Raw genomic sequence first — 56,174 nt, 5'->3', positions numbered from 1 at the left:
CGAAGGAAATCGTTGAGCGCGTCGGCAAGCTGGAGCGCGTGTGTCGCGAACATGGCGTTGCGTTGTCGAGCGCCGCGCTCCAGTTTCCTTATGCGCATAAAGTCGTGGCGACCGTGCTGATGGGCGCGCGCAATCCCGACGAAGTGCGCGAAAACGCGGCATCGTTCGCGACGCCGATCCCGTCCGCGTTATGGGATGCGTTGCGCGCGGAAGGCTTGCTTCACGCAAACGCGCCGGTGCCGCAATGAGCGCCGCCGACACGATCGACGCGCATCAGCACTACTGGGACCCTGCGCGCGGCGACTATGGCTGGCTCACGCCGGACATGCCGTCGCTTTATCGCGAATTCGGTCCGGACGATCTCGCGCCGCTGCGACAAGCCACCGGTGTCGCGCGGACCGTCGTCGTGCAAGCCGCGCCGACCGTCGACGAGACGCGCTATCTGCTGCGTCTTGCGCGCGACGACGATTCCATCGCGGGCGTTGTCGGCTGGATTCCGCTCGATTCCGTCGACGCACTAAAAATCATCGACGAATTCGCGCGCGATCCGAAGTTCAAGGGCGTTCGCCCGATGCTGCAGGACTTGCCCGACGATACGTGGATCGCCCACGCCCCGCGTGCCGATGCGATCGAGCGCCTGATCGAACGCGATCTCGCCTTCGACGCGCTGATCTTCGCGCGGCATGTTCCGTCGCTGATCGAGTTCGTGCGGCGGTATCCGAAGCTCAGGATCGTCGTCGATCATGGCGCGAAGCCGCCGATCCGCGACGGCGTCGACACCGCGTGGCAACCGTGGGCGGACGGCATCGCGCAACTCGCCGCGTTGCCGCAAAAGCTCTATTGCAAGCTGTCGGGCCTTGCCACGGAAGCATCGGCGAACTGGACCGACGCGACGCTGCAACCTTACGTCGAACATCTCGTCGCGCACTTCGGCGTGGAAAGGCTGATGTGGGGCAGCGATTGGCCGGTACTGAATCTCAACGGCGACTACACTGGCTGGCACGCCGCCGCGACGCGCCTCATCGCGCATCTCGAAAAAGCCGGGCAAGAGGCGATTTTCGGCGCGAACGCCCGTGCGTTCTACCGACTTTAGTGTCGCCCTATACCCGGCATGTCTCAAAAACAACTTCGACTGGAGCAGTGGATGGTACAAAGACTGGCAGGCAAGACCGCGCTGATCACGGCGGCGGGACAGGGCATCGGCCTCGCGACGGCGGAGATGTTCGCGGCGCAGGGCGCGCGCGTGATCGCGACGGACATCCGCATCGAATCGCTCGACGGCAAGCCGTTCGAAGCGCGCAAGCTGGATGTGCGTGACGCCCAGGCGATCAACGATCTCGCCAAGGAAGTCGGCCCGGTCGACGTGCTGTTCAACTGCGCGGGCTACGTCCACGCCGGCTCGATTCTCGAAGCGAGCGAGGACGACTGGGACTTCGCCTTCGACCTCAACGCGAAGGCGATGTACCGCACGATTCGCGCGTTCCTTCCGGCGATGCTGGAAAAGGGCGGCGGCTCGATCATCAACATGTCGTCGGCGGCGTCCAGCGTGAAGGGCGTGCCGAACCGCTTCGTGTACGGCGCGTCGAAGGCCGCGGTGATCGGCTTGACGAAGTCCGTCGCGGCCGATTTCGTCACGCGCGGCATTCGCTGCAACGCGATCTGTCCGGGCACGGTGGAGTCGCCGTCGCTGAAGGAGCGCATCGCGGAGCAGGCGAAGGCGCAGGGCGCGAGCGTCGATCAGGTGCAGGCGGCGTTCGTCGCGCGCCAGCCGATGGGACGCGTCGGCCGGGCCGATGAAATCGCGGCGCTCGCGCTGTATCTCGGGTCCGATGAGTCGTCGTTCACGACGGGTCAGATTCACATCATCGATGGCGGCTGGTCCAACTAACGGGCCGACCGCGCATCGCTTTTCAACTTGCTGCAGAAATAGAGGATCAAACCAGATGAAGCTGCTTCGTTACGGCCCGAAGGGTCAGGAAAAGCCGGGTCTTCTCGACGCGGATGGCCAGATTCGCGACCTCTCGTCGGTCGTGGACGACATCGCCGGCGCGACGCTGACCGAAGCTGGCCTGGCGAAAGTGCGCGCGGCCGATCCGGCGTCGCTGCCGGTGGTCGAGGGCAATCCGCGCATCGGGCCGTGTGTCGCGCGCGTGGGCAAGTTCGTGTGCATCGGCCTGAACTACGCGGATCACGCCGCCGAATCGAACCTGCCGGTACCGACCGAGCCGGTCATCTTCGGCAAATGGACGAGCGCCATCTGCGGCCCGAACGATGACGTGGAAATTCCGCGCGCATCGACGAAGACCGACTGGGAAGTCGAACTGGGCGTCGTGATCGGCAAGGAAGCGAAGTATGTCGATGAAGCCAACGCGCTCGATTACGTCGCCGGGTATTGCGTGATCAACGATGTCTCCGAGCGCGAATGGCAGCTCGAACACGGCACGCAGTGGGACAAGGGCAAGGGCTTCGACACGTTCGGCCCGATCGGTCCGTGGCTCGTCACGAAGGACGAAATCGCAGACCCGCAGAAGCTCGATCTGTGGCTCGAAGTGGACGGCAAGCGCTACCAGAACGGCAACACGAAGACGATGGTCTTCACCGTCGCGCAACTGGTCGCGTATCTGTCGAAGGTGATGAGCCTACAGCCGGGCGACGTCATCTCGACGGGCACGCCGCCGGGCGTCGGCATGGGCGTGAAGCCGAGCCCGGTGTATCTGAAGGCCGGGCAGACGATGCGCCTCGGCATTCAGGGTCTCGGCGAGCAGCAGCAGAAGACCGTCGCGGCGAAGTAACAGAAGCAAGGCGCACGAACGAAAAGCCTCGCCACGCGGCGAGGCTTTTTCACGTGCAAAGCGGCGATGCAATATTCAGGCGTTGTAAAACGCCTCGACCGCCGTATCGCCGATGCGCGCGACCGTTCCCTGCGCGACCGCGACGAGCCGCTCGGCGTTGCCATCGGTGACGAAGACATCGCACTGACACGTTGCCTGCGTCATGCTTGCATGCACGACGCGCGCTCGGGCCATCAGCGTGCCGCTCACCGCCGGACGCAGATGATTGATCTTGTATTCCCCCGTCACCACCTTCGGCCCGAGCCGCAGCGCGCCCGCGAACGTCAGCGCGTTGTCGACCAGATAACTCACCACACCGCCATGTACGAAGCCGTGCTGCTGCCTCAGCTCGTCGCGGATCGGCAGACACAGCGTGAGACTCGCTGAGTCGACCTGCATCAGCTTGGTTCCGAGCAAGGCGCTGAACGGTTGCGCATTCAGCGCACCGCGCGCGATATCGACGATTTCGGCCATTCGGACACTCCTTGGGTGGGTTCGGCACCGTACTGCAAAGACAATAGATAGCGTTCGCGCGCTGTGCAAGCAAGTTCGGCGGAATTCCTGCAATGACGCGTTTCGGTGCGCGCGTGCAATGCCGATCATCGGCGTAACGGGCGACAAAACGGGCCGCCAAACGCATAGACAGGCTTCGCGGCAAGCGATTCAAGATCGACGTTGACGCTGCCGTAAACCCGGACTATCGCCGTGAGTTGAAACGGCTCAATTCGTTAGTCGGGTGGAAGTGATGTTCGGAAAGATCAAGGTTTCATCGGGTTTGCTTGCCGTATTGGTGGTGTTCTGCTTGTTTCAGCTGGTGACCGAAGGGCTCGGGTTCTGGTCGCTTTCGAGCACGCACGACGACGTCGGCAGCCTGTCCAATATCGCGTTGAAGCAGGTCAACGCGGTCAACAAGACCACGCAGCATTTGATGGACGCGCGCATCAACTTGTCGCGCGCCGGAACGCGGATGGTGCGCGGCGGCACGGAGCCGGTGGAAATCGTGCAGCACGCGCGCGAAGAGATCGCGCTCGCCGAGAAATCGTTCACGTCGTTCCTCGATGCGCCGAAGACCGGCGACGAGAATCGCGCGCGCACGGCCGCGCTGCAGGCCAAGTACGCCGAATACGCGAAGGCGCTGTCCGAGCTCGTGCAGTATCTCGACTCGAACAACCTCCAGGCGTTTCTCGACCAGCCGACGCAAGGCTTCCAGGACCGCTATCTCGCCGAGCAGCAGAAGTTCGTGGATTTCGGCAATGCGTCGAGCAACGCGTATCTGCAGTCCATCGACACGCGCTACACGTTGTTCCGCGCGGTGGGCTTCGTGATCGCGGCGGCGCTGATTGCGGGCGTCGTGCTCGTGCATTTCTGGCTGCGCCGTGGCGTGATCGCGCCGCTCGAAGAGGCGGGCCGTCACTTCGAACGCATCGCCGAGGGGCGTCTGGACGAGCGCATCGCGGATCGCGGGACCAATGAAATCGGCCGCCTGTTCGCCGGCCTCGCGTTGATGCAGGCAAGCGTCGCGCGCACGGTGAAGACGGTGCGCGAAACGTCGGAGTCGATCAACTTCGGCGCGGATGAGATCGCGAGCGGCAATGCGGACCTTTCGGCGCGGACCGAGAATCAGGCGGCGTCGCTGGAAGAAACCGCATCGAGCATGGAAGAACTGACCGCGACCGTGCGACAGAACGCCGATCACGCGCGCGAAGCCAACACGCTCGCCGGCGATGCGCTCGAAGCCACGTCGCGCGGCTCCAGCGTGGTCGATGACGTCGTCGAAAAGATGCGCGGGATCGCGCAAAGCTCGGACAAGATCGCGGAGATCATTTCGGTGATCGACGGCATTGCGTTCCAGACCAACATCCTTGCGCTCAACGCGGCCGTCGAAGCGGCGCGCGCGGGCGAGCAAGGGCGCGGCTTCGCGGTCGTCGCGGGCGAAGTGCGCGGACTCGCGCAGCGCTCGGCGCAATCGGCGAAGGAAATCAAGGAACTGATCGGCGAGTCGGTCGCGCAGGTGAGCGACGGCTCCGTGCTCGTCGAGCGCGCGGGCGCCGCGATGCGCGACGTGTCCACGTCGATCTCGCGCGTCACGCAGATGATGGCGGAGATCAGCGCGTCGTCGTTGGAGCAGAGCGTCGGCATCGAACAGGTGAATCAGGCCGTCACGCAAATGGACGAGATGACGCAGCAGAACGCGGCGCTCGTCGAACAGGCCGCAGCGGCCGCGTCGTCATTGCATGAGCAGACGCGGCAACTGAAGGCGGCCGTTTCGGTATTCCAGCTGGCCTAAAGCGGCAGCGACGCGTAAGCCGTCGCCAGGTGATAGGGCGTGGTCGAAGGCATGTCCGCGCGGCTGATTTCACCGTCGGCCGAGCGGCATTCGATCCACCCGCGCGCGTGCAGAAAACGCGCGCGAAAACGCTCGATCTGCTCGCCGAGCGCATCGCCGCGCGTGGCGAGCGCACGCAAATATTCGGTCTGCGCCCAGATGCGCTGCGTGGCGTCGATCACGCGGCCGGTTTCATCGAGCGCGGCGCACACCGCGCCCGTTTCCTTGTCGACGCCGTGTTTCTGCGCGAAGTCGAACGCGCGCTCGAGCCGCGTGTCCAGTCCCGCCGATGCAAACGCCGCATGGCCGCTGCCGACGCCCAAAAAATACCATTCGAACTGATGCCCCGGCTCCAGCCGGTTGTTCGCCGCGCCCATCGGCAATTCGGCGATGCAGCCCGTCGGCTCGTGGACGAACGTGCGCGCCACCGATTCCGCGAGTTTCGCTAAACGCGTGTCGTAGGCGGCGTCGCCGCTGGCTTCGCGCGCGGCGAGCCACGCTTCGGCGAGATGCATCAGCGGATTCTGCAGCGGTCCTTCCAGCGTGCGCGTGAAATCCTCGGACAGCGCGGCATTCAGCATGTCGCCGCCATTTGCGAAGCGCGTTTCGACGAGCTTCGACGTTTCATCGAGCAGCGCGAACGCATCGGTCGAGCCGCTTCTTCGCGCATAGTGCGCGCACGCGAAGATCACGAACGCGTGCGTGTACAAGTCCTTTTGGCGCTCCAGCGGCGCGCCGTCCGCATCCACGCTGTAGAACCAACCGCCGTTCTGCGTGTCCCGAAAAGAGTGCCGCAACGATTCGAACAGCGTCTTCGCGTGGTCGAGCTCGCCTGCATCGGCGAAAACGAAGAGCTGGCGCGCGCACGCCATCGCGCGATAACGCAACGGCTGCAGCGGCGCGTGATCGTCGGGCGCGACCGCTTCGAACGGCAAACGCCGCGCCTCGTTGAAGCCGGGGCCGCGCCATATCGGCAATACGATGTCCGCGTAATGCGCGCGCAACGCGGCGCCGGAATCAGGATTCGTCGATGGCGTCGCCGGTTCGCCATGCGTGAGTCGATCTTGCATACGACAACTCTGTAAAAATGTTTCGAAAATGCTAGCGGGTAGCCGCTGAAGCATAGCAAACCCGTCCCGGCGCGCCAGCGCCTTGCAACCACAGGAGATGAACGAGATGTTGAACAACGTCGAACTCATTTCGCGGCTCGTGTTGGCCGCGGCGCTCGGCAGCGTGATCGGCTTCGAGCGCGAGCGCCTTTCGTGGGCGGCGGGGCTGCGCACGCATATGCTCGTGTGCGTCGGGTCGGCGTTGATCATGATCGTGTCGGCGTTCGGTTTCGCCGATGCGCTCGGAAGCGATCACGTCGTGCTCGATCCATCGCGGGTCGCGGCGCAGGTCGTGTCGGGCATCGGATTCCTGGGCGCGGGATCGATCCTGATGCGCGGCGAAATCGTGCGCGGGCTGACGACCGCCGCGAGCTTGTGGTCCGTCGCGGCGATCGGGCTTGCGGTCGGCGGCGGGCTGTACACGGCGTCGATCGCGGCGACGGCGATCATCCTTCTCATTCTCGCGGGGCTGAAGCCGCTCGAACGCCGCTTCATCACCGTGCGGCAGCGCCGGCAACTGACGATGCTCGTCGATCGCGGCTCGCTCTCCTTTCACGGATTGCACGAGGCGCTCGGCCCGGGCAGCGTGCGCGTGAAGCAGTTCGTCGTGCAGCAAAGCGAGGAAACGCCGGAGCTGGATGAAGTGCAGGTCGAGCTTTCGCGCGTGTCGTCGCAGGAATATCGGGCGATCTGCGATCGTCTGCGGCAACTTCAGAGCGTCCGCGAGTTCCGCGAAGAAGAAGCGAATTGATCGATGGCGCGTTTATTCTTCTCAAAAAGCCCGCTGGATAAGGCGCGCAGCCGTGCGACAATGCGGCCTCTCGAAAATTGTTGCCTGACCGCATGACGGTTGCGCGCCGGCAGTGCCGCCGCAGCCTTTCGACCTATGCCAGATCCCGCAGTACCCCGACAATCCGACATCGACGACGACGACACCGCTGCATCCGCGAAGCTCCGGCGATCCGCTGAAGCGAACGCCGACATCGACGTCGACAGAAAGCTGAACCGCGCCGCGCGCTCCGCGCAACGTCTCGCCGATCTGAGCGATGGCCAGCGCTACGGCGAAACGCTCGATCTGTTCGCCGAGGACGCCGAGCGCGCCACGCTGCAGGCGATGAACACGGACATCCGCCAGGGCACGTTCGAAGGGTTCGAGTTGCCGGAGGTGTTTCTGGCTGCGGTGGAATCGACGGCGAAGCGGCGTGCGGCGCGCGCCAACGCGACGCCGCGCGAGCCGGTGGAAGCCGCGCAGCAGCAGGGCGATCTGATCGCGGATGCGCTCGCGCCTCGCCCGGCGACGCCAGGCAAAGCCGCCGCCATCGCACGGAAGGCGAGCGTGGCGTGGATCGCCGCGCCCGATCTCGTCCTCGACGGCGCCCGCGCAACGGCTTTCGCCGATACGGTCGATGCACTGCGCGCGGTCGTTTCCGAGCAACGCGCGACGGCTGCCGCCCACGCACGGCGCACGAAGACGCTGCTCACCATCACCTTCTGCGCCATGCTCACGACGCTCGCGGCCGGCATCGCGCAAACGGTGGTGCTGTTGCACGCCAGCCGCCCGGCGACCTTCGCTTTCCTGTCCGACGCCGATGCCACCGCATCGGCTGCCCGCATCGGGCGCTGATCCCACTTTTCCCGTTTCGCGCGGCGTCGTGTCGCGCATTTCGTCGCGCACGCCCGTCGCATGGACGCGTGCGTCTCGTCCCTGTTTATGAAAGCAGCGTGAAAGCGGTCAAATCGACCGACGATGTAGAAAAACTACCACATTTCTCGCCAAGAAATGTTGCATTGCACTAGAAATCCGGAAGGGGTATCCCTATAATCATTGCTAAGGGAAAACCCTCAATCACTAACCGGAGTCAGACATGAGCTACCTCTTCGCCCTGCTGCAAAAATTCGCTTCGATCTTCGAATCGCCGCACCTTCCGATGGATAAAGACTACTCGTATCAAGCACGTTTCCGTGAAGCGGAGCGTCAGCGCAAGGCACGCGGCACCGCATTCGGCGTTCGTCTGTAATGCGTCACTAAAGGCGGCGCGGGACATACCAAGCCAGCAAAATCCAACGGCGCAAGCCGGACACCCGCCCGCCAGCTTTCTCACAGTTCTGTAGTTTTTCTAGCCATTTCCGCACTTCGTCGTACGACGATTCTCCCCTCCGCGCTCGCCGCGCGACGCTTCATCTCTCCGCCGCTTTCCTCCCCGCCCGTTGCCGAATCCGCCGACGCGGTATTCTTTCGTCTCCTTCACTCTCACGCACCGAGCGCCCCATGACCGGCGACGTCCATTTCTACGATCCCAACGAAGGCCACCGCCTGCCCCACGACCCGTTCAAGGCGATCGTCGCGCCGCGCGTCATCGGCTGGATATCGAGCCGCGACGCGGACGGCAGCGTGAATCTCGCGCCGTACAGCTTCTTCGGCGCATTCGCGACGTTTCCGTACGTGATCGGCTTTTCGAGCGAAGGCCGCAAGGACAGCATCAGCAATATCGAGGCGACCGGCGAATTCGTCTGGAACATGTCGACGCGTCCGCTCGCCGAGCGCATGAACCGGACATCGGCGCCGGTGGCGCGCGGTATCGACGAATTCGAACTCGCGGGCTTGACGAAAGCGCCGGGCCGCAATGTCGGCGTGCCGCATGTGGCGGAATCGCCGGCGGCGCTCGAGTGCCGGCTGCTGCAAGTCGTCCGTCTGCACGATCTCGACGGCCAGCCAATGAACAACTGGCTCGCGCTCGGGCAGGTCGTCGGCGTCCATATCCGCAGCGAATTCCTGAAAGACGGTCTTTTCGATACCGCCGCCGCGCGCCCGATCATGCGCGCGGGGTATCGCGCCGACTACGCCGAGATCGGCGAAATGTTCCAGATGATCCGCCCGAGCGCCTGAGCGCCAGAGCGGCTCGGCGCGAACACGCGACCGAGCATCGAAAAACGCGCCGCGACTTGTCCCGGCGCGACACGCCAAAAACCGCACGCCTGTCTTCCCGCCTCTTCGCAAACCCTTGCCGGGCAAGGGTTTCGCCGCGCCTCGCGCCGAATCGTCATATTCCGTTGTCGTATTTCTTCATGTAGCTGTCGCAAATAGTCGGCTCGCGGCACTTTTTTCTAGCAACTATGTATGCACAGCGCGGACGGACGTCCGCCACGCTTTCCGGAGGTTTCAATGAATTCCCCCAAGGTGGTAGTCGAAGGGCTGTGCAAGGTGTTCGGCAATAGCCCGAAACAGGCGCTGGATATGCTGGCCGGCGGCGCGACGAAGGAAGAAGTCTTCTCGCGCACCGGGCAGATCGTGGGCGTCCATAACGTCTCGTTCGACGTCCAGGAAGGCGAGATTTTCGTCCTGATGGGACTGTCGGGTTCCGGCAAGTCGACGCTGATTCGTCTGATCAACCGGCTCGTCGATCCGACCGCCGGCAAGGTGCTGATCGACGGACGCGATGTCGCCGCCGTGCCGCGTTCCGAACTGACGGCGCTGCGCCGCAAGGACATGAGCATGGTGTTCCAGTCGTTCGCGCTGATGCCGCAACGCACCGTGCTTTCGAACGCGGCGTTCGGGCTGGAAGTCGCGGGCGTCGGACGCAAGGAGCGCGAAAAGCGCGCGATGACCGTGCTCGAACAGGTCGGCCTCGCGGCGTTCGCGCAGAAGCTGCCGTCGCAACTGTCAGGCGGCATGCAGCAGCGCGTCGGGCTTGCGCGGGCGCTCGCCGTCAATCCTTCGCTGATGATCATGGACGAAGCGTTCTCCGCGCTCGATCCGCTGAAGCGCAAGGAAATGCAGAACGTGCTGCTTGAGCTGCAGCGCGAGCAGCGCCGCACGATTCTCTTCGTGTCGCACGATCTGGAAGAAGCAATGCGCATCGGCACGCGCATCGCGATCATGGAAGGCGGCCGCGTGGTGCAGATCGGCACGCCGCAGGACATCATCACGAACCCCGCCGACGATTACGTCGAGGCGTTCTTCGAAGGCATCGACACGAGCCGCTATCTGACGGCCGGCGATCTGATGCAGACCGACGCCGTGCCGCTCATGAAGCACTCGCCGCAGATCGACGCAACGAGCGTCGCGGCGACGCTCAACGGCAGCGCCGATTACGCGTTCGTGCTCGACGCGCAACGCCGCATTCGCGGCTTCGTCGGTCGCGATTCGAACGGCAACGTCGCGCCGCAGATCAAACACATCGAATGCATCGAGCGCAGCATGACGCTCGACGACGTCGTGAACCGTGTGGTCGCGAGCCCCGCGCCGCTACCCGTCGTCGACGCGGACGGTTCGTATTGCGGTTCGGTCAACAAGACGAACGTACTGCAGGTTTTAACGCGCCATCGAGGTTCCCATGTCTGAAATCATTCCGCTCGGTAGCTGGGTCGATCAGGGCGTTCATTATCTGCTCGACCACGACGCCAAAACATTCGATTCCATCGGCAAGGTCATCGAGAGCTTTGCAGCGCTCATCGAACACGGCCTGCAATCCATTCCCATGTGGGCGCTGATGGCTTTCTTCGTCGGCATCGGCTTATGGCGCGTCGGCTGGCGATTCGCCGCGTTCACCTTGCTGTCGCTTTTGCTGATCTACGCGACGGGCTTCTGGGACCAGATGGTCATCACGCTGGGTCTTACGTTGTCCTCAACATTCATCAGCCTGTTGCTCGGTGTGCCGCTCGGCATCTGGACCGCGAAGAGCAAATACGTCGAAATGGCCGTGCGTCCCGTGCTCGACCTGATGCAGACGATGCCCGCCTTCGTGTACCTGATTCCCGCAGCCATGCTCTTCGGTCTCGGCCGTGTGCCCGGCATTCTGTCCACCGTCATCTTCGCGATGCCGCCCGCGGTGCGCCTCACGTCGCTCGGCATCAAGCATGTGAATCGCGAGATCGTGGAAGCGGGCCAGGCTTTCGGCTGCACGCCGTGGCAATTGCTCTACAAGGTGCAGATTCCGAACGCGTTGCCGTCGATCATGACGGGCGTGAACCAGACGATCATGATGGCGCTCTCGATGGTCATCATCGCGTCGATGGTCGGTGCGGGCGGCCTGGGCAACGACGTGCTCGCGAGCATTCAGCGGCTCGATATCGGCCTGGGCTTCGAGAGCGGCTTGTCCGTGGTGTTGCTCGCGATCGTCCTCGATCGCATCACGGAAAGCTTCGGACGTTCGCCCGGCATGGCGCGCGCCCCGCTTCTCTCGGGCATCCGCAGCGTGATGCGTGTGCGCCGCGCGCCGGCTGCGCAGCAAGGTTGATGCGCATATGAAGCGCGACGCGATCGTTCCGGCTGCCAGCGAATCGCCGCTTGCGAATCTCTCGCACTTCGGCTTCCTGACGCTGCCGAACTTCTCGATGATCGCGTTCACGAGCGCGGTCGAGGTGCTGCGCATGGCCAACTACGTGGGCCGCGCGCAGCACTATCGATGGTCCGTCATCACGCCCGACGGCGAGCCGGCGCGCGCGAGCAACGGCATCACCGTGAAGCCGACGACCACGCTGGACGAAGCCGGCATGCCCGACGTGCTGATCGTCTGCGCGGGCTGGCACGTGGCCGATTATGTCGACGACACCGTGATCTCGCTCCTGCAACGCGTGCACGACGCGGGCATTCCGCTCGGCGGCATCTGCACCGGTCCCTATGCGCTGCTCGCGGCGAAGCTGCTCGACGGCTATCGTTGCACCGTGCATTGGGAAGACATGTCGCCGCTCAACAAGCGCTTTCCGCACGTGCGCTTCGCCGATGAGCTCTTCGTGATCGATCGCGATCGCGTGACCTGCACGGGCGGCACCGCGCCGCTCGATCTCATGCTCAATCTCGTCGGCCTGAGGCTCGGGCAAGCGGTCGCGGCGCAGGTGTCGGAGCAGTTCATCGTCGAACGCATACGCGGTTCGAGCGACTATCAGCACATTCCCGTCGATGCGCGCGTCGGCTTCTCGCGAGCGGAACTCGTGGAAGTCGTGCGCCTGATGGAAGCCAACATCGAAGAGCCGCTCTCGCTCGAAGAACTCGCGCGGCTCGTTCATCTGTCGCAACGACACTTGCAGCGCATGTTCAAGATGTTCCTCAACGTATCGCCGACGCATTACTATCTGACGCTGCGCCTGCGACGCGCCCGCGATCTCTTGCGCAACACCGATGCATCGATTGCGCGCGTGACGAGCATCTGCGGATTTCATTCGCCTTGCCATTTCAGCAAGGCGTATCGCGCGCAATTCGGACATGCGCCGAGTGTCGAGCGGCGTCTTTCTGCGTGACGCCGTTCGAACGCTACGTCCGATAATCCGTCTTGCCGCCTTCGATCATCCGCAACGCGGCCTGCCATTGCAGCGCGGTCACGCCCTCGATCTCGTCGCTTCGATACTGAGCGGCAGTGACTTCGCACACTTTCGCCGATGGCAGATTCAGTTCGCCGCCGCCCGCGAGCGCCCGCAACTGAATCTCGCACGCGCGCTCCAGAAAGTACATCTCCTGAAACGCGGTCGGAATGGACGGGCCGCACGTGAGCAGGCCGTGATTGCGCAGGATCATCGCGTTATGCAGGCCGAGATCGTTGACGAGGCGATCGCGCTCCGCGAGATCGAGCGCAATGCCTTCGTAGTCGTGATACGCGAGATGCCCGTAGTACTTCAACGCGTGCTGGCTGATCGGCAAGAGGCCTTTCTTCTGCGCGGATACGGCTGCACCGGCGGGCGTATGCGTATGCACGACGCACACCACATCGGGCCGCGCCATATGAATGGCCGAGTGAATGGTGAAGCCCGCGGGATTCACGAGGTATCGCTCGGGATGAGCGGGATCGGCATCGACGGGGCGGCCTTCGCTATCGATACGCACGAGATCCGACGCGCGCATTTCGTCGAAGAGCACGCCGTACCGGTTGATGAGAAAGTGATGCTCCGGCCCCGGCACGCGCGCGCTGATGTGCGTGAAGATCATGTCGGTCCAGCGGAAATGCGCAATCACGCGATACAGCGCCGCGAGATCGCAGCGCAATGCCCATTCTTCCTGCGAATAACCGTGAGTCTCCATGCCGCTTCTCCTTGGGTGGATGGCCGCGGAAAACGTCGGACAGATGTGCTAGATCGCCTGCGCGCGGCCGGGGAAAGTTTCGTCGTAGTCCATTGCGTGATGCACTTCTTCTGCGTCCTGCGCGCCGCGTTGCTCGCGATACATCATCGGCGGCAAGCCGAACTGCTTGCGGAATTCGCGGCCCAGATGCGATGCATCCGAGAAGCCGCAACTCGATGCGATATCGGCCACCGTCTTGTCCGAACTCGTCAGCAGCCACGCGGCCGTGCGCAAACGCACCTGCTTCGCATACGCTTGCGGCGCCTTGCCCGTCTCCGACTTGAAGAGACGTTCGAGCTGGCGCGTGGACATGTCGAGCTTGTGCGCGAGTTCATCGAGAGATAACGAGCGGCCCACGTGCTGCTCCATCAGCAGTATCGCGCGCTTGACCTTCGGATGCGTGGCGGGCGCGAGACCCGGCGGATGCGGTTGCGGCGCGTTGCCCTTTTGCATGTCGTCGACGAGCAGAATGCGCAGCGCCTTCTGCACCGTCGCGGTTTCGAAGTGACGCAGCAGGATGGCGGCGGCCACGTCGATGGAAGCGCGCCCGCCCGAACATGTGATGCGCCTTCTGTCGATCACGAAGAGCCGGTCCGCGACGAGCATCTGCTCGTCCGCCTGCGGAAAGCGCTCGACGAAGTCCCAGTAGTGGAACCAGCTCACACATACGCGATGACCGTCGAGCACGCCCGCGCGCATCAGCGTGAAGACGCCCGTGCACATGCCGACAATGGTGGCTTCCGCAGCGGCGGCGCGGCGGATGAACTGCAGCGTGGCGTCGCTCGCGGATGGTCCCGAATGCAACAGGCCGCCGACCACGACGACGTAATCGAACGGCTCGGCGTTCTCGAACGTCTCCCACGGCGTGATCTGAATGCCGCAACTGGCGCGCACGGGCGCGAGCGTTTCGCCGATCACGCTCCACGAGCAGCGCACGGGGCGGCTGAAATCGCCTTCGTCGGCGGAGAGGCGCAGCAGATCGACGAAGCCGGAGAACGCGGTCAGCGTGAAGTTCGGCAACAGCACGATGCCGAAGCGAATACGCGATTTCGATTGGCCGTCGATGGAGAGCGGCGGAAGTGACTCGGCGGGGTTCATGCGCGTGAATTGCGGCGGCTGGAATTATGCAGCGAGCATAACACCGGCCGCGCATCGCGCGAGCATGATCGGAATGAGGGACGCCACGCAGTGAGACGTGGCGTGAAGACAGCTGATTTAAGCGCCGAGCACGGCGAACGCCCAGGAGAACACGCCGCCGATGAGCGCGCCCGTCGAACGGCCGAGCAGACTCGCGATGGTGTAGTCGCCCCAGCGTTGTTCGACTTCCGCCTTCAACACGCCGAAGTAGCGCAGCACGGGGCCGAGCGAGCACACGACGACGAGCGCGGCCCACACGGGCGCTTCCCGCGTGAGCAGGCGTTCGGGCGAAAGGATGCCTAAAGCCTGAAGCACGCCGACGACACCAGCGCCGACGACGAACGCGAAAACCCAGGACTTGAAGAACTGATCGGGAAGGGCGTGACTTTCCATTGCTGCAAACCGTTGAACGAGGGAAATCGGTAAAGAGAGGCGTGCTCTCGCGACCTAGGGAATATACCGAGGCCCACCCGTTCAGCCTTTCAGAGCAATCTCAAAAAACTCCCGATTTCCAACGAAACCGCGCGGCAACGTGCCATGCGAAGCGTGCGAAAGAACGCGCTGACGCCGCCATCCCATTTCCATGCCGTTTTTGTTCTATCAGCGGGAATTGCGGTTTGGTGCAATGAGGCCATGTCGTGATCGGGTGATGAACCGGCCACGCATGCGAACCGCCAACCCTGAGGGCACGCCATGAATGTCAGCGTTTTCGATCTGTTCAAGATCGGCATCGGTCCTTCCAGCTCGCATACCGTCGGGCCGATGATCGCGGCATGCCGCTTTGCATCGCATATCGAGGATGCGAATCTGCTTGCGTTCGTCACGCGCGTGCGGGTCGAACTGTTCGGCTCGCTCGGTGCGACCGGCAAGGGCCACGGCACCGACAAGGCCGTGCTGCTCGGTCTCGAAGGCAATCTGCCCGATCTGATCGATCCCGACGTCATCGCGCCGCGTCTGAGGGAGATTCGCGAGAAGCGGTGCCTGATGCTGCTCGGCAAGCACGCCATTGCGTTCGACGAGCGCGAACATATCGGCTTCTATCGCAAGCTGATGCCGGGCGCGGCGGGATCGAGCATCGTGCATCCGAACGGCATGCGCTTTCAGGCGTTCGACGAACACGGCCAGTTGCTCGTCGAGAAAGAGTATTACTCGATCGGCGGCGGCTTCGTGGTGAATCGCGAAGGCGATCGCGTGAACGGCGTGCGCGCGGGCGCGAACGTGCCGTATCCGTTTCGCACCGGCGACGACCTCATGCGCATCTGCCGGGAGACAGGTCTGTCTATCGCCGATATCGCGATGAAGAACGAATGCGCGAATCGCAGCGAACAGGACGTGCGCGAAGGCATGCTCGCCGTGTGGCGCGTGATGGCCGCATGTGTCGAGCGCGGCTGCAAGGAACGCGGCGAATTGCCCGGCCCGATGCACGTCAAGCGCCGCGCAGCGGACCTGTCCGCGCAATTGCGCTCGCGTTCCGAAGAGTCGCTGCGCGATCCGTTGTCGATGCTCGACTGGGTCAATCTCTACGCGATGGCCGTCAACGAAGAGAACGCATCGGGCGGGCGCGTGGTGACCGCGCCGACGAACGGTGCGGCCGGCGTGATCCCCGCCGTGCTGCATTACTACGTCAAGTTCATGCACGGCGCGAACGATGAAGGCATCGTGCGCTTTCTTCTGACGGCAGCGGCCATCGGCATCATCTACAAGGAAACCGCGTCGATCTCGGGCGCGGAAGTGGGCTGTCAGGGCGAAGTGGGCGTCGCGTGCTCGATGGCCGCCGCCGCGCTCGCGGCCGTCATGGGCGGCACGCCCGCGCAAGTGGAAAACGCCGCTGAAATAGGCATGGAACACAACCTCGGCATGACGTGCGATCCCGTCGGCGGCCTCGTGCAGATTCCCTGCATCGAGCGCAACGCGATGGGCGCGATCAAGGCGATCAACGCCGCGCGCATGGCGATGAAGGGCGACGGCACGCATTACGTGTCGCTCGATTCCGTCATCAAGACGATGCGCGAAACGGGCGCGGACATGAAGACGAAATACAAGGAGACGTCGCGCGGCGGGCTGGCCGTGAACGTCATCGAGTGCTGAAACACCGCTACGAAACAAGGGAAACACCATGAGCCGCTATTCGATATTCAGCCTGCTGCGCAACGGCATGTCGTATCACGAGAACTGGGAGCGCCAGTGGCGCAGTCCCGAGCCCAAGCGCGAATACGACGTGGTGATCGTCGGCGGCGGTGGGCATGGTCTCGCGACTGCGTATTACCTCGCGAAGGAACATGGCATCACGAACGTCGCGATTCTCGAGAAGGGTTGGATCGGCGGCGGCAACACGGCGCGCAATACGACCATCGTTCGATCCAACTATCTGTGGGACGAATCCGCCGCGCTGTATGAAAAGGCGATGAAGCTGTGGGAAGGGCTTTCGCAGGACCTCAACTACAACGTCATGTTCAGCCAGCGCGGCGTGATGAATCTCGCGCATACGCTGCAGGACGTGCGCGATACCGAGCGCCGCGTGAACGCGAACCGTCTCAACGGCGTCGATGCCGAGTTCCTCACGCCCGCGCAGATCAAGGAAATCGAGCCGACCATCAACCTGAATAGCCGCTATCCGGTGCTGGGCGCATCCATTCAGCGACGCGGCGGCGTCGCGCGTCACGATGCGGTCGCGTGGGGCTTCGCGCGCGGCGCGGACCAGGCGGGCGTCGACATCATTCAGAACTGTCAGGTGGTAGGCATTCGTCGCGACGGCAACCGCGTGACCGGCGTCGATACGACCAAAGGCCATATCAAGGCGAAGAAGGTTGCGATCGTCGCGGCGGGCAACACGACGACGCTCGCGGACATGGCCGGCGTGCGCCTTCCGCTCGAAAGCCATCCGCTGCAGGCGCTGGTGTCCGAGCCGATCAAGCCGGTGGTCAACACTGTCGTCATGTCGAACGCGGTGCATGCGTATATCAGCCAGTCCGACAAGGGCGATCTCGTGATCGGCGCGGGCGTCGATCAATACACGGGCTTCGGACAGCGCGGCAGCTTTCACATCATCGAAGGCACGCTGGAAGCGATCGTCGAGATGTTCCCCGTGTTCTCGCGCGTGCGCATGAACCGGCAGTGGGGCGGCATCGTGGATGTATCGCCGGATGCGTGCCCGATCATCAGCAAGACCGACGTGAAGGGCCTGTATTTCAATTGCGGATGGGGTACGGGCGGCTTCAAGGCAACGCCGGGTTCCGGCTGGGCGTATGCGCACACCATCGCGAAGGACGAGCCGCATCCGTTGAATGCGCCGTTCTCGCTGGATCGTTTCTATACCGGCCATCTGATCGACGAACACGGCGCTGCTGCCGTTGCGCACTGAAGGGAGAGGACACATGTTGCTGATCGAATGCCCCTGGTGCGGGCCGCGCGCCGAAACCGAATTCTCCTGCGGCGGCGAAGCGGATATCGCGCGCCCGCTGGATACCGACAAGCTCACCGACAAGGAATGGGGCGACTATCTCTTCATGCGCCGTAATCCGCGCGGCGTGCATCGCGAGCAATGGATGCATGCGCAGGGCTGCCGTCGCTGGTTCAAGGTTCAGCGCGACACGGTGAGCTATGAGATTCAGGGCTACGAGACGTTCGACCGTCCGCTGGCTGCAATGGACAACAAGGAAGGAGCGTCGAAATGAGCCAGAAAGACCGACTCGCCACGGGCGGGCGCATCAATCGCGCCATCGCGCTGACGTTCACGTTCAACGGCAAGACGTATCAGGGCTTTCAGGGCGACACGCTCGCCTCCGCATTGCTCGCGAACGGACAGCACTTCGTCGCGCGTAGCTGGAAGTATCACCGGCCACGCGGCATCGTGACGGCGGGTGTCGAAGAGCCGAATGCCGTCGTGCAGCTTGAAAAAGGCGCTTATACGGTGCCGAACGCGCGCGCGACGGAAGTCGAGCTGTATCAGGGACTCGTTGCCGAGAGCGTGAACGCGAAGCCGAACATCGAGAACGATCGCATGGCGGTCAATCAGAAGATCGCGCGCTTCATTCCGGCGGGCTTCTACTACAAGACGTTCATGTGGCCGCGCAAGATGTGGCCGAAGTACGAAGAAGTGATCCGCGATGCAGCCGGTCTCGGCAAGGCGCCCGAACAGCGCGATGCGGACCGCTACGACAAGTGCTTCGCGCATTGCGACGTGCTCGTGGTCGGCGGCGGACCGTCGGGTCTCGCTGCTGCGTATGCGGCGGGTCTGTCGGGTGCGCGCGTGATGCTCGTCGACGATCAGCCGGAACTCGGCGGCTCGCTCTTGTCGTGCCGCGCCGAGATCGATGGCAAGTCCGCGCTGCAATGGGTGCAGAAAGTGGAAGCCGAATTGCGAAAAATGCCTGACGTGAAGATACTTTCGCGCAGCACGGCGTTCGGCTATCAGGACCACAACCTCGTCACGGTGACGCAGCGTCTGACCGAACATCTGCCTGTGTCGATGCGCAAGGGCACGCGCGAACTGATGTGGAAAGTGCGTGCGAAGCGCGTGATTCTCGCGACGGGCGCGCACGAGCGTCCCATCGTGTTCGGCAATAACGATTTGCCGGGCGTGATGCTGGCATCGGCGGTATCCACGTATCTGCATCGCTATGCGGTGCTGCCGGGCCGCAACGCCGTCGTGTTCACCAACAACGACGACGCGTATCAATGCGCGCTCGATCTCAAGGCAGCGGGCGCGAACGTGACGGTCGTCGATCCGCGTCCGATGGAATCGAAAGGCGCATTGCCCGCAGCCGCGCGGCGCTATGGCGTGCGCGTGCTCAACGAAGCGGTCGTGACCGCGGCGCACGGCAAGCTGCGCGTGTCGTCGGTGGAAGTGGCCGCGTATGCGAAGGGACAAGTCGGCGCGAAGCAAACGGACCTGCCTTGCGATCTCGTCGCGATGTCGGGCGGATGGAGCCCCGTGCTGCATCTCTTCGCGCAATCGGGCGGGAAGGCGCACTGGCACGACGAGAAAGCGTGCTTCGTTCCCGGCAAGGCGATGCAGGCCGAAAGCAGCGTCGGCGCATGCGCGGGCGAATTCACGCTGGCGCGCGGCATTCGCTTCGGTCTCGATGCAGGCGCGGAAGCGGCGCGCGCGGCAGGGCACATCGTCGCGCGGCCGGAAGCGGTGAAAGTGGCAGAAATCGTGGAAGCGCCGTTGATGCCGCTGTGGATCGTCGGCGGTCGCGAGCTTGCCACGCGCGGTCCGAAGCAGTTCGTCGATTTCCAGAACGACGTATCCGCCGCCGACATCTATCTCGCGGCGCGTGAAGGCTTCGAATCCGTCGAGCACGTCAAGCGTTATACGGCGATGGGCTTCGGCACCGATCAGGGCAAGCTCGGCAACATCAACGGCATGGCGATTCTTGCGCAAGCGCTCGGCAAGACCATTCCGGAAACGGGCACGACCACGTTCCGTCCGAACTACACGCCGGTGACGTTCGGCACGTTCGCGGGCCGCGAGCTGGGCGAGTTTCTCGATCCGGTGCGCAAGACCGCCATTCACGAATGGCACGTGCAGAACGGCGCGATGTTCGAGGATGTCGGCAACTGGAAGCGGCCGTGGTACTACCCGCGCGGCAACGAGGACATGCACGCGGCGGTCGCGCGCGAGTCGCTCGCGGTGCGCGAAAGCGTCGGTATTCTGGATGCATCGACGCTCGGCAAGATCGACATTCAAGGCCCCGATGCGGCCAAGCTGCTCAACTGGGTCTATACGAACCCGTGGAGCAAGCTGGAAGTGGGCAAGTGCCGTTATGGCCTGATGCTCGACGAAAACGGCATGATCTTCGACGATGGCGTGACCGTGCGCCTCGCCGAACATCACTACATGATGACGACGACCACCGGCGGCGCGGCGCGCGTGCTCACGTGGCTCGAACGCTGGCTGCAGACCGAATGGCCCGACATGCGCGTGCGCCTCGCATCGGTGACGGATCATTGGGCGACCTTCGCCGTCGTCGGTCCGAACAGCCGCAAGGTGTTGCAGAAGGTGTGTCAGGACATCGACTTCGCTAATGGCGCGTTCCCGTTCATGAGCTATCGCGATGGCACGGTGGCGGGTGCATCGGCGCGCGTGATGCGCATCAGCTTCTCGGGCGAGCTGGCCTATGAAGTGAACGTGCCGGCGAACGTGGGCCGCGCGGTATGGGAAGCGTTGATGGAAGCGGGCGCGGAATTCGACATCACGCCTTACGGCACGGAAACGATGCACGTGCTGCGCGCGGAGAAGGGCTACATCATCGTCGGGCAGGACACGGACGGCTCGATGACGCCGTACGACCTCGGCATGGGCGGGCTCGTCGCGAAGTCGAAGGACTTCATCGGCAAGCGTTCGCTCACGCGCTCGGATACTGCGAAGGCGGGACGCAAGCAGTTCGTCGGCTTGCTCACGGACGATCCGTCGTTCGTGCTGCCCGAAGGCGCGCAGATCGTCGCGGGTCCGTTCCAGGGCGATACCGCGCCGATGCTCGGTCATGTCACGTCGAGCTATTTCAGCCCTGTTTTGAAGCGTTCGATTGCGTTGGCCGTCGTGAAGGGCGGCCTCGACAAGATCGGCGAATCGGTCACGATCCCGCTTGCGGGCGGCAAGCAGATCAACGCAAAGATCACCAGTTCGGTGTTCTACGACAGCGAAGGAGCACGTCAGCATGTTGAATGAAACCAGAGGTTCCTCGACTGTCGTCGATCGCGTGACGGTCGGGCAGGGCGTGTGGCAGGAGTCGCCGCTCGTGGGCGCCGATGCGTTGATGAAGGCGCATCAGGCGGGCGCATCGAAGGCGTTTCGTTTGACGGAGCGTCCGTTCCTGCAACTCGTGAACGTGCGCGGCGATACGCGCGACGCGGCCTTCGTGCAAGCGGTGCAGAGCGTGATCGGCTGTGCGCCGCCTGAGAGGCCGAACACCATCGCGAAGGGCAACGGCTACGACATGCTGTGGCTCGGCCCGGACGAATGGCTCGTGGTGTCGGAAGTCGCGCATGATGCGTCGCGCATCGCGCCGCTCGAAGCACGTTTGCGCGATGCGTTCGCGGGCGCGTTTGCGTCGGCGGTGGATATCGGCAGCGGCTACACGGTGCTCGATATCGACGGACCGCGCACACGCGATGTGCTGTCGCGCGGCTGCCCGCTCGACCTGCATCCGAAGATGTTCGGCGTGGGACAGTGTGCGCAGAGCCATTACTTCAAGGCGTCGATCACGCTCGTGCCGCTCGGTGCGGATCGCTTCGAGATCATCGTGCGCCGGAGCTTCGCGGATTACTTCGTGAAGATCATGCTCGATGCAGCCGAGCCGTTGCTGTCGTGAAGCCCTTCGAGCCTTTTCATGCGGGCGGCCGGGGCTGGCGCGTCATCGTCGATGAACTCGTCGTGATGACGCGCATCGGGCTGTACGAGCACGAGCATCGTGCGCCGCAGCCCGTGTCCATCGATGCGAGCCTGCGCTATCGTGACATGCCGAACGAAGCGCGGCTCATCGATTACGAAGCGTGGTGCAATCGCGTGACCGCGTATCTGCAGGACAAGCCGCATACGCGCCTGCTCGAAACGCTCGCGGTGGAAATCGCCGCGTTATCGTTCGATGAATGGCCCGCGCTCGATGCGCTCACGCTCAGCCTGCATAAGCCGAAGATTCGCGAAGGCACGAAGAGGCTCGCACTCGAGCTGGACTGGAATCGTTCGGACTACGATGCATGGTGTGCGCATCAGGCGCTCGCCGTATCGATCGCATGAACGCATCGCGCGATACGGCGGCGCGTTTGTCCGAACGCGCATGCAAGGGCCATGACGCGCATGCGGCGCTCGCGCTGCTCGATCGCAGCATCGCGCTGAAACACAGGCGCATTGCGCTGATTCGCTACCTGCATGCGCAATATCTCGATGCGCCGCTCGAAGCGCATCATCACGAATACGTGAAGGGCATTGCGGCGAAGCTGAGCGTCGATGCGTTGATGCGCATCGCCGCCGCCGCGCGTGCGCGTTACGACGCCTGAACCTTTCGACGACTCGCTTTCGCGCACGGCACGCACGTCGAGCGCAACCAAATATCACATCTACCCACAAATCACATCCCGCCTCGGAACGGCTCAAAACTAAAATGCCGTCTCCTAGCGGCGAATCGCGAGCCTTTCGCATGTGAGACGCCAGAGCGTCAACCCGGACCGCAGCCACGCGCATCAACGTGCCTGCCGCGTCAGCATCATCGATCACATCCATCAGCACCATGAAGTCACCCATGAGGCTCGCGGCATTGCCGCTGGCAGCCCTCGTATCGTTCGCGGTCCACGCGCAACAGTCGCCGTCCCCCGCCGATCAAGCCGCCGCCGCGCGCGCCAATGCCATCCAGAATCAGCAGGTTCAGCAGCAACGCGATGCCGAGCAACGCGAAGCCGCCACGCAAGCGCCGGTCGTGCGCTCCAGCGTGCCCGGCGACGGCGGCTTCCCCTCGCTGCCTGCGGAAACGCCGTGCTTTCGCATCGATACATTCGCGCTCGATGTTCCATCGACGTTGCCGGAAGCCGTGCGTGAGAAGGGCGCATCCGCGTTGCCGCTCGATCGTTTCGCATTCGCGCGCGATTGGCTCGACCATTACAAGGGACAGTGTGTCGGCAAGGAAAGCGTCAACGCGTTGACGAAGGGGCTGCAACAGGCCATTCTGAGCCGCGGGCTGGTCACGACGCGCGTGCTCTTGCCGCAACAGGATCTATCGACGGGAACGCTGCGGGTCGCGCTCGTCCCGGGCGTCATCCATGCGCTGCGCTTCGAGCAATCCGATACCTCCGGCTCGTGGAAATCCGCGTTTCCCGCGCGCGCCGGCGACGTGCTGAACCTGCGGGATCTGGAGCAAGGCATCGAGCAGATGAAGCGCGTATCAAGTCAGGATGCCGAAATGAAAATCGAGCCCACGAGCACGCCCGGCGAAAGCGATGTCGTCATCAGCGTGAAGCGCTCGAAGTCGTGGAGCATCGTTGCTTCGATCGACAACTCAGGCAGCCGCGCAACGGGCAAGCTGCAAGGGAACGTGGGCATCGGCATCGACAATCCGCTCGGGCTCAACGACATCTTCAGCGCGGGCGCGAGCCAGGACTTGTATCTGCACGATCACGCGCGTGGCTCGCACGGTTTCAACGGCTCGTACTCCGTTCCGTGGGGATACTGGACCGCATCGCTCTTCGGCAACACGAACACGTATCATCAGCAGATCGCGGGCGTCAATCAGACGTTCGTCTCGAGCGGCAATGCGCAGACGGCTGGTATCAAACTGCAACGCGTGTTGTCGCGCGGCCAGAGCGACGTGGTCGGAAGCTACGTGCAACTGTCGCGGCGCTTTGGCGAGAGCTTCATCGACGATACCTCCATCACGCTCCAGAACCGCAACAACACGTTCCTCGAAGCGGGAGTGACCGACCGTCATTACTTCGGCCGCGCGCAGTTCGATGGCACGCTCGCGTATCGGCAAGGCATCGGCGCATTCGGTGCAAAGCCGGACCCGCATATCGACGACGATCCGAACATCGCGCCGACGCCGGCCACGGCGCCCGCAAGCCCGACGTATCGCTTTCATATGGCCGTTGCCGATATGAATCTCTCGATGCCGTTCGCAGTCGGCCAGCAGAACTTCCGCTACGTGGGCACGGTGCACGCGCAATATACGAACGACAGCCTCTATTACATCGACGATCTCACCATCGGCAGCCGCTATACCGTGCGCGGTTTCGATGGCGAACAGATGCTGGCCGGCGAGCGCGGCTTCTATTGGCGCAACGAGTTGCAGGCGATGATCGGACAGTCGGGACAGTCGCTTTACGCGGGAATCGATTATGGCCGCGTGTTCGGGCCGAATACGGCGTTTCTCGCCGGGACGCAGCTCGCGGGCGCGGTGATCGGCCTGCGCGGCGGCGTGCCGTCGAAGTATGCGGGCTTCAGCTACGACGTGTTCGCGGGTACGCCGCTCTACAAGCCTTCGTCGTTGTCTACGTCGCGGGTCACGGTCGGGTTCCAGATGACGGCGCAATTCTGACGCGCGCGCCATGCGTCACCGTTTCGTCAGACCGTGGCACGTCGCGTGCTCAAGACCGAATGCGACGAGCCGCTGCGTGCAAAGCCGCGGCGGCCGGCATGCAGAACAATGCACGAATCGCATCTGCAACCTGATTTGCAACCGCTGACAGAACCGCTAACAGGAGTCATTGGACATGAAACGTATCGCTCTCTCGTGCGCTGCTGGCGCATTCGCTCTCGTCTGTGCATCCGCGTTCGCACAGGACAACCCGCCGAGCTCGTCGACGGGCCTGCAGGCAGGGGACAACGCGCAGACCACGACTCAGGGTCCGGGCACGTCGCACAAGTCCTCGCATTCGAAGAAGTCGCACGGCAGCCATACGTCGTCGATGAAGACCGGACCTTCGACGGCACCGAGCGGCACCGCAACGCCGAGCGGCCCGGGCGCACCGGTCAGCGCAAGCGGCTCCGGTCAGTAAGCCTTGACTTCACAGTTGTAAAAACGGGACGCTCGCGAGCGTCCCGTTTTCTTTGTGCGCCTTCATGCGACGGCGCTAGCCTTCATTTCGCAAACAGCGACGCCATGTTCGCAAAGGCCTTGATCTCGACGGCATTGCCCGACGGGTCGAGGAAGAACATCGTGGCCTGCTCGCCCACTTCGCCCTTGAAGCGAATATGCGGCTCGATGATGAAGCGCGTTCCCGCAGCCTTCAACTTCTCCGCAAGCGCCTCCCACTGCGGAATGGACAGCACCGCGCCGAAGTGACGTACCGGCACGGCGTCGCCATCGACGGCGCTCGTCGAGCGATGCCCCACTTCATCGGGCGCGAGATGCGCGACAATCTGATGCCCGTAGAAATTGAAATCGACCCATTCGTTCGAACTGCGCCCTTCGGGGCAGCCGAGCAGATCGCCATAAAACTCGCGCGCGGCGGCGAGGCTATGAACGGGAAACGCGAGATGAAACGGCGGCATGACGTCGTGCGGGGTGCTCATGTGGGTTGTCCTCGTTTGCGCTTTAGCGAAAGAAGTGAATCGAGGCCTCGATTGTATTGATGAATAAATCTGGTGAAAAACGATATATTTCGACTGTCACCATCAATTAAATCGATGAATTCCCATGCTGCGCGAACTCACTACTTTCATTGCCGTTGCGCGCTTCGGCACGTTTGCGGGCGCGGGCGCGCAGATCGGTCTCACGCAATCGGCGGTCAGCGCGCAGATGCAGCGGCTCGAAGCGCATCTCGGCTTTGCGCTCTTCGATCGCACGGGCCGCTCCGCGACGCTCAACAAGGCCGGCCGCCGCACGCTCGAACTCGCCGATGAACTCATCGCGCTGTACGCGCGGCTTGCCGAACCGGAAGGCGAGGGCGGAGGCAGCGGCACGCTCGGCGTGGGCGCGATCGCATCGGCGCATGCAGCGCTCTTGCCCGATGCCATCGCCGAATTTCGACGCATGTTGCCCGCGTGGCGCATCCGGCTCGTGCCGGGCGTATCGCTCAATCTGCTTGCACAAGTCGATGCCGGCGAAACGGACATGGCCGTCATCATTCGTCCGCCGTTCTCGTTGCCCTCGGAATTGCAATGGCGCACGCTCGTCGCCGAACCCTTCGTGCTGCTCGCACCGGCCGCGAAGAAGCGCATGGGCTGGCGCGAGCTGATCGAAACGCAACCGTTCATTCGCTATGACCGTCGCTCGTTCGGCGGCCGGCAAGTCGACGTGTTTCTGCGCAAGAAGCGCATCGATGTGCGCGATGCAATCGAGGTCGATGAGTTGCAGGGCATTGCGCAATTGGTTGCGCGCGGCTTGGGCGTGGCGTTGCTGCCGAAGTCGGCGGGCATCGGTGCGTGGCCGCGTGGCGCCGTTGCGCTCGATCTCGGCGACGATACGTTTCATCGCGAGATCGGGCTCGTCGAGCGTGTGCGGCGCGGCCGTCACGATGCCGCGACGCGTCTTGCGGACTGCATCGTCGATGCAGCGGCGTATGAGGCCGACGGCCTGCAAGCGGCGTCACGCAAACGCGCAACGCGCAAAAAGACCGCCTAGAATGCGTTGCAGGCGCATGCGAATTCATCCATCACGCGAGGCCGATTGCGATGAACGACCGGCAATACTCGGGCGCGCTCTCCATGTCCGCGATGCTCGCGTGGCTCGAACGCGTCGATCCCGGCACGCATCGGCGTATCAAGGGCTTGCGGCTTGTCACGGCATACGGACTCGCGGCGGCTGTCGGCACCTTGCATGACGTCACGCGCGATGTGCCCGCGAGCGTATCCGTCGGCACGCTCGCAGCGACGTTCGCGCTATGGGCGAGCGTCTCGGAAGCGCGCACGACGCGCGCGGAATCGAGCCGCGATCTCGCCATCTTTTGCACAGCCGCCGCGTTCGGCGCGTTGACGTTCGTGTTGTTCGCGCCGTTGTCTCGCGAACTCGGGCGCGGCGGCGCGGAATTGATACTTGTGCCGGGCGCGTTTCTCGCGGGCTATCTGAAGCGCTTCGGTGTAACGGGCGCGGGCATCGGCTCGCAGTTCTATATCGGCCAGCTCGTGGCTTATGCGACGAATCTCGCGCGCGTGGATGCGTGGGCCATCGTGCTTGCATTGTTCATCGCGATGCTTGCCGCCATGGTCCCGCGTCTTTTGAGCGGGCCGGCGGAACATCCCGCGGTGCTGCCGGCGCTCGCTTCCGAATCGGCATATGGCAGGCACGCGGTATCGCCCGCATTCGCAATGGGCTTGCAGGCCGCGAGCGGCGCGCTCGTCGTGGTAATGCTCAATGCTGCGTTCGGCCTTGCTGAATCCGTATGGGCGATGACGGCCTGCGTGTATGTCGTCGCGACCTCGGCGGTCGGCACAGCCGAGCGCGTGCGGCGGCGCATCTATGGCACGCTGGTCGGCGTGCCTGTCGGTCTGATCTGCTTGCCGCTTGGGGAACATGCGCCGCTCGTGGTCTGGTCGATGGCCGCGTTCGCGATGATCGTCTTTTCGATGGCCACGCCGGACCGCTACGACATTGCATGCGGTGCGTTTGCGTTTGCGCTCATCGTGACGCTTGCGGCAAGCGGCGTGCATTCGGTGCCGCTGCTCGCGGCGCGTGCGTGGGAAACGTTGCTTGGCGGCGCGCTCGGCCTTATTTCGGCAAGAGTGATTTTTCCGCTGAAAGCAGTGCAATAACGCAAACAAAGCGAACGTTCGATGCTTCGCTTCGATCGCCGCCTTTCTTGACAGCGCCTTGCGTGGTTTATAGCTTGTAAGGAACCTTTAGGAGGCTCGCATGGATCGCCGCCGGTTCCTGTCCCTGTCCGCGTTCTATACCGTTGCAGCGGCGTCGGGCACGCTCACAGCCTGTCATCATTCGGACGACGACGATAACGGCAGCAGCACGCCACCGCCGCCGCCCACGGGCGCCTATGTGTTCGCACAAGGCGTCGCGAGCGGCGATCCTCGCGATACGTCCGTCGTGCTGTGGACGCGTTGTGTCGCCAACGGAGGAAACGCTGCGCAGCCTGTCGCGCTCACGCTGCAAGTGTCGCCGCTTGCCGATTTCTCGAAGCTCGCCGCGAGCGTGCCGTTGAGCGCCGTGCCGGCATACGACTTCACGGTCCGCGCGAAGATAACGGGGCTGACTGCGAAGACGACTTACTACTACCGCTTCATCGCGGGCAGCGATGTCAGCCCAATGGGCACGACGCGCACCGCGCCCGCCGCGAACGATGCAGTCGCACAACTGCGCTTCGCGTGGTTCACCTGCCAGAACTGGAACGCGAACCACTGGCAGGCCATGACCTTGATGGCCGCGGAAACGGATCTCGACTTCGTCGTTCACGTGGGCGACTACATCTACGAGACGGTGGGCACGCCGCTCCAGACCAACGCGGCCGAACCCGCGCATACGCCGATCACCTTGCCCGATGGCCTGCCGCTCGCAGGCGGCGGCGTCTATGCGAACACGCTTGCCGATTACCGCACGCTTTATCGCACGTATCGCGGCGATGCGCGTCTGCAGACGGTTCACGCGCGCTTTCCGGTAATCGCCATCTGGGACGATCACGAATTCACCGACGATTGCTGGCAAGACCATCAAACCTACACGAACGCCAACCTGCAACAGACCGCGCGTCGCCGCAATGCGAATCAGGCGTGGGCGGAATATCTGCCAGTGGATTGGGGCGATGTCTCGTTCGATCTGAACAACGCGAACTACGACAACATCCACATTTATCGCGACTTCCACTTCGGTTCGCTGCTGCATCTCGTGATGACCGACGAGCGGCTCTATCGCGACGATCACGTCGTCAGCGAAGCGGCCATTGCGCAGGCGCTCGGACACGATCCGGTGAATGGCAACGACCTCGTCGGCTCGCGTTACTTCGTGCCGCAAAAGGTGCTCGCGCAGTTCGAGGCACTCGATACGCAGCGTCTCGGGCGCGTGCCTTCGATGCTCGGCCCCGTGCAGACGCAATGGTGGAAGGACACGCTGAAGGCATCGACCGCGACGTGGAAGGTGTGGGGCAACGAAGTGATGCTGAACCGCATGTGGCTCGACTTGCGATCGATTGCGCCCGCACCGGACAACGCCGTGTTCGTGCTCGACTGCGATGCGTGGGACGGTTATCCGTCACACAAGGCCGATCTCACTTCGTTCGTGAAGACGCAGGGCATCACGAACGTGATCGCGATCACCGGCGATCTTCATGCGTTTCAGGCGGGCATCGTGCGAGACGTGCCCGATCCCGCGACCGGCACGCCGGTCATCATCGATCTGATGGTCGCGGGCATCAGCAGCCGGCCGTTCTTTCAGGACGTCGCGACCTACTCGGCGGGCATGCCGCTCGCGTCGCTGATCACCTCGTCGAGCGTGCTGGATAACTTCGTCATGCAGAACAATCCGGACATGCTGTATTCGGATCTCGACGGCCTGGGCTATGCATCGGCGACCGTCACGCCTGGCCAGTTCGTCGCGATCTTCAACAAGGTGAAGGGCTTGAACGCAGATCGCACTGCGCCACAGGCCCCGCTTGCCAAGCGCACGCGCTTGACCATCAACGCGGGAGCGGTATCGATAGGCGTCGAAGACAACGTGTGAACGCGCAAAGCGCTTCATTCACGAAGCGCTCATCCATCCATTCTTATCCGCGCTTCCGGGGGGATTTCAATGTACAGGCACGCACGTAGACTGCGTGCACATTTCGGAAGGTCGCTTGCTGAACTTCGTGCAATGAGGCCGATGAAGTGGATCATTGAAACCCTCAGGAGCACGATCATGATCAGGAAACTCGGCGGCATCATCTTCGTTGCGGCTTCGCTTGCCGCGTCTTATGCACTCGCGAGCGGCTATGGCCCCGCGCCGCATTACACGCCTTCGAGCGGCGCGCCCGCGTCGCAGCAGGGCATGAACACGCAAACCATCGCAGCCGATGAAGCCGCGACGCAATACCGCAACGACGCCAGCGTGTCCAAGGACAAGCAGGACAGCCCGCTCGTTCAGGCGCAGGATTAAGAGCCTCTGAAGGCATCGGCGCTAGAGCATGCTCAAACGTCGATGCCGATATGTCTTTCCGCGCTCGTGCCTTTCACGGGATCGACTGTTTCGACCGTCTCACGCGCACGTCCCAATTCCACGGTGGGCATGAAGAGCATCGATATGACCGCGCCGATAGCGATCACGAACATCGACGTGAAGGTCAGATGCAACGCGTGATGCAAGGCAAGCCGTATCTCCGTGTTCGCCGAAAAATTTCCGGGTACGGCCGTCAGCAATTGCTTGAGTTGATCGGCGCTTACCGCAGGCAAGCCGCTCGCATGCGTGAGTCCATAGTTCTGCACCGCGCCGAATACGGCCGCGCCGAGTGTGTTGCCGAGATTGCGCGCAAAGAGATTCGATGCCGTCGCGCTGCCGCGCTCGGACAGCTTCACGATTTCCTGAATGAGGATGAGGCACGACACGCTCAGCACGCCCATGCCGAAGCCCATGACAGCGGACCCTACGCCCGCGAGCACGGGGCTCGATTGCGGCGTGAGCAACACGAACGGAATCGCGCCGAGTGGGATGAACACCGTCCCGCCGATGAGCAAACGACGCAGCCCGATGCGGCTGAACGTGCGCGACGTGAAGGTCGCGCCGCTGGGCCAGCCGACCATCATCATCGTCAGCGTGAAGCCTGCTTCCACCGGCGAGCGATGCATCACGCCCTGCACGTACATCGGCAGGAACGTGGTCAGGCCCATCAGCGCCATGCCGGCAAGCAGCGTGGCCGCGTTGCCGGCCGCAATCGGGCGATGCGCCCATAAACCGAACGAGATCATCGGATCAGCGGCGCGCCGTTCCTGCAACACGAAGAGCACGCTCGCCACGACGAACACCGCCACTTCGACGCCGACGCGCGCGTTGTTCGCGCTGCCCGCGTCGGTGAGCGCCATCATCAGCGAAGCGACGGCTGCCGTGAAAAGACAGGCGCCCGCAATATCGATGGCCGGGCGTTCGTGACGTTTCTCTTCGTGCAGGAACATCACGAATAGCAGCGCGGCGAGCACGCCGATCGGCACGTTGATCCAGAAGATCCACGCCCACGACAGATGACGGATGAGCAGCCCGCCGACCATCGGTCCGAGCACGGCGGACACGGCCCACACGCTCGCGAGATAACCCTGCACCTTGCCGCGTTCTCTCGCCGGATAAAGATCGCCGACGACAGTGAGCGCAACGGGCAGGATTGCGCCCGCGCCGACGCCTTGTATCAGGCGAAAGACGATCATCGCGGGCATCGACCATGCGAAGCCCGCCAGCACCGAGCCGATCAGAAAGATGGCGATGCCGACGAGTATCGCGGGCTTGCGGCCGAAGAGATCGGCGAGCTTGCCGAACACGACGGTCAGCGCCGTCTGCGTCAGCAGGAACGACGAAAACACCCAGCTATAGAGATTGAGTCCGCCGAGTTGCGTGGCGATTTGCGGCATCGCGGTAGAGACGATGGTCGCTTCGATCGCGACCATGGCCATGGACGCCATCACGGCAGCGATGACGAGGGGACGCTGGGTTTGCTTGAGCTGCGGCATGCGAGTGAGTTTTTATCTGGCTGCAGCGGCATTGGCGCGAGAGTCCGCCGCTAAAGGACACGCAATGGTATCCCGGTACGCCAAACGCCGCTTGCGGGCCCTCATTCTTTCCTCATTCTCGTGCGCTAGGCTGGGCCTGGCCTTTTCTCGAACCTTGCGCGACTATCGCGCTGGGACCTGCGCATTTTTTTAGTGTATTGATCGATTCCAATGCCGTCCTTCCGCTTTAAGCCGCGAAGCAGAATCAGCCACGCAAGCGGCTCGCCCTCATTATTGACGACGCTGCGGACTCACATGATCAAATCGCTAAGAAACCAACTGGTCGTCGCGCTCGGGTTACTCGTGAGCGTGATCGGCATCGTGCAGGGCGTGAGTTCGTATCAGTTGAGCAAGACCGGCATCAGCGCGCTGCTGGATTTGCGTCTGGAACAGGTGGCGGCGCGCATGCGAGATGGCTTTGCAGAAGGCATTCCGCAAAATCCCGCGCGAGGCTCGCAAGATGATCGGGATATCGTCGTCGTGGTCTGGAAGGCCGGCGAGGACACGCCGTTTCGCACCACCGATCCCGCATTGCATTTCTCCCCCGACGCGTCACCGGGCTTTTCGAACGCCATGTTCAACGACGAAGACTGGCGCATTTTCACGCGTAAGGAGCCGACGATGACCATTCAAGTGGCGCAGCGTTCGTCCGTGCGCCGTGCGCTTGCCGAAGCCAGCGCGACCAAGACGCTCTGGCCTATCGCTGTGCTGTTGCCGCTCATGTGGATTGCGGTTGGGCTCGTCGTGCAGCGCTCGCTGCGCCCGCTCAAGCGCCTGGGCAACGAAGTGCAGGCCATCGACACAGCTCACCTCAAGCCGCTGCCCGCTGCCGGCGTGCCTGCGGAGATCGCGCCTTTCATTCATTCGATCAATACGATGATCGAGCGTCTGGCGAGGTCGATCGAAAGCGAGCGCAACTTCATTGCGGACGCCGCGCACGAATTGCGCACACCTCTAACCGCGCTTCAGCTTCAGGCCGATAATCTCGCGCCGCATATTTCGCCCGGAAATCAGGAGCGATTCCGTGAATTGCGACGCGGCATTGCGCGCAGCGGCAGTCTCATCACGCAACTCTTGCGTATGGCACGCGCGGATGCGCCGATGAACAGTGAAGCGATGGTGCGTGTGGACATGGCCACGGTCGTCAGGGACGCCATCGCGGACGTATTGCCGATTGCGTTTCAACGCGGCCTCGATGTCGGCGCCGAAGAAATGGTGGGCTCCCACGTGCGCGCGGTGGAAGCGGACATCGGCATTGCAGTGATGAATCTGCTTTCCAATGCGGTGCGCTATACGCCCGACGGAGGAACTGTCGATGTACGCATGCGCCGCGATCACGACAAGGTACGGATCGAAATCATCGATACCGGCCCCGGCATCGCGGAAGAATTGCTGCCTCGCGTGTTCGACCGCTTCTTTCGCGCGAATGCGGACATAGAGGGAAGCGGACTGGGATTATCGATCGTGAAAGCTATCGCCATTCGCTATCACGGCGAAGTGACGCTGCGCAATCGCGACGATGGCCGCTCGGGAATCGTGGCGTCGATCGGCTTTCCCGTCGACGAACGCGCGGACCTCTCCCCACGAGAAAACACTGCCGCAACCGCGTGAGTGCCGTCTAAAATTCATTCGCCACGCGGCGCGATATCAATAAAAGATCGGTCGTGCATATTTATCGCCTCGCGCTCGAACTCACTCCGGTGTGCGAGGTGCAGCATGCGAATTCTTCTGATCGAAGACGACGTGCAAATCGGCACGAGCCTCATGCGCGCTCTGAAGGACGCGGACTACGCCGTCGATTGGGTGCGCGACGGCAACGCGGGCCGCAAGGCAATGGACGCCGCCGAATACACGGTCGTGCTGTTGGATCTCGGCTTGCCGGGCATGACGGGCATCGAGTTGTTGCGACAGGCGCGTACCGCCGGCAACGCAACGCCTGTGCTGATTCTCACTGCACGCGACGATCTCGACACGCGCGTGCAGGGCCTCGATCTCGGCGCTGATGATTACCTGCTCAAGCCTTTCGACATGCCCGAGCTGCTTGCGAGAATTCGCGCGGTACTGCGCAGAAAAGCGGGATACGCGGTATCGCGTCTCGGGGACGAATCCATCAATCTCAATCTGGATCAGCGCACGCTCACATGCGGCGAGACGTCGGGCGTGCTCTCGGCGCGTGAATTTGCGTTGATGCACGCGTTGATGGAACGCCCCGGCACTATTTTCTCGCGCGACCAGTTAGAAGACCGTCTCTATGGCTGGGGCAAGGAAGTGGAAAGCAATGCCGTGGACGTACTCATTCACTCCGTGCGCAAGAAATTCGGCGCGGGCGTGATTCGCAACGTGCGTGGCCTTGGCTGGACCGTCATGCTCGGGCAGGCCGGCCGCGACGATGCGAAATAGCGGCGCATCAAAAGCGGTGCGCATCGTCACGCGCATTCATCGAACCGCAAAAAGGCAGCGTGTAACGGGGCGCGTCGTTTTCTACGTGTCGCATGCGGCGCTCGAGATCGGCAAGATCGGTCGATGAAGCGAAATAGGCGTCTGTTGACGTGTCGTGCCGCGAGAAAATCAATTCGCCAAAAGACTTCGAGATTCGTTCGAACATGATGGACTCCGTCGCTAAATAATCACTAAGAACGACGTGCCCGCTTGCTTGATTGCGTTCAAACGTCCGTCGATGCAAAGCAGATTAAGCCCCGAGAATTAGCGGCCAGTGAGCACGGCCAAGCGTTCGTCAACGCACGATGTCGCTTCGTAAGAGCACTGCCGCGCCGCACCATCACGTGCTATCGTGTTTCAATACGAACGTAAGCGCGTGCTTCGGCGCCGCTCGTCGAAACGTCTTTCGTGAACTGCCGCCATGAACGATGTGCCTCGTACTCTCAGTGCCCGCGATCGCGTCGAATTGCTCTGCTGGCTCACGTGCGGCAGCCTCGGCGCGTTCTATCTCAACGGCGACTGGCCGGCGGCGGCGTTTCATGTGCAGGCGGCGCATAAATGGCTCGACCGGCATGGACGGCTTGCGGACTGGCTCACGGTCGCGAAGCTCGCGGCCATCGCGCGCGAACTCGCCACGCGTCATTGCGCACTGCTCGAAGCGGACTGGGCGCGTGACGCCGTCGAAGAGATTCTCGATAGCGAGGATCTCAACTATCAATCGGACGTCGTGAGGCAGGTTTTCGACGATTGCAGCCGCGCGCTCGCGGAAAAGCGCACGCCGGAATAAAGCATTGAGGCGCACTGGCGCAAATGACTGTATGGATGTACAGTAAGCGCGTTTTTTCCTTTGCCGCTTGTGCCTTAAAGCCCTTTAGCCGTCGATGAACGCTTCAAGTTCGACACCCGCTACGCATCCGCCCAAACGTATCGCTCATCTCGACATGGACGCGTTCTTCGCCTCCGTGGAATTGCTGCGCTATCCGGAATTGCGCGGGCAGCCGGTCGTCGTGGGCGGCGGGCGCAACGCCACGCCGGAAACGCTTCCTGACGGCACGCGGCGCTTCGCACGCTTGCGCGACTACGCGGGCCGGGGCGTGGTGACCACATCCACGTATGAGGCGCGCAAATTCGGCGTCTTTTCCGCAATGGGCATGATGAAGGCCGCGCAACTCGCGCCCGACGCCATTCTCCTGCCGACCGATTTCGATTCATACCGCCACTACTCGCGCCTCTTCAAAGCCGCTGTCGCGACCTTCACGACGCAAATAGAGAATCGCGGCATCGACGAGATTTATATCGACGTAAGCGACCTGGACGGAGATTCCGCCGATATCGGCAAGCGCATGAAAAACGCGGTTTACGAAGCGACGGGACTGACATGTTCCATATGCATCGCGCCGAACAAGCTGCTTGCGAAGATCGGCTCCGAGCTGGACAAGCCCGACGGCCTCACCATTCTCACGATGAATGATCTGCCCACGCGCATCTGGCCGCTGGCCGCGCGCAAGGTGAATGGGATTGGACCGAAGGCAAACGAGAAGCTGGCGGCGCTCGGCATCGTGACAGTCGGCGATATTGCCGCTGCGGACCTCGGGTTCTTGCAGACGCATTTCGGGGCGACGTATGCGGCGTGGCTTGCACGTATCGCGCAGGGACAGGACGATCGGCCGGTCGTCGTGAGTTCCACGCCTAAGTCGATGAGCCGCGAGACCACCTTCGAGCGCGATCTTCATCCGAAGCATGACCGCGCGACCTTATCCGCGGCTTTTACCGGCTTGTGTCAGCGCGTGGCCGACGACCTTCAGCGCAAAGCGTATGTCGGGCGCACGGTCGGCATCAAACTGCGTTTCGACGACTTTCGCACCGTTACACGCGATCTGACGCTTCCCGTCGCCACTGCCGACGCAATGGAAATTCGCCGCGCCGCGACGGAATGCCTGAAGCGCATCGTGCTGGAAAAAAGATTGCGGTTGCTCGGCGTGCGCGTCAGTGCGCTGAGCGCGGCAGGCGAAGCCGATGCTTTCGTCGCGCCCGTGCAAGTGGAATTGCCATTCGACGCGCTAGAGGACTGACAGCGCGGCTTAGCGTGCGGTTGCATAACGATTTCGCGGATCGTTGTTTGCGCGCGTGGCGCGGGCGGCGTAGATTGTTCGTCTGTCCGCCGACTCCAATGCAACCGTGACGATTCTCTCTCCGACTCGCGACGCTTCCCGGGAAGCCGTCGATTCAGGCATCACCATTCGTCCGTTCGACGGCCCGCTAGGCGCCGAAGTCATCGGCCTCGAATTGTCCAGGCCTCTTTCGCAAGCGGATTTCGCGCGCATTCATCGCGCGCATCTCGACTATCACGTACTCGTATTCCGCGATCAGCACATCACGCCCGATGAGCAGATTGCGTTCAGCAAGCGCTTCGGGCCATTGCAAAGACACGTGCTGCATCAATTCGCGCTCGACGGGCATCCTGAAGTGCTGATCGTGTCGAACATCGTGGAAAACGGCAAGCCTATCGGCCTGGGCGATGCCGGTCATTTCTGGCATTCGGATCTGTCGTACAAAGAAAAGCCAAGCCTCGGTTCGATGCTGCATGCGCAAGAGCTGCCCGCGACCGGCGGCGATACGCTCTTCGCCAATCAGCATCTCGCATGGGACACGCTGCCCACGCATCTGAAGCAAGCGATTGAAGGGCGCAAGGCGGAGCACACGTATCTCGCCAAGTATGCGGAATTGCAAAAGCGCAGTCCGTGGCGGCCCAATCTCACTGCGGAGCAGATCGCGCAAGTGAAGCCCGTCGAGCAGCCGATCGTGCGCACGCATCCGGAGACCGGGCGCAAGGCGCTGTTCGTCAGCGAGCATTTCACGACGCGCATCATCGATATGCCGGAAGACGAAAGCCGCGCATTGCTCGACGAACTCTTCGCGCATAGCGTGCAGCCCGCGTTCGTTTATCGCCATGCATGGCGCGACCATGACATGGTGTTCTGGGACAACCGCTCGGTCATGCATCTCGCGGCAGGCACGCCGGACGATCAGCGTCGCAAGCTGTACCGCACGACCATAGAAGGCGACGCGCCTTTCTGACTCAACACAAATAGTCCTTGAAATACGGGGTTTCCGATGCATTCTCGACGAGGGAAGGGCGCGTTGCGCGCGCTCGCCGCCGCGTTGGCGCTGTCGATCGGCGTGGGCGCTTCGAACGCTCATGCCGAAGGCACGCTGCGCATTGCCGAACAATATGGCGTGGTTTATCTGCTGCTCAATGTCGCGCGCGATCAGAAGTTCATCGAGCAGGAGGGCAAGAAGCAGGGCATCGACATCAAGGTGGATTGGGCCAAGCTCTCGGGCGGCGCGAGCATCAACGACGCGCTGCTGTCCGGCTCCGTCGATATCGCCGCAGCAGGCGTCGGGCCGTTGCTCACCATCTGGGATCGCACGCATGGCCGCCAGAACGTAAAGGGCGTGGCATCGCTCGGCAATCTGCCGTACTACCTCGTGTCGAATGACCCGCGCGTGAAGAGCATCGCCGATTTCACCGATAAGGACCGTATCGCGGTGCCGGCGGTCGGCGTGTCGGTGCAGTCACGCGTTCTGCAATTTGCAGCGGCCAAGCAGTGGGGCGACAAGCAATATGATCGTCTCGACAAACTCACTCAAGCAGTGCCGCATCCGGACGCGGCAGCGGCGATCATCGCGGGCGGCACGGAAATCAACGCGCATTTCGGCAATCCGCCGTTCCAGCAGCAGGAGCTTGCGGGCAATCCGAAGGCCCATATCGTATTGAATTCGTACGATGTACTCGGCGGTCCGAGTTCCGCAACCGTGCTCTACGCCACCGAGAAATTTCGCGACGCGAACCCGAAGACGTATCGCGCTTTCGTCGATGGCCTCGCCGATGCCGCGCGCTTCATCACGCAACATCCCGAAGACGCCGCAGATATCTATCTGCGCGTGAATCAGGCGAAGATCGATCGCGCCCTGCTCTTGAAGGTCATCAAGGACCCGGCGGTGCAATTCAAGGTCGCGCCGCAAAATACCTTCGCGCTTGCGCAATTCATGCATCGCGTGGGTGCGATCAAGAACGAGCCGAAGTCCTGGCAAGACTATTTCTTTAGCGATCCCGCCACACGCGACGGCAGTTAAAGAAAGCTCGGGCGCTTATCCGCGATGCTGCATTGAATATGCGCAATGATTGGTTAGCGCGCGCATCGCGGGCCGGTATCTTGGTGGTTTGATTTGAGCGCGCTGCGATCATGGCTGCCAATCCTCACTTGCTTTATCCAATAGAAGGCGGTCAGGCCGCCGAAACGAGCGGCAAATTATTGTCCGCGCGTGACGTCACGCTCGAATACCGCACGCCCGAACGTCTCGTGCGCGCGACGCACGACGTGAGTTTCGATGTCTATGGCGCGGATCGATTCGTATTGCTCGGACCGTCCGGCTGCGGCAAGTCGACATTGCTGAAGGCGGTCGCGGGCTTTATCGAACCGGTATCCGGCAGCATCGAGATCGACGGCGAACGCGTGACGGGACCGGGCGCGGATCGCATTGTCGTGTTTCAGGAGTTCGATCAGCTTCCGCCCTGGAAGACGGTCTTGCAGAACGTCGCGTTTCCGTTGCGCGTGGCGCGCAAGTTGGGCCGTGCCGAAGCGCGTGAACGTGCGCTGCATTTTCTCGACAAGGTCGGCCTTGCGCGTTTCGCCGATGCCTATCCGCACACGCTGTCGGGCGGCATGAAGCAGCGCGTCGCGATTGCGCGTGCGCTTGCCATGCAGCCGCGCGTTCTGTTGATGGATGAGCCGTTCGCCGCACTCGATGCGCTCACGCGCCGCCGCATGCAGGAAGAGTTGCTGCGTCTCTGGAGCGATGAACGCTTCACGCTGTTGTTCGTGACGCATTCGATAGAAGAGGCGCTCATCGTCGGCAATCGCATTCTGCTTTTGACGCCGCATCCGGGCCGCGTGCGCGCCGAATTGAACAGTCATCAGTATTCGCAGGAAAGCGTGGGGCGCGGTGAGTTTCAGCAAAGCGTCGCGCGCATTCATCGCCTGCTATTCGAAGAAGAGGTTGCGCGATGAGCACGCCGCAATTCATGGAGCCGCCCGTTCGGCCCGAGTTCGAAGTCGTTCCGTCCACACTCGAACAGCCATCGCACGAAGCGCCTTTGCCGTTGGCCACACGCCTCGTCGATCGCGCATGGCTGCGCAAGACGCTCATCGCGCTGGTATTGATCGGCATATGGGAAATGGCGGCGCGCTTCGTCGATAACGATCTGCTCTTGCCGACCTTCAGCGCGACGTGCATCGCATTCGTGCAAGGCATTCTCTCGGGTGAGTTGATCGAGAAGGTCGCCATTTCCATGTCGGTGCTGCTGCGCGGTTATTTCCTCGGTGCGGCGCTTGCTTTCGTGCTGACATCGCTTGCGGTGTCGACGCGCATCGGCCGCGATATTCTGTCGATGCTGACCGCAATGTTCAATCCTTTGCCGTCCATCGCGCTATTGCCGCTTGCCTTGCTGTGGTTCGGGCTAGGCACGGGCAGCCTGCTGTTCGTGCTCGTGCATTCGGTATTGTGGCCGCTTGCGCTCAATACGTATGCGGGCTTTCAGGCGGTGCCGGCCACCTTGCGCATGACGGGACGCAATTACGGGCTCTCGGGCTTGCGGCATGTCGTGCTCATTCTGGTGCCGGCCGCGCTGGCTTCCATTCTCGCGGGCTTGCGCGTCGGCTGGGCCTTCGCGTGGCGCACATTGATCGCGGCAGAGCTTGTCTTCGGCGCGAGTTCGGGCAAGGGCGGTCTTGGCTGGTACATCTTCCAGAATCGCAACGAGCTTTATACGGATCGCGTTTTCGCGGGGCTTGCCGCGGTCATCGTGATCGGGCTCGCGGTCGAACATCTCGTGTTCGATACCATCGAGCGCGTGACCGTGCGGCGCTGGGGCGTCCAGTCCTGACGGAGAATCGCGTGGCGGCACGCATCGTGCATCGGGCGTAGGATCGTTAAATTCGCCATCATCCGATGCACACCGCCGAATGAAAATCGCGACCTTCAACATCAATGGCATTCGCTCGCGTATCGACGCCTTGCTGACATGGCTCGAACGCGAAGCGCCGGATATCGTGTGCTTGCAGGAACTGAAAGCGACGGACGCGCAATTTCCCGCCGCCGCCATCGAAAACGCGGGCTATGGCGCGCTGTGGCACGGGCAGGCGTCATGGAACGGCGTTGCCATTCTCGCCAAGGGTTCGCAGCCAATTCTCAGCCGGCGCGGTCTGCCCGGTTTCGAAAACGATACGCATAGCCGCTATATCGAAGCGGCCGTGCATGGCTTGTTGATCGGTTGCCTTTATCTTCCCAACGGCAATCCGCAGCCCGGACCGAAATTCGATTACAAGCTCGAATGGTTCGAGCGCTTCAACGCGCACGCGGCGGCGTTGCTGAAGAGCGGGCATCCGGTGGTGCTTGCGGGCGACTACAACGTCGTGCCGACCGACGAAGACATCTACAACACGCGTTCATGGCTCAAGGATGCGCTCCTTCAGCCCGAAAGCCGCGCCGCTTATGCGAGGCTGCTCGCGCAAGGCTGGACCGATGCATTGCGAAAGAAATATCCCGAAGAGCGCATCTATACGTTCTGGGATTATTTTCGTCAGCACTGGCAGACGAATTCGGGATTGCGCATCGATCACATCTTGCTGAGCAAAGACTTGGCTCCCAAACTGCAGGATGCGGGCGTCGATAAGTGGGTGCGCGGCGAACCCCACGCGAGCGATCATGCGCCCACGTGGGTCGTATTGAAGGAATCGCGCGGCAGGAAAAAAGCTTCCGAAGCCTGACGCTTTAAACCTGACGTCTCGATGACGCGCGCGATGCCTTGGCGATCGGCGTTTCAGTCGTCTCGCCCAATTGCTTGGGCGCGCTCGCCGCCTCGTTGGCGATGTTGCCGCTTGCATCCAGAATGGCGCCGCTCGTCTCTTGCGTTGCTTCGCTTGCTGCTTCCGCAAGATTCGTGATGACGACGCCGGCTTCTTGCGCCGTCGATTGCGCCGTCTGCTCGGCCTCGCTCGAAGCGGTGTCGAACAGGCCCTTCAACGTGATGCCGTTGCGTTCATACTGACTGCGCATTTCGCCGATGATGTCCGCTTCCGTCGACGTCACGATGGACCACACGTTCTGTCCATACGAAGCCGCTTTCTGCGGGAATTGCGCGAGCATGACGGACTGCCAGCCGAGCACGCTTGCGCCCGAGTCATCGGCAGGCTGCAAAAGCGTGTTGCTTTCTTCGATTGCGCTGCGCACCGTTTGCACGTTCAACTCGGTGAGTTGCTGCAAGCCGCTGGCGAAGCGACCGCTGACGTTGAGAAAAGCCTGAAGGTTGGCGCGTGCAATCGAGGGAATCTGATAAGCGATATTGCCGGGATATTGAAACATTGACCGCTCCTCTTGTGAATGTCGAATAACAACCGGTAAATGGAGCGCGCCGGACGGCGCAAAGCTCATCGACTACGAGTTCGTTGAGACGAGACACATCCACAGCGGTTCCCATTTCGCGCCTGATTTTTTAAAGCACGGTCGTCAGTTGGCGTCGTGGACTTTTTGTTTATCCCGCGCCTTGATCGATGCGAGGAATTGCAGCACGTGCTTGCGTCCGCCTCGGTCCCACACGTCGATATGATCGGCGCCTTCTATGAACGCAAGATGTTTGTCGCCTTGCGCGGCGTCGAAAAGACGCTGGAAATGCGCGGGCGGAATGACGAAGTCTTTCGTGCCGCCGTAGATCAGAATCGGCGCGCGCACCGACTTTATTTTCGCGAGACTGTCATAGCGGTCGCGCGCAAGGTATCGCACGGGAAAGAGTTTGAAGCGTGCCGCAGCGACATCGACAATGCTCGTGAATGGTGCTTCGAGTATCAATGCATCGATACGCACTTCGCTTGCCAGTTGCACCGCGACGCCCGAGCCTAGCGAATAGCCATGCAACACGATGGATGGCGAACGCGCGGCGGCATACGCATAAGCGGCGCGGGCATCGGCATAAAGACCCGCTTCGTGCGGCTTGCCGGGATTGCCGCCATAGCCGCGATATTCGGCGAGCAGCACGCCGTAGCCCGCCTGCATCAATTCCAGCGCGATGAACGCGCGTTGCGTCAGGTCTTCGCCATTGCCGTGAAAGAGCAGCACCGTCGGCGATGCGGCATCGGGCGGCGCGCCGTAACGTGCGACCAGATTGAGACCGTCCTGCGTGCGAACGGTGATGAGTTGCGTGCGATCGTCGAGCGTGGCGTCGACCACGGCCTGCGCCTGCTCGAGCGGATAGACCAAGCGGCCTTGCAGCCAGTAAAGCGCGGCGAGCGCGGCAAGGTAAGCCAGCGCGATGGCGGCAAGCAGCAGCCCAAGCAGTTCCATCATCGTGCGCGGCGGATAGTGGGGGAATAGCCGCATGATAAAACGCGCCGCTTAAAGAGGCGCACGCAGAGGCTCAAGCGTTGTCGTCGCCCTGGCGCAAGCTTAGAGGCATATCGGCCGCGATTTCACGTTGCACGTCGTCGGTGGGCCGGCCTCGATTGAAGAGCGCATTGAGCAGAATGGCGACCACCGCCGTCAGCGTGATGCCGCTATGGGTGAGCGGCCCGGCCCACGCGGGCATCTGGCCGAAGAACGTCGGCGCGGTCAGCGGAATGACGCCCACGCCAAGGCTGATCGCCACGATGAGCAGGTTGTTCTTGCTTTCGAAATCCACCTTGCTGAGGATCTTCACGCCGGTGGCCGCGACCATGCCGAACATGGCGATGCCCGCGCCGCCCAGCACGACGACCGGTATCGATGCAATGAGGTTCGACAGCTTCGGCAAGAGCCCGAGCAACATCAGGATGACGCCCGATACCGCGACCACCCAGCGGCTTTTCACGCCCGTGATGCCGACAAGCCCGATGTTCTGCGAAAACGAAGAATGCGGGAACGTGTTGAAGATGCCGCCGATTACCGTGCCAAGACCGTCGGTGCGCAGGCCGCGCGTGGCGTCGGCGCGCGAGACCGGACGCATCGCGAGATCGCCGAGCGCGAGGAACATGCCGAGCGATTCCACCATGATGACGACCATCACGAGACACAGTGAAGCAATGGCCGCGAAGTCGAACGTCGGCATGCCGAACGCGAACGGCCGCACCGGCGCGAACCACGCGGCGCGCCCGATGCCGGAGAAGTCGATCAGGCCGAGCGGCAGCGCAATGGCAAAGCCGATCGCCATGCCGAGCAGCACCGATATGTTCGCGATGAATCCGCGCAGGTACTTGTTGATGAGCAGAATCGCGAGCAGCACGATGCCCGCGATCATCAGATTGCGCGGGTCGCCGAAATGCGGCGCGCCGCGTCCGCCGGCCGCCCAGTAGATCGCCACCGGAAAGAGCGTCATGCCGATCGTAAGGATGATCGTGCCCGTGACGATAGGCGGGAAAAAGCGCATCAAACGCCCGAAAAACGGCGCAATGACGATGGCGAACACGCCCGCCGCGATGGTCGCGCCGAAGATGGCGGGCAGCCCCGCGCCGGACGAAGCCATCGCGACCATCGGTCCGACGGGCGCGAAGCTCACGCCCATGATGACCGGCAATCGTATGCCGAACTTCCACACTCCGATGCACTGCACCAGCGTGACGATGCCGCACGCGAACAGGTCCGAGCTGATGAGGAACGCCACCTGATCTTTCGGCAATTTAAGCGCCGCGCCGATGATGAGCGGCACCGCTATCGCTCCCGCATACATCACGAGCACATGCTGAATGCCGACGGCGAGCATCTGACCGAAGGGCAGCACTTCGTCGACGGGATGAATCGTTTGGGACATGTGCGCTCCGGTGGCAGAAATGTGCCGGACCAGTATTGCACCGTGCATCGCGCGAAAAAATATTCGGGCTGCTATCTGCGGTATGCCATGAACCTCTGCCGATTCGCACGGAAACTATGACCGAGTCAGTGAGCCGGATCGGCAGCATGTGCCGATCCTTACGATTCTTCGGCGGAATCGCGCAACAATCAGACGAAGTCTCTCGAATCAAGGGGCCGCGCACTGTCGATTTTTGAGATGGCGTGCTACATTCCGAGCGCCTTTGCGTCGCTCTGCGCGGTGCGCGACTGCTCGCGGCCCTGATCTGCAGTCAAGCGACGCATCGTTCGTCGGGGGCTCGGCGCCCACAAAAACATCATTCGCACAGGGATCTCGGCATGGAAATGGTCGGCGGAACGCGGCTCGCCAAACTCTTCAGCAACCAACAGACGGAACTGCTGACGGAATGGATCACGCAACAGCACGCCATCGCGGCGCGGCGCGGGCTCGTCGGCGAAGCGGAACTGCGCAATCAGTTCGCGCAATTCGTCTCGCTGCTCGTCGCGGCGCTGGGAGCGTCTGATCGCGTCGACTTCAAGAAAGCCGAATGGCAGGAAGTGCGCGCGTTTCTCGCGGATATGTCCGGCCAGCGCGCGCGTCAGGGCTTCTCGCCGGTCGAAACGGCGATGTTCGTGTTCTCGCTGAAGCAGCCGCTCGTTGCTCGCCTTCGCGAAGAACTGGTCAACGACGCCGCCGCGCTCGCCGATCTAACCTGGACCATCAGCGCACTGTTCGACGAACTCGGCCTGTACACCACCGAAGTGTTCCAGGCGAGCCGTGAGCAAGTGATCGTGCGTCAGCAACAAGAGTTGCTCGAACTGTCCACGCCTGTCGTGCAACTGTGGGACGGCATTCTCGCGCTGCCGCTGATCGGCACGCTGGATTCGGCGCGCACGCAAGTGGTCATGGAGAACCTGCTGCAGAAGATCGTCGAGACCGGCGCGGCCATCTCGATCATCGACATCACCGGCGTGCCGACCGTCGATACGCTCGTCGCGCAGCATCTTCTGAAGACGGTCGCGGCGGCGCGGCTGATGGGCGCGGACTGCATCATCAGCGGCATTCGTCCGCAGATCGCGCAGACCATCGTGCATCTGGGCGTGAACCTGCAAAACGTGACGACCAAGGCGACGCTCGCGGCCGCGTTCGTCGTCGCGTTGCAGCGCACGGGCAAGTCGGTGACGCTGGCTGGGGCGCACGAAGGCGCGGCGCGCCACGGTGCGGCCGGCGGCATGCACGATTCGTCGCTGCCGGAATGACGGCGCGCGGATTCTTCAACAGCATGCAACGCGACTGAACAGGGCCACGTGATGGAACGCATTCCGATTCTCAGGATGGGCAAGCTCTTGCTCGTCACCATTCAGGTGGACATGCACGACCGCCTCGCGCTCGCGCTGCAGGACGATCTGACGGGCCGCATCGTGAAGGACGGCGCGACCGGCGTGCTGATCGACATTTCATCGCTCGATGTGGTCGATTCCTTCATCGGCCGCATGATCGGCAACACGGCGGCGATGGCGCGCGTGCTCGATGCGCAGACGGTCGTCGTCGGCATGCAGCCTTCGGTCGCGATCACGCTCGTCGAGCTCGGGCTCACGCTGTCGGGCGTGCGCACGGCGCTCAACGTCGAAAAGGGCATGGCGCTCCTCACCGGGAGCAGCGCGGCCTGACGGCTGCTGTGAACCAGCCCATGATGACCTTTCAACCCTCGGCAGCGCAGTTTGCCTCGCCACCATCCGACACGCTGCCCATCCGCAACGACGAGCAGATCGTGCGGCTGCGCCAGTTCGTGCGCGAAAAGGCGGTGGCGCAGGGCCTGTCGCTCATCGATCAGACGAAGTTCGTGACGGCGGCGAGCGAGCTGGCACGCAACACGCTCATTTACGGCGGCGGCGGCGACGTGCATTGCACGATCGTCGAACGCAATGGCCGCCGCGGCCTCAAGCTCGAATTCGTCGATAACGGCCCCGGCATTCCCGACATCGCCCGCGCGCTCTCGGACGGCTTCACCTCGGGCAGCGGCCTGGGACTGGGCTTGGGCGGCGCGAAACGCCTGTGCGACGAGTTCGACATCCGCTCGGCGCCCGGCGAGGGCACGCACGTCTCGATCACCAAATGGAAACCGTTTTGAAGGAATCAATGGCGGCGCAGCAGCGGTACGAGATCGCCGAGGCGAGCCAGATTGCCTTCGCGCGACGCTCGATCGGCGAACTGGCGCGCGGCCTCCGTTTCAACGAGACGGTCGCGGGCCAGCTCGCGATCGTCGTCACCGAATGCGGCACCAATCTGCTCAAGCACGCGGGCAGTGGCGAGCTGCTCGTGCGTCCGCTTCTGGACGGCTCGCAGCGATGCGGCATCGAAATGCTGTGCATCGATCGCGGGCCGGGCATTCAGGATCTTTACCGCTCTTTCGAGGACGGCTATACCACGGCCGGCAGCCCCGGCAACGGCATGGGCGCCATCCGCCGCCTGTCTTCCGAGCTCGATGTCTGGAGCGTGCCCGGACAAGGCACCGTGATGCGCATCGTGTGCTGGAGCAGCGCGGGCGCGGCATCCACGAACGATGCGGGCGTGACGTACGGCGTCGTGAATCTGCCGCTTCAGACCGAAACCGTATCGGGCGATGCCTGGTCCTGCCATTTCGGCGACGATGACTTCACCGTGCTCGTCGCCGACGGTCTCGGCCACGGGCCGCTCGCCAACGTCGCCGCGATCGAGGCGGCGCGCGTGCTCGGCACGCACGGCGACGCGCCGCTCGAACGCATCATGGACGTGGCCAACGAAGCGCTGCGTCCGACGCGCGGCGCGGCGGTCGGCATCGCGCGCATGCCGGCGGGCGCGGCGGCAGCGGGCGCGGACGGGAAGGTCGCGTTCACGGGCATCGGCAATATCGCGGCGAGCGTGTGGACGCACAGTTCGCACCGGCATCTGGTGTCGCATAGCGGCATCGTCGGGCATGCGGCGCGGCGCGTGCAGCAGTTCGACGTGCCGTATTCGCGCGATTCGCTCGTCGTCCTGCATTCGGACGGACTCGGCTCGCGCTGGGACCTCGAACGTTATCCGGGCCTGAGCACGCGGCATCCGGCGCTCGTTGCCGCAGTGCTGTACCGCGATTCTTCGCGCGGCCGCGACGACGTGACCGTGTTCGTCGCACGCGCGGCCGGAGCTGCATGATGGCGCGTCCGCTCTACTCGATGGAGATCGACGACGAGCGCGATATCGTCGCCGCCCGGCGCAAGGCGCGCGATGCCAGCGCCGCGCTCGGCTTCTCGACGCAGGACCAGACGCGTATTTCCACGTCCGTGCTCGAAGCGGCGCGCACGGTGCTCTCGGCGGGGCCGCGCGCGCGTGCGGATTTTTTGCTCGACGACGCGATGTATCCGCCGCGCTTCGTCGTGCGATTTCTCGCCGGCGCGGGCGCGGGCGAACGTCTGCGCGCGATGAAGAGCGACGCATCGCAAGCCGCGCTCGGCCTGCTCGCCGCGCAACGTCTGATGGATCAGTGCGCGATCGCCGACGATCCCGACGGCGGCACGTCCATCTCGCTCGCGAAGGCGCTGCCCGAAAGCGTGTCGCTCGATGCGAACGCCGCGCAGTCCATCGCCGCGACGCTCACGCGCCAGAACACTGAGGATTCGACCGCCGAACTCGCGCGGCAGAACCGCGAACTGATCGGCGCGCTCGCCGATCTGCGCGAACGCCAGGAAGAATTGACGCGCCTCACGCGCGAACTCGAAGACACGAATCGCGGCGTCGTCGCGCTGTACGCGGAACTCGACGCCCGCGCGGATCATCTGCGTCGCGCGGATGAATCGAAGTCGCGGTTCCTGTCGAACATGAGCCACGAATTCCGCACGCCGCTTTCGTCGATCCGCGCGCTCTCGAAGCTGCTGCTGGAACGCATCGACGGCGATCTCACGGAAGAGCAGGAAAAGCAGGTGCGCTTCATTCGCAAGGCGGCGGAAGACCTGTCCGAAACGGTCGATGACCTGCTCGATCTCGCGAAGATCGAAGCGGGCAAGATCGAAGTCCGCGCGGCCGAATTCGAAGTCGATACGCTCTTTTCCGCGCTGCGCGGCATGCTGCGGCCGCTCACGCCGGGCAACGCCGTCGAACTGATATTCGAGTCCTGCGAAGGCCTGCCGCCCATTCGCACCGACGAAGCCAAGGTCGCGCAAGTGCTGCGCAATTTCGTGTCGAACGCGCTGAAGTTCACGGAGCGCGGCGAAGTGCGCGTGTCCGCGCATTACGACGAAGCGCGCCGGCTCATCACGTTCTCGGTGAAGGACACGGGCATCGGCATTGCGCCGGAACATCAGCAAGTGGTATTCGAGGAATTCGGCCAGGTCGAGAACCGGCTTCAACAATATGTGAAAGGCACGGGCCTCGGCTTGCCGCTGTGCCGCAAGCTCTGCAAGCTGCTGGGCGGCGATGTGTCGCTCGAAAGCGAGGCCGGGCGCGGCTCGACCTTCAACGCGACGATTCCCGCTTTCTACGGCGTCTCCGAAGCCGAGCACGCCGCCGCCCACGGCGAGGCGGTGCCGGCGGTGCTGCTCGTCGCGAGCAATCCGATCGAACGGCTCGATTGCGAAGCGGCGTTGCGGCAATCGCCGTATCGGACGATCAGCGCCGCCACGCTCGACGAAGCGAGCCGCGCGCTGTCGCGTACGCCGCCCGCCGCGCTGCTGCTCGCCGTGCGGCCCGCGCCGTCCGAAGCGTGGATCTGGCTCGCGGCGCTGCGCGCGCAGGCGGCCACGCGCAATATTCCTGTCGTCGTGCTGGGCGAGCCGGAAGACCGCGATGAAGCCCAGGCGCTCGGCGCGGCCGCATTCGTGCAAAAGCCGGTTTCCGGCGGGGAATTGGCGGGCGTGCTGGATATGGTGTCGGGCAGAATGAACGGTGCCCTTCGCGGCGACGGAACGACATCATGAAAAGCGACTGGAGCGAGGTGCTGATTCTCAACGTCGATGACAACGACGGCGCGCGTTATGCGAAAACGCGTATCTTGTCGCGCGCGGGTTTCAACGTGATCGAAGCGGGAACCGGTACCGCCGCGCTGGAGCGGGTGCGCGCGGAATCGCCGGATCTGGTGCTGCTCGACGTGAAGCTGCCCGATATCAACGGCCTCGAAGTGTGCCGCCAGATCAAGGCGTCGCCGGAGACGGCGAGCACGCTGGTGCTGCAGACGTCGGCGGCGGCGGTGCATAGCCTCGACCGCATTCGCGGTCTGGAAGGCGGCGCGGACAGTTATCTGACGGAGCCGGTCGAACCCGCCGAACTCATCGCGCACGTGCGCGCGCTGTTGCGCGTGCGGCTAGCGGAAAGCGCGCTGCGCGAAAGCGAAGAGCGCTTCCGGCAGCTCGCCGAGAATATCGACGACGTATTCTGGATGCTCGATCCCGCCGCGAATCAATTGCTCTACGTGAGTCCCGCCTACGCGCGCCTGTGGGATTCCGGCGAAGGCGCGCCCGCGCCGCGTCCGGGTCCGGATCACTGGTCCGGCGACATTCATCCGCTGGACCGCGAGCATGTGGCGGCGGCGTATCGGCAATTGCTGACGAGCGGCGCGCCGTATCAGGTCGAATACCGCATCGCGCGGGCGCACGGCGGGCCGCTCTGGGTGGCGGAGCGCGCGTCGCAGGTGCGCGGCGCGGATGGCCGGCCCGTGCGTATCGCGGGCGTCGTCAACGATATCTCCGAGCGCAAGGCCGCCGAAATGCTGCTGCGCGACGCCGATCGCCGCAAGGACGAATTCCTCGCGATGCTCGCGCACGAGTTGCGCAATCCGCTCGCGCCGATCCGCAATGCCGTCGATCTGCTCGACCCGCAGCGCGCGCCGTCCGCGCAGCACTTCGCGACGGTGCGCACGATCATCGACCGGCAAGTGCGGCACTTGAGCCGCCTCGTCGACGATCTGCTCGATGTCGCGCGCATCACGCAGGGCAAGATCACGCTGCGGCAGGAAGCGGTGGATGTCGCGGCGGCGGTCGAAGCGGCTATCGAAACCGCGCAGCCCGCGCTGGAGCGCAAGCGTCACAAGCTCACGACACGGCTCGCGGACGCGCCGCTCTATATCGTCGGCGATAGCGTGCGCATTGCGCAGGTGTTCGGCAATCTGCTGTCGAATGCGTCGAAGTACAGCATCGAGGAAGGCGAGATCGCGATCGAGACCGCGCAGTTCGGCGACGAAGTGCGCATCACGGTGCGCGACAACGGCATCGGCATCGCGCCGGACATGCTGCCGCATATCTTCGATCTTTTCGTGCAGTCCGAGACATCGCTCGAACGGTCGGAGGGCGGGCTCGGCATCGGCTTGCCGCTCGCGAAGACGCTCGTCGAATTGCAGGGCGGGCGCATCGAGGCGTATTCGGCGGGGCCGCAGCACGGCAGCGAGTTCGTCGTGTGGCTGCCGCTCGCGAAGGAGCCGCGGCCCGAGTCGCATCCCGTCGATGAAGCGCCGCGCGTGACAGGCGGCAAGCGCGTATTGCTCGTCGATGACAGCGTCGATGCGGCCACCGCGATGGCGCTGCTTCTCGAAGCCGATGGCTTCGATGTGCGCACCGCGCATGACGGGGCGGAGGCGCTCGATATCGCCGAGGCGTTCCTTCCGCAGATCGTGCTGCTCGATATCGGCTTGCCCGGCATGGACGGCTTCCGGCTGGCCGCCGAAATGCGCGCGCGCCCCGCAACCGCCGATGCATTGCTGATCGCCGTGACCGGATACGGCCAGGCGCATGATCGCCAGCGTTCGAAGGAAGCGGGCTTCGATCATCATCTCGTGAAGCCGGTCGCGTTCGCGGAAATTCAGCGCGCGGTACAGGGCCGCTTCGCCGAGTAAGCCGCGCGCTCATTCAATCATTCAAGCGCTCTTTTTCGATGCCGCCAAGCGACTGAAACAGCGCAGCTGTATCGCTGAGACGGCTCGCATGCGCAAGCGCGCGGTCGAGTTGCGTTTGCAGCGCTTGCCTTTGCGTATCGAGTAGATCGAAGCGGCTCACGCCACCCGCGGCATGACGCGCGTGGACCGTATCGAGATTCGCTTGCGCCTCGTCAGCCGCGATATCGCGCAACGCCACCGCATGTGCGTCGTTTTGCAACGCGGTCAATGCATCCGCCACTTGCTGAAGCGCATCGAGCACGGTTTGCCGATACGCGCTCGTCGCGGCATCGTAGGCCGCTTCAGCGGAACGCTTTCTCGCACGCAATTCGCCACCGCGAAAAAGCGGCTGCGTCAGATTGAGGCCGACGTTCCACACATTCAGCTTGTCGAGCATGTCGTGAATGCTCGTGCGTTGCGAACCCACGCCCGCCGATAACGAGAGCTTCGGATAAAGATCCGCCGTCGCCACGCCGACGTTCGCGCTCGCCTGATGCAGCAACGCCTCCGACGCGCGAATGTCGGGGCGTTCGCGCGCGAGCGTCGATGGCAACGTGAGCGGCACGTCGTCCGGCGCGCGCAGTGCATCGAGCGTGAGCGCGTCGAAGTCCGCTTTCGATGGCTCGACGCCCAGGAGAATCGCGAGCCGATGATCGGCTGCATCGCGCTGAGTGACGAGCGATGGCAAGCTCGCGCGCGTCTGTTCGAGGAGCGTGCGCTGGCTCCGAACATCGAAGCGTGCCACGCCGCCCGCATTCAGCCGCGCTTCCATGATGGCGAGCTGCTGCGCCTGTGCATCGGCGATGCTTTGCGTCAGCGTGATCTGCTGCTGCAATGAAGCGCGACGGATCGCCGTGGAAACGACGTTGCCCGCTATCGACAAACGCGCCGCATCGAGTTCGAACGATTGATAGTCCACTTGCGCGCGCAATGCTTCGAGCGCGCGACGATCGCCGCCGAAGACATCGAGCGTATAGGACACGCTCACCGATGCATCGTATAGCGTGAACGGGCCGGGGCTCGGCACCGGAACGCCGAACGCGGCGGGGTCCACTTTCTGACGCGAGGCGGAGAACGAGGCATCGACAGCAGGGAAGTACGTGGCGCCCGCTTGCGCCTGATAGTCCTCGCGCGCTTGCGTCAGCCGCGCGCGAGCCTGGCCGAGCGTCGGACTGTTATGCAACGCCTGATCGACGAGACCGTTCAACGTATCCGAGCCGAACTGCTTCCACCATTGCGGCAGCGCGTGATCGGCAACGGCTTGGGCTTGCGACGTGCTTCGCGTGTAAGACTGTGTATCGGGCGGGGCGGGCGCATGAAAATCCGGGCCGACGGTGCAGCCGCCGAGCATCAGCACGCAAATGGCTGCGAGGGGTTTCATTTGCGCGCCTCCTAATCGAGCGTGCGCCGGTAGAAGCGCAGCGCAATGCACATGACGATCAGCGTGAAGAGGACCATCGGCCACACCGAAGGCCATAGATCGGCCCAGCCGTTGCCCTTCAGAAGAATGCCGCGAATGAGACGGTTGAAGTACGTGAGCGGCAGAAGATTGCCGATGAATTGCGCCCACTTCGGCATGCCCGCGAAAGGGAACATGAAGCCCGAAAGCAGAATGTTCGGCAGGAAATAGAAGAACGTGAGCTGCATCGCCTGAAGCTGGTTCTGTGCAAGCGACGACAGCGTGATGCCCACCGTCAGGTTGGCCGCGATAAAGAGCAGCGCCGAAAGATAGATGGCGATCGGATTGCCGGCCAACGGCACATGGAAGACGAAGTGCGTGGCGAGAAGAATGATCGTCGCCTGTATCAAACCGATGAACACGTAAGGCACGATCTTGCCCGTCATCACTTCGATGGGGCGCACGGGTGTCGCAAGGAGATTCTCCATCGTGCCGCGTTCGCGTTCGCGCGTGATCGCGAGGCCGGTCATCATCACGAGCGTCATCGTCAGGATCACGCCCATGAGGCCGGGCACGACGTTATATTGCGTGATGCCTTCAGGGTTGTAGAGATGATGCACCTGCACGTCGAACGCGGGAGGCTTGCCGGCGAGTCTTGCGAGCGGGCCGGTGATGTCCTTCGACTCGACCGATGCAACGAGGCCGCTCAATGCGCTGGTCGCGCGGCTGACCGCGGTGGGATCGGTCGCGTCGGCTTCGACGAGCAACGCGGGGCGTTCGCCACGCAAGAGCCGGCGTGAAAAATCCGTCGGTATGTTCAGCACGAAAAGCACGCGGCCTTGCGCGAGTGCGCGCCGGCCGGCTTCGTCGTCCGGAAGCGTTTCGACGATATCGAAGTACTCGGAGTTGCGCATCGCCGCGATGAAGCTGCGCGAGAACGTGCTGTTTTCGCCCGCGATGATCGCAGTCGGCAAGTGCTTCGGATCGGTGTTGATCGCATAGCCGAAGAGCGCGAGTTGAATGATCGGCAAGCCGACGATCATCGCGAACGTGATGCGGTCGCGCCGCAATTGCAGGAACTCCTTGAGCACGATGCTCCACCAGCGCGTCACCGAGAAACGCACGCGAGCGCTCATGAACTCACCTTGAAGTTATCGGTGGAGCGGCTCATCAAATAGATGAACACGTCTTCGAGGCCCGTGTCGATTTGCTCGGCGCGTAGCGCGCTGTCTTTCGTCGCATCGTACACGGCGCGTTCGAGTGCTGCGTGATCGCTGCCGCTGACATGCAGCGCCGATCCGAAGACCACGGTTTGATCGACGCCTGGCGTCTTGCGCAAGCGTCCCGACAATGCGCTCAGACGTTCGCCGTGGATGCTCCATGTCGCAAGCCCTTGCGATGCGATCACTTCGTTCGCGGTGCCTTGGGCAAGGAGCTTTCCATAGGCGATGTACGCGAGCTTGTGACATCGCTCGGCTTCATCCATGTAGTGCGTGCTCACGAGCACCGAGATGCCGTTCGCCGCGAGCCGATGCAACTCTTCCCAGAAATCACGACGCGCGGTGGGATCGACGCCGGCGGTGGGTTCATCGAGCAGCAGCAGCTTCGGCTCGTGCAGCATGCACGCAGCCAGCGCGAGGCGTTGCTTCCAGCCGCCCGAAAGCGATCCCGTCAATTGATTCGCGCGGCTTTGCAGGCCGAGCGCTTCGAGCGAACGATCCACCACTTCGCGACGATTCGCCATCTGATAGATGCGCGCCACGAAGTCGAGATTCTGGCGGATCGTCAGGTCCTCCCAATACGAGAAGCGCTGCGTCATATAGCCGACGTTGCGCTTGATCTCTTCGCTCTCGCGCACGATGTCGTAGCCGAGGCATGTGCCGCTGCCGGAATCGGGCGTGAGCAGACCGCACATGAGGCGGATCGATGTGGTCTTGCCGCTTCCGTTCGGACCCAGGAAGCCGAAGATTTCGCCGCGCGCGACTTGCAGCGAGACATCGTTGACGACGTGCTTGTCGCCGAAGTGCTTGTTGAGCTTGCGTACGTCGATGACGTATTGCGTCCGATGCGCGTCGATCGGCTCGTTCATTGCAGGCTCACCGCGACAGGTTGGCCAGGATGAAGCTTGCGCGCATCCGATGCGTTCGCATGCGCCTCGATCATGAACACGAGCTTCGCACGGCTCTCGTTGCTATAGATGATGGGCGGCGTGTACTCCGCCTGCTGCGAGATATACGTGATTTTCGCGGGAATATCGGCGGTGCAGCCGTCGCAATGAATCGAGACCGCGCGTCCCGTCGCCAGCGTGCCCACCGTGCGTTCCGGCACGAAGAAGCGCACCTTGATGTTTTCAGGCGGCAACATCTGCACGACCGGACTGCCCGCCTGAACCCATTCGCCGCGACGAAAGAGCGTGTCGTAGACGAGGCCATCGGCGGGAGCGGCAACACGCTTCTGATCCAGCTTCCATTGCGCCTGTGCGACGACGGCCTGCGCGGCCGCGACTTGTGCGCGCTGCGCCGCGATTTGCTGCGGACGTCCCGGCAGGCGCGCGATATCGACCTGCTCGCTCAGGTCGCGTACCTGTGCGGCGGTGGCGTCCGCATTGGCGCGCGAGTCGTCGAGTTGTCCCTTCGAAATGCCGCCCGCGCTGAATTGCGCTTCGTCGCGATTCAGTTGCAGCGCGGCCTTGCGTGCGTTCGCGCGGGCCTGCGCGAGCTGCGCACGAACCGATGCGACCTCGGGCGCGCGCTTGCCCGTCAAGATGTCTTCGAGTTGCGATTGCGCGGCGGCGAGCTGGCGCTTCGCCTGATCGAGCGCGGCGGCTTCATCGTCGGATTCGAGCGCGAACACGGGCGTTGCCGCCTTGATCGTTTGTCCACGCGCGACGGGCAAGTCGATCAGCTTGCCCGATTGCGAAGCACCGAGATAAACGAATTCGCCTTCGACATAACCCTGAAAGGCGTTGGAGTCTTGCCGCGAACATGCCGCGAGCAGTGTCGCGACGAGAAGACATGAACAGAGTGGAACGCGAAGAATGCGGGGCATCGCTCGCTCCCTGATCCGGTTGACAATTGTTGGTTGGTCTACCAAACGGTACGTGAGCCTCGGCAAGCGTGTCAAGTGCAGTGTGTCGTTGCGTCGCGATGATGGGAATAGATCGCGATGTCCTCGGGTTAACCAATCGAAGCCTCAACGCTTGAAACCTGGGTCGGGGAAATCGGGGGTGCATTGGGCCATCGTCCCTGCGCTCGATGAGGCGAGTGGATCGCACGCGGTCCGGGTCAACCTATCGTGGGAGTCTGTACATCATGAATACCATCGCCAAACTCGTTGTGTCGGTCGCTGCGGTCATCGCGCCTACTTTTGCTTTCGCGCAGGGCAATAGCGCGCCGGTCACGCGTGCGCAGGTGCGGGCAGAACTCGTGCAACTGGAGCGGGCCGGATATTCGGCGGCGTCGGGAGACAACGCGGCGTATCCTGCCGATATCCAGGCCGCCGAAGCCAAGGTCGCCGCGCAGCAATACGCGGATGGAGCGAATCAGTCATACGGCGGCGCGCGTTCGGGCGCGACGGGTTCGGGGATGACGCAGCGGGGTTCGTGGTCCGCATCGGATTGCGTGGGACCCGCTGGCTTTTGCGTTCCATACTTCGGAAATTAAGCGATTGCGTTGTGCAGTGTCGGATCGTGGGGCGTTCGGGTCATCATCGAATCGGTGAGGTTGCCGGGTGCCTCCTTATTAAGCAGCGGACACGAGTCGAAAATAAATCGCAGAGAGGGGTTGACCTGTTGCCTCTCGCCAGACATAATCTCGTTCTCTGCTGCTGATGCAGCAAACGCCAGACGGAAGCGGCGCTGAGCAAGACGCTCGGTGCGGTGAGGTGGGTAAGTCAGGCGATGTGCTCTTTAAAAACTAACAGCCGATAAGTGTGGGCGCTTGATGGCGAGTGCGGCCGGTTCTTCGGAATTGGCAATAGCAAAAGTAATCAAGAGTCTCACACGAAGTATTAAGAGGAAGGTTTA

Annotated in this window: 56 protein-coding genes (1 of these 56 running past the window's edge); 41 read left to right on the top strand and 15 right to left on the bottom strand. The window is 63.0% G+C overall.

From position 1 onward, the window contains the following. The 4 genes in view from AWB72_RS18310 to AWB72_RS18295 are tightly spaced (at most 55 nt apart) and all read left to right on the top strand, a layout consistent with a single transcriptional unit that may run on beyond the window. Nucleotides 1-248: the final stretch of an aldo/keto reductase gene (locus tag AWB72_RS18310; protein ID WP_040050576.1), read on the top strand. It extends 802 nt beyond the left edge of the window; 248 of the gene's 1,050 nt are visible here — the last part of the coding sequence; the start codon falls outside the window, past its left edge; the stop codon is at nt 246-248. Next, a complete protein-coding gene (locus tag AWB72_RS18305) occupies nt 245-1,093 on the top strand; it encodes an amidohydrolase family protein (RefSeq protein ID WP_040050575.1) in 849 nt (282 codons plus the stop codon). Before AWB72_RS18310 ends, AWB72_RS18305 begins: the two co-directional genes overlap by 4 nt. 51 nt (nt 1,094-1,144) lie before the next feature. Beyond that, nucleotides 1,145-1,888, top strand: coding sequence for an SDR family oxidoreductase (locus tag AWB72_RS18300; RefSeq protein WP_040050574.1), 744 nt, complete (start codon nt 1,145-1,147; stop codon nt 1,886-1,888). A gap of 55 nt (nt 1,889-1,943) precedes the next feature. After that, nucleotides 1,944-2,792 (top strand): ureidoglycolate lyase, encoded by an 849-nt coding sequence (locus AWB72_RS18295; RefSeq protein WP_040050573.1) that lies wholly within the window; start codon nt 1,944-1,946, stop codon nt 2,790-2,792. Between the two features lie 75 nt (nt 2,793-2,867). Here AWB72_RS18295 and AWB72_RS18290 read toward each other — a convergent pair whose 3' ends face one another. Further along, nucleotides 2,868-3,305, bottom strand: a complete 438-nt coding sequence (locus tag AWB72_RS18290) for a PaaI family thioesterase (RefSeq protein ID WP_040050572.1) — start codon at nt 3,303-3,305, stop codon at nt 2,868-2,870. A gap of 271 nt (nt 3,306-3,576) precedes the next feature. Between AWB72_RS18290 and AWB72_RS18285 the strand changes: the two genes are divergently transcribed. After that, entirely contained in the window at nt 3,577-5,118 is a 1,542-nt protein-coding gene (locus tag AWB72_RS18285; protein WP_040050623.1) for a methyl-accepting chemotaxis protein, read from the top strand. On the opposite strand, the gene AWB72_RS18280 is transcribed toward AWB72_RS18285, so the two are convergent. Continuing rightward, a complete protein-coding gene (locus tag AWB72_RS18280) occupies nt 5,115-6,227 on the bottom strand; it encodes an AGE family epimerase/isomerase (protein ID WP_040050571.1) in 1,113 nt (370 codons plus the stop codon). The two genes, AWB72_RS18285 and AWB72_RS18280, sit on opposite strands and share 4 nt — an antisense overlap. Nucleotides 6,228-6,333: 106 nt before the next feature. Here AWB72_RS18280 and AWB72_RS18275 point away from each other — a divergent pair, with 106 nt between their 5' ends. The 7 genes from AWB72_RS18275 to AWB72_RS18250 all read left to right on the top strand — a co-directional run bounded on the left by AWB72_RS18275 (nt 6,334) and on the right by AWB72_RS18250 (nt 12,503). Further along, a complete protein-coding gene (locus tag AWB72_RS18275; RefSeq protein ID WP_040050622.1) occupies nt 6,334-7,017 on the top strand; it encodes an MgtC/SapB family protein in 684 nt (227 codons plus the stop codon). A 135-nt stretch (nt 7,018-7,152) separates the two neighbouring features. Continuing rightward, nucleotides 7,153-7,890 (top strand): hypothetical protein, encoded by a 738-nt coding sequence (locus tag AWB72_RS18270; protein ID WP_052449876.1) that lies wholly within the window; start codon nt 7,153-7,155, stop codon nt 7,888-7,890. Nucleotides 7,891-8,131: 241 nt separating this feature from the next. Continuing rightward, nucleotides 8,132-8,284, top strand: coding sequence for a hypothetical protein (locus tag AWB72_RS29185; protein ID WP_167550966.1), 153 nt, complete (start codon nt 8,132-8,134; stop codon nt 8,282-8,284). A 251-nt stretch (nt 8,285-8,535) separates the two neighbouring features. Further along, the gene (locus AWB72_RS18265; protein ID WP_040050570.1) at nt 8,536-9,153 is read left to right on the top strand and encodes a flavin reductase family protein; all 618 of its coding nucleotides are present in this window, start codon (nt 8,536-8,538) and stop codon (nt 9,151-9,153) included. A gap of 276 nt (nt 9,154-9,429) precedes the next feature. Continuing rightward, nucleotides 9,430-10,608 (top strand): quaternary amine ABC transporter ATP-binding protein, encoded by a 1,179-nt coding sequence (locus AWB72_RS18260; RefSeq protein WP_040050569.1) that lies wholly within the window; start codon nt 9,430-9,432, stop codon nt 10,606-10,608. Beyond that, nucleotides 10,601-11,503 (top strand): choline ABC transporter permease subunit, encoded by a 903-nt coding sequence (choW, locus tag AWB72_RS18255; protein WP_040050568.1) that lies wholly within the window; start codon nt 10,601-10,603, stop codon nt 11,501-11,503. Before AWB72_RS18260 ends, choW begins: the two co-directional genes overlap by 8 nt. A 7-nt stretch (nt 11,504-11,510) precedes the next feature. Then, nucleotides 11,511-12,503 carry a GlxA family transcriptional regulator gene (locus AWB72_RS18250; protein WP_040050620.1) on the top strand — a complete coding sequence of 331 codons (993 nt, stop codon included), beginning with the start codon at nt 11,511-11,513 and terminating at the stop codon, nt 12,501-12,503. Nucleotides 12,504-12,516: 13 nt separating this feature from the next. Here AWB72_RS18250 and AWB72_RS18245 read toward each other — a convergent pair whose 3' ends face one another. The 3 genes from AWB72_RS18245 to AWB72_RS18235 form a co-directional block, all read right to left on the bottom strand. Then, nucleotides 12,517-13,278 (bottom strand): class II aldolase/adducin family protein, encoded by a 762-nt coding sequence (locus AWB72_RS18245; RefSeq protein ID WP_040050567.1) that lies wholly within the window; start codon nt 13,276-13,278, stop codon nt 12,517-12,519. Nucleotides 13,279-13,326: 48 nt separating this feature from the next. Next, on the bottom strand, nt 13,327-14,415 hold the full coding sequence (locus AWB72_RS18240; RefSeq protein ID WP_040050566.1) for a GlxA family transcriptional regulator: 1,089 nt from the start codon (nt 14,413-14,415) through the stop codon (nt 13,327-13,329). Between the two features lie 117 nt (nt 14,416-14,532). Next, a complete protein-coding gene (locus AWB72_RS18235; protein ID WP_040050565.1) occupies nt 14,533-14,847 on the bottom strand; it encodes a hypothetical protein in 315 nt (104 codons plus the stop codon). Nucleotides 14,848-15,147: 300 nt separating this feature from the next. On the opposite strand from AWB72_RS18235, the gene AWB72_RS18230 reads away from it, so the two are divergent. The 9 genes from AWB72_RS18230 to AWB72_RS18190 all read left to right on the top strand — a co-directional run bounded on the left by AWB72_RS18230 (nt 15,148) and on the right by AWB72_RS18190 (nt 24,942). Next, nucleotides 15,148-16,542 (top strand): L-serine ammonia-lyase, encoded by a 1,395-nt coding sequence (locus AWB72_RS18230; protein WP_040050564.1) that lies wholly within the window; start codon nt 15,148-15,150, stop codon nt 16,540-16,542. Nucleotides 16,543-16,570: 28 nt separating this feature from the next. Continuing rightward, a complete protein-coding gene (locus AWB72_RS18225; RefSeq protein ID WP_040050563.1) occupies nt 16,571-17,815 on the top strand; it encodes a sarcosine oxidase subunit beta family protein in 1,245 nt (414 codons plus the stop codon). Between the two features lie 13 nt (nt 17,816-17,828). Beyond that, nucleotides 17,829-18,128, top strand: a complete 300-nt coding sequence (locus AWB72_RS18220) for a sarcosine oxidase subunit delta (protein ID WP_040050562.1) — start codon at nt 17,829-17,831, stop codon at nt 18,126-18,128. After that, complete coding sequence (locus tag AWB72_RS18215; RefSeq protein ID WP_040050561.1) at nt 18,125-21,127, top strand: sarcosine oxidase subunit alpha family protein; 3,003 nt, start codon at nt 18,125-18,127, stop codon at nt 21,125-21,127. Before AWB72_RS18220 ends, AWB72_RS18215 begins: the two co-directional genes overlap by 4 nt. Then, the gene (locus AWB72_RS18210; RefSeq protein WP_040050560.1) at nt 21,117-21,770 is read left to right on the top strand and encodes a sarcosine oxidase subunit gamma; all 654 of its coding nucleotides are present in this window, start codon (nt 21,117-21,119) and stop codon (nt 21,768-21,770) included. Before AWB72_RS18215 ends, AWB72_RS18210 begins: the two co-directional genes overlap by 11 nt. After that, complete coding sequence (locus tag AWB72_RS18205; protein WP_040050559.1) at nt 21,767-22,195, top strand: dihydroneopterin aldolase; 429 nt, start codon at nt 21,767-21,769, stop codon at nt 22,193-22,195. The genes AWB72_RS18210 and AWB72_RS18205 overlap by 4 nt, the downstream gene beginning before the upstream one ends. Further along, nucleotides 22,192-22,455: a hypothetical protein gene (locus tag AWB72_RS18200; protein WP_040050558.1), complete on the top strand. Its 264-nt coding sequence runs from the start codon at nt 22,192-22,194 to the stop codon at nt 22,453-22,455. Before AWB72_RS18205 ends, AWB72_RS18200 begins: the two co-directional genes overlap by 4 nt. Before the next feature lie 230 nt (nt 22,456-22,685). Beyond that, complete coding sequence (locus AWB72_RS18195; RefSeq protein WP_087128428.1) at nt 22,686-24,482, top strand: ShlB/FhaC/HecB family hemolysin secretion/activation protein; 1,797 nt, start codon at nt 22,686-22,688, stop codon at nt 24,480-24,482. 175 nt (nt 24,483-24,657) lie between these two features. Next, entirely contained in the window at nt 24,658-24,942 is a 285-nt protein-coding gene (locus AWB72_RS18190) for a hypothetical protein (RefSeq protein ID WP_052449878.1), read from the top strand. 82 nt (nt 24,943-25,024) lie between these two features. Here AWB72_RS18190 and AWB72_RS18185 read toward each other — a convergent pair whose 3' ends face one another. Further along, entirely contained in the window at nt 25,025-25,459 is a 435-nt protein-coding gene (locus tag AWB72_RS18185; protein WP_087128426.1) for a VOC family protein, read from the bottom strand. Between the two features lie 124 nt (nt 25,460-25,583). On the opposite strand from AWB72_RS18185, the gene AWB72_RS18180 reads away from it, so the two are divergent. The 4 genes from AWB72_RS18180 to AWB72_RS18165 all read left to right on the top strand — a co-directional run bounded on the left by AWB72_RS18180 (nt 25,584) and on the right by AWB72_RS18165 (nt 29,963). Further along, the gene (locus AWB72_RS18180) at nt 25,584-26,510 is read left to right on the top strand and encodes a LysR family transcriptional regulator (RefSeq protein WP_040050555.1); all 927 of its coding nucleotides are present in this window, start codon (nt 25,584-25,586) and stop codon (nt 26,508-26,510) included. A gap of 50 nt (nt 26,511-26,560) precedes the next feature. After that, nucleotides 26,561-27,637, top strand: coding sequence for an FUSC family protein (locus AWB72_RS18175; RefSeq protein ID WP_040050554.1), 1,077 nt, complete (start codon nt 26,561-26,563; stop codon nt 27,635-27,637). 100 nt (nt 27,638-27,737) lie between these two features. Further along, entirely contained in the window at nt 27,738-29,549 is a 1,812-nt protein-coding gene (locus AWB72_RS18170; RefSeq protein WP_040050553.1) for an alkaline phosphatase D family protein, read from the top strand. 177 nt (nt 29,550-29,726) lie between these two features. Continuing rightward, nucleotides 29,727-29,963 carry a hypothetical protein gene (locus AWB72_RS18165; RefSeq protein WP_040050618.1) on the top strand — a complete coding sequence of 79 codons (237 nt, stop codon included), beginning with the start codon at nt 29,727-29,729 and terminating at the stop codon, nt 29,961-29,963. Nucleotides 29,964-29,995: 32 nt separating this feature from the next. On the opposite strand, the gene AWB72_RS18160 is transcribed toward AWB72_RS18165, so the two are convergent. Next, nucleotides 29,996-31,519 (bottom strand): MDR family MFS transporter, encoded by a 1,524-nt coding sequence (locus AWB72_RS18160; RefSeq protein WP_052449875.1) that lies wholly within the window; start codon nt 31,517-31,519, stop codon nt 29,996-29,998. A 294-nt stretch (nt 31,520-31,813) separates the two neighbouring features. On the opposite strand from AWB72_RS18160, the gene AWB72_RS18155 reads away from it, so the two are divergent. Then, nucleotides 31,814-33,169, top strand: coding sequence for a sensor histidine kinase (locus AWB72_RS18155; RefSeq protein ID WP_040050552.1), 1,356 nt, complete (start codon nt 31,814-31,816; stop codon nt 33,167-33,169). 105 nt (nt 33,170-33,274) lie between these two features. Further along, nucleotides 33,275-33,958, top strand: a complete 684-nt coding sequence (locus tag AWB72_RS18150; protein WP_040050551.1) for a response regulator transcription factor — start codon at nt 33,275-33,277, stop codon at nt 33,956-33,958. 7 nt (nt 33,959-33,965) lie between these two features. On the opposite strand, the gene AWB72_RS18145 is transcribed toward AWB72_RS18150, so the two are convergent. Further along, nucleotides 33,966-34,163: a DUF3563 family protein gene (locus tag AWB72_RS18145; RefSeq protein ID WP_040050550.1), complete on the bottom strand. Its 198-nt coding sequence runs from the start codon at nt 34,161-34,163 to the stop codon at nt 33,966-33,968. 255 nt (nt 34,164-34,418) lie between these two features. On the opposite strand from AWB72_RS18145, the gene AWB72_RS18140 reads away from it, so the two are divergent. From AWB72_RS18140 to AWB72_RS18110, 7 genes are all read left to right on the top strand, one after another. After that, nucleotides 34,419-34,784 carry a hypothetical protein gene (locus AWB72_RS18140; RefSeq protein ID WP_040050549.1) on the top strand — a complete coding sequence of 122 codons (366 nt, stop codon included), beginning with the start codon at nt 34,419-34,421 and terminating at the stop codon, nt 34,782-34,784. A gap of 94 nt (nt 34,785-34,878) precedes the next feature. Further along, nucleotides 34,879-36,069 (top strand): DNA polymerase IV, encoded by a 1,191-nt coding sequence (gene dinB, locus AWB72_RS18135; protein ID WP_052449874.1) that lies wholly within the window; start codon nt 34,879-34,881, stop codon nt 36,067-36,069. A 106-nt stretch (nt 36,070-36,175) separates the two neighbouring features. After that, nucleotides 36,176-37,075, top strand: a complete 900-nt coding sequence (locus AWB72_RS18130; protein WP_087128425.1) for a TauD/TfdA dioxygenase family protein — start codon at nt 36,176-36,178, stop codon at nt 37,073-37,075. 36 nt (nt 37,076-37,111) lie between these two features. Beyond that, on the top strand, nt 37,112-38,134 hold the full coding sequence (locus tag AWB72_RS18125; RefSeq protein ID WP_040050547.1) for an ABC transporter substrate-binding protein: 1,023 nt from the start codon (nt 37,112-37,114) through the stop codon (nt 38,132-38,134). Between the two features lie 110 nt (nt 38,135-38,244). Beyond that, nucleotides 38,245-39,069, top strand: coding sequence for an ABC transporter ATP-binding protein (locus AWB72_RS18120; protein ID WP_040050546.1), 825 nt, complete (start codon nt 38,245-38,247; stop codon nt 39,067-39,069). Then, nucleotides 39,066-39,944: an ABC transporter permease gene (locus tag AWB72_RS18115; RefSeq protein ID WP_040050545.1), complete on the top strand. Its 879-nt coding sequence runs from the start codon at nt 39,066-39,068 to the stop codon at nt 39,942-39,944. The genes AWB72_RS18120 and AWB72_RS18115 overlap by 4 nt, the downstream gene beginning before the upstream one ends. Nucleotides 39,945-40,023: 79 nt before the next feature. Next, nucleotides 40,024-40,827, top strand: a complete 804-nt coding sequence (locus tag AWB72_RS18110) for an exodeoxyribonuclease III (protein WP_087128423.1) — start codon at nt 40,024-40,026, stop codon at nt 40,825-40,827. Between the two features lie 4 nt (nt 40,828-40,831). On the opposite strand, the gene AWB72_RS18105 is transcribed toward AWB72_RS18110, so the two are convergent. The 3 genes from AWB72_RS18105 to AWB72_RS18095 form a co-directional block, all read right to left on the bottom strand. Further along, a complete protein-coding gene (locus AWB72_RS18105) occupies nt 40,832-41,422 on the bottom strand; it encodes a phasin family protein (RefSeq protein WP_040050544.1) in 591 nt (196 codons plus the stop codon). A 144-nt stretch (nt 41,423-41,566) separates the two neighbouring features. Continuing rightward, nucleotides 41,567-42,433: an alpha/beta hydrolase gene (locus AWB72_RS18100; RefSeq protein ID WP_244285676.1), complete on the bottom strand. Its 867-nt coding sequence runs from the start codon at nt 42,431-42,433 to the stop codon at nt 41,567-41,569. Nucleotides 42,434-42,470: 37 nt separating this feature from the next. Then, nucleotides 42,471-43,835: a nucleobase:cation symporter-2 family protein gene (locus AWB72_RS18095; RefSeq protein ID WP_040050543.1), complete on the bottom strand. Its 1,365-nt coding sequence runs from the start codon at nt 43,833-43,835 to the stop codon at nt 42,471-42,473. Between the two features lie 377 nt (nt 43,836-44,212). Here AWB72_RS18095 and AWB72_RS18090 point away from each other — a divergent pair, with 377 nt between their 5' ends. From AWB72_RS18090 to AWB72_RS18065, 6 genes are read left to right on the top strand one after another with little or no spacing between them, the layout of a single operon-like run. After that, nucleotides 44,213-45,133, top strand: a complete 921-nt coding sequence (locus AWB72_RS18090; protein ID WP_052449872.1) for an STAS domain-containing protein — start codon at nt 44,213-44,215, stop codon at nt 45,131-45,133. Nucleotides 45,134-45,184: 51 nt separating this feature from the next. Further along, nucleotides 45,185-45,544: an STAS domain-containing protein gene (locus tag AWB72_RS18085; protein ID WP_040050542.1), complete on the top strand. Its 360-nt coding sequence runs from the start codon at nt 45,185-45,187 to the stop codon at nt 45,542-45,544. 20 nt (nt 45,545-45,564) lie between these two features. Beyond that, the gene (locus AWB72_RS18080) at nt 45,565-46,005 is read left to right on the top strand and encodes an anti-sigma regulatory factor (RefSeq protein ID WP_040050541.1); all 441 of its coding nucleotides are present in this window, start codon (nt 45,565-45,567) and stop codon (nt 46,003-46,005) included. Next, a complete protein-coding gene (locus AWB72_RS18075) occupies nt 45,990-47,048 on the top strand; it encodes an ATP-binding SpoIIE family protein phosphatase (protein WP_040050540.1) in 1,059 nt (352 codons plus the stop codon). Before AWB72_RS18080 ends, AWB72_RS18075 begins: the two co-directional genes overlap by 16 nt. After that, nucleotides 47,045-48,805 (top strand): ATP-binding response regulator, encoded by a 1,761-nt coding sequence (locus tag AWB72_RS18070; RefSeq protein WP_244285675.1) that lies wholly within the window; start codon nt 47,045-47,047, stop codon nt 48,803-48,805. Before AWB72_RS18075 ends, AWB72_RS18070 begins: the two co-directional genes overlap by 4 nt. Continuing rightward, complete coding sequence (locus AWB72_RS18065; RefSeq protein ID WP_087128422.1) at nt 48,802-50,712, top strand: hybrid sensor histidine kinase/response regulator; 1,911 nt, start codon at nt 48,802-48,804, stop codon at nt 50,710-50,712. Before AWB72_RS18070 ends, AWB72_RS18065 begins: the two co-directional genes overlap by 4 nt. 13 nt (nt 50,713-50,725) lie before the next feature. On the opposite strand, the gene AWB72_RS18060 is transcribed toward AWB72_RS18065, so the two are convergent. Genes AWB72_RS18060 through AWB72_RS18045 form a run of 4 tightly spaced genes read right to left on the bottom strand, consistent with a single transcriptional unit; the run spans nt 50,726 to nt 55,198 of the window. Beyond that, a complete protein-coding gene (locus tag AWB72_RS18060; protein ID WP_040050538.1) occupies nt 50,726-52,132 on the bottom strand; it encodes an efflux transporter outer membrane subunit in 1,407 nt (468 codons plus the stop codon). A gap of 11 nt (nt 52,133-52,143) precedes the next feature. Further along, complete coding sequence (locus AWB72_RS18055; protein WP_040050537.1) at nt 52,144-53,286, bottom strand: ABC transporter permease; 1,143 nt, start codon at nt 53,284-53,286, stop codon at nt 52,144-52,146. Further along, nucleotides 53,283-54,239 (bottom strand): ABC transporter ATP-binding protein, encoded by a 957-nt coding sequence (locus AWB72_RS18050; protein WP_052449870.1) that lies wholly within the window; start codon nt 54,237-54,239, stop codon nt 53,283-53,285. Before AWB72_RS18050 ends, AWB72_RS18055 begins: the two co-directional genes overlap by 4 nt. After that, entirely contained in the window at nt 54,236-55,198 is a 963-nt protein-coding gene (locus tag AWB72_RS18045) for an HlyD family secretion protein (RefSeq protein ID WP_040050536.1), read from the bottom strand. Before AWB72_RS18045 ends, AWB72_RS18050 begins: the two co-directional genes overlap by 4 nt. 263 nt (nt 55,199-55,461) lie before the next feature. On the opposite strand from AWB72_RS18045, the gene AWB72_RS18040 reads away from it, so the two are divergent. Further along, nucleotides 55,462-55,812, top strand: coding sequence for a DUF4148 domain-containing protein (locus tag AWB72_RS18040; RefSeq protein WP_040050535.1), 351 nt, complete (start codon nt 55,462-55,464; stop codon nt 55,810-55,812). The last annotated feature ends 362 nt before the right edge of the window (nt 55,813-56,174 follow it).

It is taken from the genome of Caballeronia concitans (assembly GCF_001544615.1).
Classification (GTDB): Bacteria; Pseudomonadota; Gammaproteobacteria; order Burkholderiales; family Burkholderiaceae; genus Caballeronia; species Caballeronia concitans.
This window is presented reverse-complemented; position numbering and strand designations above follow the sequence as displayed.

Bases quoted from the DNA above. Each gene is read 5' to 3' on its own strand.
- AWB72_RS18125 (WP_040050547.1), top strand. From the start codon at position 37,112: ATGCATTCTCGACGAGGGAAGGGCGCGTTGCGCGCGCTCGCCGCCGCG.
- AWB72_RS18270 (WP_052449876.1), top strand. From the start codon at position 7,153: ATGCCAGATCCCGCAGTACCCCGACAATCCGACATCGACGACGACGAC.
- AWB72_RS18290 (WP_040050572.1), bottom strand. From the start codon at position 3,305: ATGGCCGAAATCGTCGATATCGCGCGCGGTGCGCTGAATGCGCAACCG.
- AWB72_RS18055 (WP_040050537.1), bottom strand. From the start codon at position 53,286: ATGAGCGCTCGCGTGCGTTTCTCGGTGACGCGCTGGTGGAGCATCGTG.
- AWB72_RS18080 (WP_040050541.1), top strand. From the start codon at position 45,565: ATGATGACCTTTCAACCCTCGGCAGCGCAGTTTGCCTCGCCACCATCC.
- AWB72_RS18195 (WP_087128428.1), top strand. From the start codon at position 22,686: ATGAAGTCACCCATGAGGCTCGCGGCATTGCCGCTGGCAGCCCTCGTA.
- AWB72_RS18280 (WP_040050571.1), bottom strand. From the start codon at position 6,227: ATGCAAGATCGACTCACGCATGGCGAACCGGCGACGCCATCGACGAAT.
- AWB72_RS18175 (WP_040050554.1), top strand. From the start codon at position 26,561: ATGAACGACCGGCAATACTCGGGCGCGCTCTCCATGTCCGCGATGCTC.
- AWB72_RS18110 (WP_087128423.1), top strand. From the start codon at position 40,024: ATGAAAATCGCGACCTTCAACATCAATGGCATTCGCTCGCGTATCGAC.
- AWB72_RS18185 (WP_087128426.1), bottom strand. From the start codon at position 25,459: ATGAGCACCCCGCACGACGTCATGCCGCCGTTTCATCTCGCGTTTCCC.
- AWB72_RS18285 (WP_040050623.1), top strand. From the start codon at position 3,577: ATGTTCGGAAAGATCAAGGTTTCATCGGGTTTGCTTGCCGTATTGGTG.
- AWB72_RS18165 (WP_040050618.1), top strand. From the start codon at position 29,727: ATGATCAGGAAACTCGGCGGCATCATCTTCGTTGCGGCTTCGCTTGCC.
- AWB72_RS18220 (WP_040050562.1), top strand. From the start codon at position 17,829: ATGTTGCTGATCGAATGCCCCTGGTGCGGGCCGCGCGCCGAAACCGAA.
- AWB72_RS18140 (WP_040050549.1), top strand. From the start codon at position 34,419: ATGAACGATGTGCCTCGTACTCTCAGTGCCCGCGATCGCGTCGAATTG.
- AWB72_RS18300 (WP_040050574.1), top strand. From the start codon at position 1,145: ATGGTACAAAGACTGGCAGGCAAGACCGCGCTGATCACGGCGGCGGGA.
- AWB72_RS18095 (WP_040050543.1), bottom strand. From the start codon at position 43,835: ATGTCCCAAACGATTCATCCCGTCGACGAAGTGCTGCCCTTCGGTCAG.
- AWB72_RS18085 (WP_040050542.1), top strand. From the start codon at position 45,185: ATGGAACGCATTCCGATTCTCAGGATGGGCAAGCTCTTGCTCGTCACC.
- AWB72_RS18275 (WP_040050622.1), top strand. From the start codon at position 6,334: ATGTTGAACAACGTCGAACTCATTTCGCGGCTCGTGTTGGCCGCGGCG.
- AWB72_RS18145 (WP_040050550.1), bottom strand. From the start codon at position 34,163: ATGTTCGAACGAATCTCGAAGTCTTTTGGCGAATTGATTTTCTCGCGG.
- AWB72_RS18250 (WP_040050620.1), top strand. From the start codon at position 11,511: ATGAAGCGCGACGCGATCGTTCCGGCTGCCAGCGAATCGCCGCTTGCG.
- AWB72_RS18160 (WP_052449875.1), bottom strand. From the start codon at position 31,519: ATGCCGCAGCTCAAGCAAACCCAGCGTCCCCTCGTCATCGCTGCCGTG.
- AWB72_RS18305 (WP_040050575.1), top strand. From the start codon at position 245: ATGAGCGCCGCCGACACGATCGACGCGCATCAGCACTACTGGGACCCT.
- AWB72_RS18190 (WP_052449878.1), top strand. From the start codon at position 24,658: ATGAAACGTATCGCTCTCTCGTGCGCTGCTGGCGCATTCGCTCTCGTC.
- AWB72_RS18295 (WP_040050573.1), top strand. From the start codon at position 1,944: ATGAAGCTGCTTCGTTACGGCCCGAAGGGTCAGGAAAAGCCGGGTCTT.
- choW (WP_040050568.1), top strand. From the start codon at position 10,601: ATGTCTGAAATCATTCCGCTCGGTAGCTGGGTCGATCAGGGCGTTCAT.
- AWB72_RS18170 (WP_040050553.1), top strand. From the start codon at position 27,738: ATGGATCGCCGCCGGTTCCTGTCCCTGTCCGCGTTCTATACCGTTGCA.
- AWB72_RS18070 (WP_244285675.1), top strand. From the start codon at position 47,045: ATGATGGCGCGTCCGCTCTACTCGATGGAGATCGACGACGAGCGCGAT.
- AWB72_RS18200 (WP_040050558.1), top strand. From the start codon at position 22,192: ATGAACGCATCGCGCGATACGGCGGCGCGTTTGTCCGAACGCGCATGC.
- AWB72_RS18260 (WP_040050569.1), top strand. From the start codon at position 9,430: ATGAATTCCCCCAAGGTGGTAGTCGAAGGGCTGTGCAAGGTGTTCGGC.
- AWB72_RS18265 (WP_040050570.1), top strand. From the start codon at position 8,536: ATGACCGGCGACGTCCATTTCTACGATCCCAACGAAGGCCACCGCCTG.
- AWB72_RS18100 (WP_244285676.1), bottom strand. From the start codon at position 42,433: ATGCGGCTATTCCCCCACTATCCGCCGCGCACGATGATGGAACTGCTT.
- AWB72_RS18120 (WP_040050546.1), top strand. From the start codon at position 38,245: ATGGCTGCCAATCCTCACTTGCTTTATCCAATAGAAGGCGGTCAGGCC.
- AWB72_RS18150 (WP_040050551.1), top strand. From the start codon at position 33,275: ATGCGAATTCTTCTGATCGAAGACGACGTGCAAATCGGCACGAGCCTC.
- AWB72_RS18045 (WP_040050536.1), bottom strand. From the start codon at position 55,198: ATGCCCCGCATTCTTCGCGTTCCACTCTGTTCATGTCTTCTCGTCGCG.
- AWB72_RS29185 (WP_167550966.1), top strand. From the start codon at position 8,132: ATGAGCTACCTCTTCGCCCTGCTGCAAAAATTCGCTTCGATCTTCGAA.
- AWB72_RS18210 (WP_040050560.1), top strand. From the start codon at position 21,117: ATGTTGAATGAAACCAGAGGTTCCTCGACTGTCGTCGATCGCGTGACG.
- AWB72_RS18155 (WP_040050552.1), top strand. From the start codon at position 31,814: ATGATCAAATCGCTAAGAAACCAACTGGTCGTCGCGCTCGGGTTACTC.
- AWB72_RS18240 (WP_040050566.1), bottom strand. From the start codon at position 14,415: ATGAACCCCGCCGAGTCACTTCCGCCGCTCTCCATCGACGGCCAATCG.
- AWB72_RS18115 (WP_040050545.1), top strand. From the start codon at position 39,066: ATGAGCACGCCGCAATTCATGGAGCCGCCCGTTCGGCCCGAGTTCGAA.
- AWB72_RS18065 (WP_087128422.1), top strand. From the start codon at position 48,802: ATGAAAAGCGACTGGAGCGAGGTGCTGATTCTCAACGTCGATGACAAC.
- AWB72_RS18060 (WP_040050538.1), bottom strand. From the start codon at position 52,132: ATGAAACCCCTCGCAGCCATTTGCGTGCTGATGCTCGGCGGCTGCACC.
- AWB72_RS18050 (WP_052449870.1), bottom strand. From the start codon at position 54,239: ATGAACGAGCCGATCGACGCGCATCGGACGCAATACGTCATCGACGTA.
- AWB72_RS18040 (WP_040050535.1), top strand. From the start codon at position 55,462: ATGAATACCATCGCCAAACTCGTTGTGTCGGTCGCTGCGGTCATCGCG.
- AWB72_RS18075 (WP_040050540.1), top strand. From the start codon at position 45,990: ATGGAAACCGTTTTGAAGGAATCAATGGCGGCGCAGCAGCGGTACGAG.
- dinB (WP_052449874.1), top strand. From the start codon at position 34,879: ATGAACGCTTCAAGTTCGACACCCGCTACGCATCCGCCCAAACGTATC.
- AWB72_RS18090 (WP_052449872.1), top strand. From the start codon at position 44,213: ATGGAAATGGTCGGCGGAACGCGGCTCGCCAAACTCTTCAGCAACCAA.
- AWB72_RS18225 (WP_040050563.1), top strand. From the start codon at position 16,571: ATGAGCCGCTATTCGATATTCAGCCTGCTGCGCAACGGCATGTCGTAT.
- AWB72_RS18235 (WP_040050565.1), bottom strand. From the start codon at position 14,847: ATGGAAAGTCACGCCCTTCCCGATCAGTTCTTCAAGTCCTGGGTTTTC.
- AWB72_RS18245 (WP_040050567.1), bottom strand. From the start codon at position 13,278: ATGGAGACTCACGGTTATTCGCAGGAAGAATGGGCATTGCGCTGCGAT.
- AWB72_RS18180 (WP_040050555.1), top strand. From the start codon at position 25,584: ATGCTGCGCGAACTCACTACTTTCATTGCCGTTGCGCGCTTCGGCACG.
- AWB72_RS18105 (WP_040050544.1), bottom strand. From the start codon at position 41,422: ATGTTTCAATATCCCGGCAATATCGCTTATCAGATTCCCTCGATTGCA.
- AWB72_RS18215 (WP_040050561.1), top strand. From the start codon at position 18,125: ATGAGCCAGAAAGACCGACTCGCCACGGGCGGGCGCATCAATCGCGCC.
- AWB72_RS18230 (WP_040050564.1), top strand. From the start codon at position 15,148: ATGAATGTCAGCGTTTTCGATCTGTTCAAGATCGGCATCGGTCCTTCC.